The organism is Embleya hyalina (genome assembly GCF_003967355.1).
Classification (GTDB): Bacteria; Actinomycetota; Actinomycetes; order Streptomycetales; family Streptomycetaceae; genus Embleya; species Embleya hyalina.
On record NZ_BIFH01000042.1, the window covers coordinates 1 to 57671 of the forward strand.

Here is a 57671-nt window from a genome sequence, read left to right on the forward strand (position 1 = left end):
ACTGAACCCGGGAACCCACCCACACCCACGCCGCCGTCCCCGCCGCTGCGCCGCGAAGGCTGTGTTCTGGTCCTGTCGGGTCGTTTCGACCCGACGGCGGACCTGGTGGTGGAGGAATTGAACAAACGTGCGGTGCCGGTCTTCCGGGCCGATCCGGCCGAGTTTCCGCTCGAGTTGTCCGTGGCTGCGTCGTTCGACGGCGTGACCTGGTCCGGGACGTTGCGCAACGACCGACGCAGCCTCGACCTCGCAGCGGTGCGGTCGGTGTACTACCGCCGTCCGACTCGGCCGCGGTTCCCTGCGGGCATGTCGGCGCCGGCGCGGCGGATTGCCGAGCGCGAGGCCCGCCTGGGCTTCGGTGGCCTCCTGGCCGCGTTGCCGTGCCGGTGGTTGCCGCCGCCGGGTCGGGCGGCGGATGCCGAGTACAAGCCGCTGCAGATGCGGGTGGCGGCCGAGTGTGGCCTGACGGTCCCGCGCACGCTGATCACCAACGATCCGGCGGCCGCGCGGGCGTTCGCGGGCGAGGTGGCGGGCCCGGTGGTGTATAAACCGTTCGGCCCGGTCCGTGGTGTGGTGGACGGGGAGTCGATGGCGGTGTACGCCAACGTCGTCGACCCCGCCGCGCTGGACGATCCCGCGATCGCCACCACCGCACACCTGTTCCAGGCCGCCGTCGTGAAGGCGTACGAATGCAGGCTCACGGTGGTGGCCGGTCGGGTGTTCGCGGCCGAGATCCACGCCGGCTCCGACGCGGCCCGGGTCGACTGGCGGCGCGACTACGACAGCCTCTCCTACAAGATCTGCGACCCGCCGCCGGCGGTGACCCGCAGTGTCCTGGCGATGCTCGACGCCCTGGGCCTGCCCTACGGCGCGTTCGACTTCGTGATCACCCCGGCCGGCGAGTGGGTGATGCTTGAGGTGAATCCGTCGGGACAATACGCATTCGTGGAACAGGCCACCGGGTTGCCCGTCACGGCGGCGATCGCCGACTACCTCGAAGGAGCCACGTGAAGGTCCTCGACGACCAGGCGCTGATCGCAGCCCGGGTGCGCCTGGTGGAGCGGATCGCGGCCGGTGACGTCGTGCTGTCGTCGCGGATCGCCGAGGCGTTCCTGAACGTCCCGCGGCACGTTTTCACCCCGGTATTCTACCGCCGAGAGTACGGTGACCGCTTTGTCCCCTGGCGCGCCGACGACACCGGCGACGCCGACGGCGCCTGGTGGGACGCGGTGTATTCGGGGGAGTCGCTGATCACCGAGGTCGACGGCGTCCATGCCGAACACGCCCCGCCCGAAGGCGTGTTCGGGGCGCCGACCTCCTCGTCGACGGCGCCGGACCTGATGGCCGACATGCTCGACGCCCTCGACCCCACCCCTGGCGCCCGAACGCTGGAGATCGGCACCGGCAGCGGCTACAACACCGCCTTGCTCTCCCGGCTGGTCGGAGCGGACAACGTCACCACCGTCGACCACACCCCGCACCTGGTCGCCACCGCCCGCCAACGCCTGAAGGTCGCCGGTTTCACCCCCGACGTCGTCCCGGCCGACGGCACCGCCGGCTGGGCCCCGAACGCCCCGTACGACCGGCTGATCGCGACCGCGTCGGTCCCGCGCGTCCCTGACACATGGATCGAACAGTGCGCGCCGGGCGCGGTGTTGGTGGTCCCGCTCAAGGGCACCCTCGCGGGCGGATCGATCGCCTGGCTGAAGAAACTCCCCGACGGCACCGCGGCAGGCCGTCTCATGCACACCCCCGCCGCCTTCATGCCCCTTCTGCCCCGCACCGACGTCACCGAAAAGGGCCCTCGGTTCGCCCACCGGGAAACCGGCCACGCCGCAGACCGGACCCGCACTTCACCCTTGACGCCCAGGGTCCTGGACGACTGGACGTTCTCCTTCTTCGCCCAACTCCACCTCGACCCCCACACCACCCGCACCTTCACCCACATCGACGGCCGCCACAGCACCACCCTGCGCACCCCGAACGACCGCACCACGGTCACCGATACCGACGACGGCACCGAGGTCGCATGGGTCGGCGGGCGGGACCTGTGGGCTCCGATGGAGCAGGCCCACCGGTTGTGGCTGGAGTTGAATCGGCCGCGCCGTGAGTGGTTCACCGTCGAGGTGGTGTCGACCGGCCAATACGTCAGCCTGGAAACCCCGGCCGGAGACGCGTACACCTGGACGCTGTGAGACGGCCGGAATCCGCGCGAGTTTGTCGCCGGCCGCCGACACCGTGGGCACGGTGATCGAGAGGCACCTGTGCGCGTTCGAGGTGCGATCCGCGGGTCTTGCCGGTGTGTTGGTGTGCCCGGATCCGCATGGCGGCGGTTGCGGTCGACGCCTTGTCAGCCGAGTGGAATCGGGTTGGTGAGGCCTTGTGGTACGGGTGGGAGGCGGTCGAGTGTGATGCCGAAGTGTTCGAGATAGGCCCGTCGCGTGTCCGCGGCGGATGTGAGCCGTCGTTCGTACCTGTTGCCGTGCACGGTGGTGACGAGCGTGTCGTTGCTGATGGTGATCCGGCCCGTCTCGGTGACGAGCGTGCAGAAGAGGTGGCGGGCGTAGGGGGAGTCCGGGGAGTTGCGGTACCACCAGACCATCGGCCGGAAGTCGTCCGCTTCCCGGGGGTGGCTCTCGATGCGGTAGACCGGTTCGCCGTCGCGCAGGAGGTCGAGGTCGCCGTGCGGTGCCTCGACGAACCGGAACGTGCCCCGGGGATCGTGCTGGGGGCCGCGTTCATCGAGGCGGAGGGGACGGAGACTTCCGGCGCCGAAGCCGACGTCCACCAGCCACGGTTCCGATGCCTCGACCCGGATCAGCACGTGCCCCGGGGGAATGCCCGGCCTGCCGCCGCGGTAGACCCTGCCTCCCAGGAGCACGCACGTGAAGCCCAGTGCCCCGAGCAGGAAGGGAAAGGCCGAGGCGTTGAGTTCGCGGCACCCGCCGCCGCGCCGGCGCCGCACGACCTTGTCCACCGCGGCCTGCCCCAACTCGATCGGTACTCCGAGGTGCACGTCGAGGTTCTCGAAGGGCACCGACATCAGATGCCGTTCCTGGAGATCGGCGAGCGCGGCCGCGTCGGCCGTCCATGGCCTCGTGGCGCCGATCCGCTTCAGGTAGTCGTCCACGTCGTCCCGCATGTCCGTGCTCCCACCGCCGTCGGCATCGGGGCCTCCGGCTGGAGGGTGGCCGACGGGAGCGGACACCAAACACGACCCCGGCGGTTGCTCCCGACAGCCCATGGCTTGCCTGCCGGCCCCACCGCCTCGGAGCGCGATTCCGAGGCGGGGGACACCGACATCGGGGGGCGCGGCGGTGATCGTTGATAGGCTCCGGCACGCTCGGTAGTCTGTCGACGGCGGGGAGTGAGATGCGTTCGGGTGTGCGTCGAGACCCGGTGTCGATCCTTGGGCCGCACAGATCTCGGCCGTGCTCGAAGACCTCGGCCATCGCGTGACGCCGCGGACCGGTGACGTGTCGCCGGAGACGGACACGATCCACGCGGTGGGTGCCGACGCACGACGCCACGAGTCGTCCGACGTCGGCCGCGGACGAGCAGGCAGGGCGAGACGACAAGGGAACCTCGATGTTCAGAACGCGCCGGTCCGGGGACCACGAGGGCAAGGCAGGAGGCCGTGCCCACGTCGACTACAGCGGCGGCGTCTACGGATCGATGCTCGCCGCTTCCGTCATCGTCGGTGCCGGGGGACTGGGCTCCTTTCCGCGCCTGGAACTGGCGTTGCTGCTCCTGGCCACCGGGGTCGTCTTCTGGATCGCCCACGTACACGCACAACTGTTCGGCAAGCGCATGTCCCAGCGGCACCTGAGCCGCGACATCGTGATGAGTGTGTGCGGGGAGGAGTGGCCGATCGTCAAAGCCGCCATCCCGCCTGCGATCGCGGTGCTCGTCAGCCCGCTGCTCGATTTGGGAGACCAGGGCACGGTCTGGCTCGCGCTCGTCGTCGCGATCGGCGGGCAGGTCGGATGGTCGCTCGCCGCCGCCTTTCGACTCGGTGCCTCCACGCGGCTCGTGGTCGTCGCCGCGGCGGTGAACCTGGTGCTCGGATTGGCCATCATCCTGCTCAAGGTCTTCCTGACGCACTGAATCCGACGCGGCCACGTCGTGACCGCGGAGCCGCCATTCGACGTACAACCGTGGCGAGTCGCGAGCCCGCCCCCGGGGCGCTGCGCGACGATGTGCCCATGACGGACAAGGCTGGGCCCGCGGTGGGTTCGGCGGCGGCACTCGTCCTGGGGACGCTGGCCGCCGGGCAGTTCCTGATGGCGCTCGACAGCTCCGTCATGAACGTCTCGATCGCGACGGTGGCCGACGACGTCGGCACGACCGTGACCGGGATCCAGGGCGCGATCACGGCCTACACCCTCGTGATGGCGATGTTCATGATCCCCGGTGGCAAGGTCGGGGAACTCATCGGCCGAAAGCGCGCGTTCATGATCGGCTGCGCGGTCTACGGCTGCGGCTCCCTGACCACGGCGCTCGCCCCGAACCTGCCCGTGCTCCTGCTGGGTTGGTCGTTCCTGGAGGGGATCGGGGCAGCGTTGATCCTGCCCGCGATCGTGGCACTCGTGGCCGGGAACTTCCCCGTGGAACGCCGGCCCGCCGCCTACGGACTGGTCGCCGCCGCAGGGGCCGTGGCGATCGCGCTCGGGCCGCTCATCGGGGGCATCGCCACGACGTACTTCTCCTGGCGCTGGGTCTTCGCCGGCGAGGTCCTGCTCGTGCTCGTGATCCTGGTGCTCGCCCGACATGTCGCCGACGCGCCGATCGGCGAACGCAGGCGCATCGATTTCGTCGGTGCCGTGCTCTCCGCCGTCGGGCTCGGGACCTTCGTCCTCGGAGTGCTTCGTTCCAGCGAGTGGGGCTGGTTTCTGCCGAAGGCCGACGCACCCCAGTGGCTCGGAATCTCGCTGGTCGTCTGGTTGATGCTGACGGGTCTGGCCGTCATCCGGTTGTTCCTGCACTGGGAGGCCCACCTCGTGCGGCAGGGCGGGGATCCGCTCGTGGATCCGGCACTGCTGCGCAACCGGCAGCTCACCGGCGGCCTGACCATGTTCTTCTTCCAGTACCTCGTGCAGATGGGCGTGTTCTTCCTGGTACCGCTGTACCTGTCGATCGCACTCGGACTGTCCGCGCTGGACACGGGCGTGCGCATCCTGCCGCTCTCGCTCTCGCTGTTGGCGGCCGCGATCCTGATTCCGCGATTCCTCCCGAACGTCTCGCCCCGGCGAGTGGTACGGCTGGGGGTCCTCGCGTTGCTCGCGGGCGCGGTCGCCCTGATGGCCGCCCTCGACGAAGGCGCCGGGGCGGAGGTCGTGACCCTCCCGCTGTTGCTGATCGGGCTCGGCATGGGTGCGCTGGCATCCCAGCTCGGATCGGTCACCGTCTCGGCGGTGCCGGACGAGCAGAGCGCGGAGGTCGGCGGCATCCAGAACGCCGTCACCAACCTCGGCTCCTCGATCGGTACGGCGCTCGCGGGGTCCGTCCTGATCGGGGTGATGACGACTTCGTTCCTGACCACCATCGAGGAGAACCCGGCGGTCCCGCCCCAGGTCACGAGTCAGGCGACGGACAAACTGCAGAGCGGGGCGCCCTTCCTCTCGGACGCCCAGCTCGAGACCGCCCTCGACGAGGCGGGTACGAGTTCGGAGGTGGCCCAGGCCGCGCTCGACGCGAACGCCGCGGCCAGACTCGACGGCCTGCGCGTCGCACTCGCCATCCTCGCCGTCGGCGCGCTCCTCGCGATGTTCTTCACCCAGCGGATCCCGACGACCCAACCCCGCTCGGCCCAGGCGTAGCCGACGTGCGTCCGGCACGACCGCATGGGCGTGGGCACGTCGGCGCCCGCGGTACTCGCGCCCCCGCCGTCGGTGCCGCGTCGACCGATCGCCGGTCGGAAGGGTGGCGGATCGGGTCCGGCACTACCGTTGGAAGGAGCATGACCGGCGCCGGAACGCGGGCCGAGCCCGCGTTTCGTGAGCACGCGGTCACGGAGGAGCCATGACGGATGCCGAGAAGCCGTACCGGGGTCCCCGAACAGGCCGCGACCGTGGAGATCCCCGCACGGAGGCCACGACCCCCGAGGCCCGACCACTGCCGGTGACAGCCGCCCAGCGCCGGTTCGCCCGGCTGGCCTTCGCGGCCGCGCTCGCCACCGCGGCGATGCTCGTCGTCGGCGGTCGCACCAGCCTGTTCGTGCTGATCGTGGGTGTGCTCGGACTCGTGGTGACGCTCGCGGCGCTGTGGGGATTCCTGAGCAGACGAGGTCCGCTGCGCTGGGCCTGCGCCATCGTCACCGTCGCCGTGCCGATCACCGTGATCGCCGTCTACATCGCTCGCGGCCATTTGTGGGACATCGTGCTGACGCTGCTCCTGGCCGCGCTGGCGGTCGCCGCCGCGCGGGCCGCCCTGGTCCTGGCCCGGCCGCCCGCCGGCATGCCCGAGCGCGAGACGCCGCCCCCGGCCCGACCCTTTCTGATCATGAACCCCCGCTCGGGCGGAGGGAAGGTCGGCCGGTTCGCACTGGACGACAAGGCGGCCGCGCGAGGCGCCGAGGTGGCGCTGCTGACCGGCCCCGGCCCGGTCGACGTGGCCGCGCTGGCCCGACGGGCGGTGGCGGACGGGGCCGATCTGCTCGGGGTCGCGGGCGGCGACGGCACCCAGGCACTCGTCGCCGGCATCGCCGCCGAGAACGACCTCCCGTTCCTCGTCGTCTCGGCGGGCACGCGCAACCACTTCGCGATGGACCTCGGGTTGGACCGGGAACGGCCGGACGCCGGCCTCGACGCCTTGGACGACGGCGTCGAACTGTGCCTGGACCTGGGGCTGATCGGTGGGAGGACCTTCGTCAACAACGCCTCGTTCGGTGCGTACGCCGAGGTCGTGCGGAGCCCGGAGTACCGGGACGACAAGCGGGGCACGATGCTTCGGTTGTTGCCCGAGATGCTCTCGGGCCGGCGCGGCCCCCACCTGGTCGTCCGGATCGACGACGACGTGGTCGTCGAGGCGCCGAAGGCACTGCTCGTCAGCAACAACCCGTACGAGTTCGGCGGCCCGGCCGAACCGGGCCGGCGGAGCCGGCTCGACACCGGTCTGCTCGGCGTCGTCGCGATCACGGTCGACAACGCCGAGCAGGCCGTCGAACTGCTGCGTGGCCGCCGCGGCCGAGGACTGCGCACACTGGTCGCGCACGAGGTGCTGGTCGAGTCGGACGCCCCGCAGATCCCGGTCGGCATCGATGGCGAGGCCGTGCTCATGCCCACCCCGGTGCGCCTCACGATCCGGCCGCTCGCGCTACGGGTGCGGGTGCCGCGGGAACGGCCGGGCGTGCCACGGCCGAAGCCGGTGTTCGACCTGGCACTGCTGCGACGCCAAGCGCTGACGATGGCGCGTCTCGCCGGTGGCGGCACCTCCCCGACCGGTCGCCGGCGGCGGAGCTGACGGGCCGATGCCCGTCGGCGGATCGCCGGCCGCGGCTCGGCGCGGGGGCCTCGGCGGACTTCTACTTCGCGGGCGTTGCCTTGGCCTGCGCGGTCGACCACTTCAGCTCGATCTCGAGTTCGATCTCGCCGTCGCCCACTTCCACCTCGACCTCGCTGCGCAACGCGTCGGGAACATGCATGCTCAGCACGCCCGGACCGAGCTCCAGTTCGACGTGACCGCCGCGCCTGAGCGCGACCGCGAGCGCGGACAGCAACTCGGCCGCCTCGGTCCGCGACAGCGAGCCCTTCTGCTCGAACTTGAGGTCCTTCATGGAACGCCTCCCAACCGCCGGGAACAGCCTTTGCAGTCGAGTCTGCGCCCGGTCCGGCCCCCGGGCATCTTGCGCTGCGGGCGCCGGACGGGTGTGGGCGGTGTCCTGCGGAACGTCGTACCGGCGCGCTCTCGGCGCGGTGCCGCGCCGACCGCTCGACTGGACGCGGCGAGTCGGGCGGAGTTCCCATGGAGACGGGGCAGTGGATTCGCCGTGGCTTCCGCGGCGGGTTTGCCCCGGGTGGGTGATCCGACCATACGATCCGTGGAAGGCGTGTCGGTGACGTCCTCGAGGATTCTCGGATGAACGTCCGGCGGGATGAGCAGGCCGCGATCGGGCATGCGGCGGCGCGGTTGAAGTCCGCGTTCCCCTCCGTGGATCCGGACACCGTCGACGCGCTCGTCGAGCAGGCCCACGACGCGTTGAGCGGTGCCACGATCCGCATCTACGTCCCGATCCTGGTCGAACGACGTGCCCGGACGATGATCACGGACGGCCTCGGGCCGTTCGGGCCGTCGGCGCCGCCCGAGGCCGAACACCGGGAATACGGGGCCACGGCCTGGCACGCCCATGATCGGTGAGCCGACCGAAGGCGGGCCTCCACGTGAAGGGCGTTGTGCACGACACGCCATCCGGCCACCGGGCGGCGATGGGCGTGCACCGCTTTTCCGGTGGCCCGCGCGAACCCGTCCCCGGCATCATCGTCCGATGATCGACGACCAGCGCGTACATCCCTCCAAGGTGGCCGACGACCGCGCGTCACTCACCTCGTTCCTCGACTATCAGCGGGCGACGTTGGCCATGAAGTGCGCCGGTCTGACCGGCGGGCAACTGAAGCGGAGGGCGATCCCGACGTCGGGGCTCACCCTCCTCGGCCTGATCCGCCACGCGGCGGCGGTCGAGCGGACCTGGTTCCGCTCGGTCGTGCGCGCCGAGGACGTCGAGATGCCCTGGCCGGGCAGGATCGACGGTACGTTCGCCGAGTTCCACGTCGAGGACGCCGACGTCGACGAGGCGTTCGAGGTGTGGCGCGACGAGTGTGAACGGGCGCGCGCCGTCGTCGCCTCCTTCGATTCCCTCGACGACACGGTCCGGTTTCGTGGCGAGGCCGTCTCCATCCGCTATGTCCTCATCCACATGATCGAGGAGTACGCCCGCCACAACGGCCACGCCGACCTGCTGCGCGAAGCGATCGACGGAGTCGTGGGGGAGTAGGCGCGGCCCGTCGACCGAGGACGACCCCTTCTTCGCCCCGGCCACCCGCCCGGCCGCCCGGACTCGGTCCAGGTCTCTGTCTCCGTCTCGGTCTCGGTCTCGGACGACGGTCGCCGCGCATCGGGCGCGGGCGGCGAAGAACGCCCAGGGGATCCGGCCGGGGCCCGCCGGGTCGGACCGGTGTCACCAGGCCACGGCGGTCGTCCAGATCGTGTGGAAGATCCCGTCCGCGCTGCGGTCGAGGGCCTTCGGGTCGATGTTGGTGGTCGTGTCGCAGGAGGCGTGGTGGCACACGTCGAACGGGCGGTTCGCGGTGCCGCCCCACTTGGCCGCCTGCGCCGACGTCTTGATGCCGGCGGCGCCCGTCGTGTATCCGGACGTGGGTATGCCGGCCTCCTGGAAGGGCACGTTGTCGGAACGGCCGAATCCCTCGATGTTCTCCTCGGGGTACAGGTTCAGGGCGTTCCAGTACTGCCTCAAGGGCGCGGCCGTGGGCGACGAGACGCGGTCGACGAAGTAGCCGGCGTTGGTCGAGCCGACCGTGTCGATGTTGTAGTAGGCGGTGATCGCGGCGCGTTGGGCCGCGGTGAGCGATCGCACGTACGACTGCGAGCCGTCGAGGCCCTGTTCGGTGCCCGGCCACCAGATGAACCGCACGCTCTTGGTCATGGTCGGGTTCTCCCGGGCCAAGGCGAGCGCGTTCTCCAGAAGGACGGCGGCGCCGGAGCCGTTGCCGTTGATGCCGGGTCCGCCGAAGACGGTGTCGAGATGGGCACCGAACACGACGACCCGACGGTCCCCCGGAGGGCCGGGGGGTGGGGCCGGCCATTCGGCGGTCAGGTAGGTGGCGGAGCGGAGGCAGGGGACGCAGGTCCTCTGCTCGACACTGATCCCCGCGCTCTGCAGCTTGCCCTGTATGTAGTCGCGCGACGCGTTGTATCCGGTGGTTCCGGTCACCCGATTGTTGCCGAACCGGGCGGTCGTCGCCTGGAGTTGGGCCAGGTGCGATTGCACCCGGGCGACGTCGACGTCCGGCGGAGAGGTCTTCGCCGACGGCGCCGACGCGGCGGCGGACGGTGTGGTCGTCGAGACCACCAGCGCGGCGACCAGCGCCATGATGGTCGCGATCGCCTTGGTTCTGCGGTTCATCGAGGCTCCTCGAAGTGGAAGACGTACCTCGATCACGATTCCGGCCTGCGCCGGGTGCTCTCCCGATCGGCGCGCCGGCGGCGGTGGGCATCGGAAGCGTGCCCGAGCCGAGACCAGGCTCGCACCGGGCGCGCGGCCCCTGTAGGGCCCGATCCGGGCCGGCAAGATTCGGCACACCATCGACCGTCCGGGTGTCCGCGGCCGGGGTTCGGCGCTCAGTCCCAGACCAGGGACACGATTCGGTGGCCTTCGGGGTTGTCGGGAAGATCCGTGAACCGGTCGACCCGGTACACGAGTCCTTCGATCACCCCGTCGGCGCACAACGATTCGTGATCCACCCGGCGTTCGATCTCCCGCGTCGTGGCGCTCGTGCACACGGCGACGGCCTCGGCCAGGACACCGTCGCCGCAGACGAGGTCGTCGTGCGGTTGCACCCGGATCCACGCGACGTCGGGCGCCTCCTGGAGCACGCGCAACCGCCGGTGAATCTCCGCGAGTTCGGGCCGTTCGTCGGCGGGCCGGTGCACTTCCCATCGGTTCGGGGCGAGGGAGTCCTGCGCGTGGTTGCCCACGAAGAACTCGTCGAGCGTGAGCAGCGGGAGGGCTCCGCCGGCGGCCTCGGAACGGGCGACGAGTTCGATGGAGGTGATCACGAGGACACCGTACGGCCGCCGGCGAAGCACCGTGTGGATGGGCGCGACGATGGCGCGGCCGGCCTCGGCCCGTCGCCACCGGAGCAGCCGCGCCCGCCTGTCGCGGCTGCGCCTCTCCGCCCGGACCGTGCGAACGGCCCGGGTGGAGAGGCTTCGGCCGCGGGTCGGCGGTTCTCCCCCGGTCAGCGGCTGATGGCTCGCAGTGCGGCCCGGCCGGCGGTGGTGCAGATGGCGAGGGCCTCGATGCCGACGTTGGTGATGGTGTCGCCTGCGGTGTGGTAGCGGGGGTCGAAGGGTTGGCCGACGGTACCGCCGAAGAGTTCGGCCTCACGGTCGTTCTTGAGTTCCGCGGGTGCGCTGCGGACGGTGTCGATCCCGGCGACGGGGATCCCGGCGTCGAGGAAGGGAACCTGGTCGGACATGCCGTCGACGGGGCCATCGAGCCAGGGTTGGCCGATGGCGGTGAAGTGGTCGGTGAAGTGACGTTGCGGCCCGTTGCCATAGACGCCGATGACGTGGTTGGGGGCGGCGACCATGTCCATGTTGAAGTAGGCGCGGATCGGCCGGAGCGGTTCGGTCTCGACGAAGTGCCGGGAGCCGCGCATGCCGTCCTCTTCGCCGCCCCACCAGCAGAACCGCACGGGAGCGCGGGCGGGCTCGGCGGCGAGGACGTGTGCGAGGTGGAGGAGCAACGCGGAGCCGGAGCCGTTGTCGTCGATGCCGGGGCCTTGCGGGACGCTGTCCAGATGCGCGCCGATCAGGTGTCTGTCGGCGGTGGCGTCCGGGAGCTCGGTGAGCACGTTGAAGGTGTCCACATGCCGCCGCCGCAACTCCAGTTCGACGCGCACCGTCGCGCCGCCGGCTTTCATGTCCTCGCGCAGCGCGGTCGCGTCGCTGGAGAACACGACGCCCGTCGGCGGCAGTTCGGTGTCCCCGGGAGCGTCGAAGAACAGGCCGATCGGGATGTCGGCTTGATCGAGGTAGAACAGGGCCGCCGTGATGCCGGCGGCGCGGGCGTGGATCAGTGCCCGGCGGGCGGCCTCGGTCTGATCCGCGGCGATCCGGTGCCTCGCGGTCACGCCGCCACCGCGGTATCCGCCCCCCACGTACTCTCGGCGGGCACCGCGCAACAGGTTCGGGCGCAACTGCAACAGGGCCACCTTCCCGCGCGCGTCGATCCCCTCCCAACTGTCGGCGGCGTCGCCGAACGCGTCGCGGGGGATGACCAACTCCCCGGTGTCCCCGCCGGCCGGTGATGCCGCGACTCCTTCCGCCACGGTGTGAAATACGTCGCGCTGCCGGGGGCGGACCTGTTCGACGGTGTCCCGTATGTGATCGGTGCGGTCGTAGCCGAACGGTTGGCGCCGGGTGCGGTATCCGGATCGGCGCAACTGTTCCTCCACGTAGAGCGCGGAGTGCGTGTAGCCGGGGAGGCCGGCCGCCCGGTTGCCGCCGTGCCGGGCGGCGATCGTGTCCAGCATCGCCATGTGCCGCTTCACCGGCGCGGTCACACGTCCCGCGGCCGAAGGGGTCCCGACGGGCGAGCCGTACGCCCGCGCCCGCCCGGCCAACCCGGCCGAGGCCACGGCCCCCGCCGTCATCGCCCCCAGGATCCGCCTCCGGGACACTCCCTCGACCACCCGGTTTCCGTCCTGTGCTGTCACTGTCGACTCCTTTCCGTCGCTGCTGTTTCGGTCGGTGCGCAGGGCGGTGGATTCCGACGCGGCGAACGCCGCCGCATCGCTCGAATCGCACGCCACGAAGCGGGAATCGCGCTCCGCTATCGACGTGGTCCCGACAGGGTGCTCCGGATCCAGTCCAGGTGGTCGGCCACGGAGACGTCGATACCGTCGGGCCGCTCCCGGCCGTCGAAGAACCAGCCGACGCGGGAGACGACCCCGCCCAGGGTCCAACCGCAGCGGCCCTTCACCAGCACCGGACCGCCCGAATCCCCGGCCCGCGCGGATTCGCCGACGGGCGTCGTCGCGACGCAGAACTCCTTGTCGGCGATGTACTTCCCGTCCGGGCCGTCGCAGCGCCGGGAGGTGACGACCGAGGAGTCCAGCCGGCGCAGCATGGTGGGGGGATCCGGGAAGGGATCTCCCGGCTTCTGCGGCAGTTCGTGGTCTCCCCAGCCGAGGATGCGAACGCGGGTGCCGACCCCGGGCCGCTTTTCGGGCAGGTCCACAGGGGTCGCCTCGACGGGGGCGTCGAGCTTCAGGAGAGCCAGATCCGTCCCGAGCCCATCGGCGTCACCTGCGCCGTCGGGCGCGGACACCACCTGTGCGATGCCGCGGACCTCCCCGCCCCCGGTCCGGTCGAGACTGCCGACGCGTACCTGCTTGTCCTGCGTGTCGATCGGTTTGCCGTCCCTGTCGAACACGCAGTGGCGTGCCGTCAGGACCCACGTCGGCGCGATCAGGGAGCCGCCGCAGATTTGACCACTGTCCTTCTTGCTCTGCATCGATGCCATGAACGAGTACGGTTTCGTCACCTCTTCGCCACCGTTGATCGCCCGGGCCGGCGATGTGCCCAGTGCCGTTGCCAGCAGTGCGGTTGCCGCGGTCCCCGCCACGCGGGCCGCCCGGAGCCTTCCCCGTGCGGAACGGCGGGACGGGGCGGTTTTCGTCGTCGATTTCCACATGGGACGAGCCAACCAACCGCCCCATTGCAGGGAGATAAGGTCGCCGGCCGAACAGCCGCGCGGCCGGCGGTTGTCGGGCCTCAGGGGTCGGTGAACGTGACAGCGATCCCCAGCCCACCGTCCGCACTCGCGGCGGCCTCGACCCTCGCGCCGTGGGCGTCGGCGATGGAGCGCACTATGGAGAGGCCGAGTCCGTGCCCGCTGTCGTGGCCCACCCGGTCCCTGGCCAGCCGGCGGAACGGCTCGAACAGGGTGTCGACTCGGTCGGCGGGGATCCTGGGGCCGGTGTTGGTGACGGTGAGCGTCCGGCCTCGGAGTGCCACGACGACACGGCCACCGGCATGGTTGTAACGGATGGCGTTGTCGACCAGGTTGGTGAGGAGATGGCGCAGGAGTACGGGATCGCCGTCGACGTCGACGGGGGAGCCGGTCACCGTCACGACGACGTCCTTCTCGTGGGCCGAGTCGGCGAGGTCGACGGCGGCTTGCCGGGCCAGGCCCCGAACGTCGACCGGCTCGGTGTCGTCGAGCCCGCGGTCGCTGCGGGCGAGCAACAACAGTGCGGCGATGAGCTTCTCGGCGTCCCGGTTGGCGGTGAGCAGGTCCTCGCGAACCTCGACGAGACCCTCCGGCAGCGGATCGGCGAGGCCGACCTCCAGGCCGGCCCGCTGGACGGCGAGTGGGGTGCGCAGCTCGTGCGAGGCGTTGGCGACGAAGCGGCGCTGACTGTCGAAAGCCTTCTCCAGTCGGTCCAGCATCGTGTCGAAGGTGTCGGCGAGGCGGTGCAGTTCGTCGTCGGGGCCGGTCAGGCCCAGCCGCTCGTGCAGGTTGTGATCGCTGATCCGGCGCGCGGCGTCGGTCATCGAGGCGATCGGTCGCAGTGCCCGCCCGGACAACCACCAGCCGATCAGGGCGGTGAGCAGGGTCAGCACCGCCAGTCCGACGCCGGACCAGAGCAACAATTGCCGTAGCGCGGCCTCCTGGACGATCTCGACGGTCCGGTTCACCAGCCTGGCGGCGACGCCTTCGGCGCCGGACCGATCCCATGTCGGCCCGAACGCGGTGGTGCCGTCCGGTGCCGTCGGCCCGGCGTTGCCCGGGACCGCGTTCGTGGGCAGCCGCGTGATCTCCATGCCCTGGACCTGCTGCGCGGTGCCATAGCGGGCCAGCAGCACGACAAAGGCCAACAGGGCGGCGCCGGCCAGCAGGAACAGCCCGCCGAAGGCGCCCGCCAGCCTGGCCCGGAAGGGCAACCGGCGCGGGTTCAGTCGCACAGCCGGTAGCCCTGGCCCGCGTTGGCGGTGATCACTTCGCGATCGCCGAGTTTGCCCCGCAGTCGGCTCACGGTGGAGCGCACCGCGCTCGTTCGCGGATCGAGGTGCTCGTCCCACACCGCCCGCATGATCTCGTCGTGCGGCACCGCCTCGCCCTCGGCCTCCAGCAGCACCTGCAGAACGGCGAACTCCCTGGGTGTGAGCTCCACGCTCCGGTCGTCGACCGTCACCTCTCGCATGGCACGATCCAGGGTGATGCCCCGATGCCGCAGCACCACGGGCGGCGGCTTGGGGACGCGCCTGCCGAGCGTGCGGATACGCGCGACCAATTCGGCGAAGTCGAAGGGCTTGGCCAAGTAGTCGTCGGCGCCGAGTTGTTCCAACCCGTACACCCGGTCCTCCAGCGCCCCGGCGGAGGTGAGCATCAGGATGCGCGGCGGATCGACCATCCCGCGCAGCCTCCGGCAGACCTCGTCACCGGTCATCACGGGCAGGTCGCGGTCGAGCACCAGCACGTCGTAGTCGGTGAGCTGGGACATCCGCTCGGCCTCGTCGCCCGAGAGGGCGAGGTCCACCGCGATCGACCGCCGGCGCAGGCCGGTTGCGATCATCCGCGCCAGCACGCGATGGTCTTCGGCGACCAGAACTCTCATGCACCGATGCAAGCAGCCCGAGCGTTGCACGGACGTAAGCAACCGGGCCGACCGGATGCCCCCTTATCCCGCCGCAACAGAACTTATCCCGCTGCAAGGTTCGGCCTGTTCTGCTCTGCGTCATGAATTTCGTCAAACGGGCGGCCCGGAGTCTGGCCGCTCGCAAGGGCAAGACGACGCTGCTGCTCGGGATTTTCCTCGTGGTGTGCGTGCTGTTGCTGGGCGGCTTCCTGCTGCAGAGCGCCATGGCCCGCCAAGAGGCGCAGGCGCAGCGCCGGATCGGCGTGGACGTCACCGTACGCGGGGACAAGCTGACCGCGGAGGCGGCGGCGAAACTGGCGGCCGCGCCCCTGGTGGAGCGCTACAACCCGGTGCTGCGGCGCACGGTGCGGCTCTCGGGTCTGAAGCTCGTCGAGGCCGACGCCTTGCGGCCGGCGGGCAGTCGGCCGGAGCGGGACGGGCCGGGGCTGACCGGCCTGCGGGACTCCGCGATGTTGCTGGACTTTGCCACCGGACGGGTCACTTTGACACAGGGTCGTCACCTCACGGCGCAAGACGCGGACCGCAGGTTCGTGCTGATCGGGGAGCAACTCGCCGCGAAGAACAAGCTCACGGTCGGCGACACAATCCAGCTGACGGCACCGGACGGGACCGGGCGCACGGCGTTCGAGATCATCGGCGTCTTTCGCGACGGCCGGCCCCAGCTTCTCACCACTTGGGTGGATCCGGCCGAGCTGCCCGCCAATCAGATCTACGCCCCGCTCGGAGCGCTCGGCGCGCTGGGCCTCGGTGGCTCGCTGGACGAGGCGGTCTTCAAGCTCGGCTCGCCGGAGCGAGCCGAACGGCTGCACGCCGTCGCCGGGCGGCTGCTCGGCGGCGACGGTTTCCGTTTCGACGTCAACGACAAGGCCTTCCGGGACCAGGTGCAACCCCTGCGGCGGGTCGGCGCGTTCGCCGGCGCGCTCGTCTGGCTGATCGCCGGGGCGGGCACCGTGATCCTCGGCCTGATCGTCACCCTGACCATCCGCGAGCGGCGCGACGAACTGGGAGTGCTGCTGTCGCTCGGCGAGAAGAAGTGGAAGCTCGTCGGGCAGCACACGGTGGAGGTCGCCACCGTGGCGGTACCCGCGCTCGCACTCGCGGCACTGGCCGGAATCGCCCTCTCGGGGCCGGCCGCCGCACACCTTCCCGGGCACGGCGGCAAGCCCGCCGTGTCGCGGTCGGAAGCCCTGCCCCCGCCCGAACTGCGGATGGACCCCGCCGACCTCGGCAAGGTCGCCGGCCTCGGCCTCGGTATCGCGCTGGTGTCGACCGTGCTTCCCGGCATCGGCATCCTCCGCCTGCACCCCCGATCCATCCTCACCGACAGCGAATAGCGTTAGGCAACGTCGACATGAACCTCCTCAAACGCGCGGCCCTGAGCCTGTGGTCGCGCAAGACCAAGACCCTGATCACACTGGGGACTTTCCTGGTCATCTCCGTGATGGTGCTCGGCGGGATCCTGATCAGGGACGCCACCGCCCGGGCCGGTGACGCCGCCAAACGACGGATCGGCGCCGACGTCACCCTGGGCATGGACGTCAACGCGTCGGCCAAGTCCGGGCAAATGCAGGCGCCGCAGATCCGCACCGGCACCGTCGACAGGATCGGCGGGTCGCCGCTGGTAGAGCGGTACACGTACCAGTCCTTCAATCTCGCCGCCCTGCGCGGCGGTCTGAAACTGCCCGGCAAGCCCATCTACCCCGAAGCCCCGAACTCGGCGATGGCCTTCGGCGTACTGGACTCCACGCTCCAGCCGGACTTCGCCGGCGGCACGTGGAAACTGCTGTCCGGCACGCCGATCACCGGCGCGGACCGGGCCAAGAACGTCGTCCTGGTCGAGGAGCGGATGGCGCGTACGAACAACCTCAAACCCGGCGACCGGATCACGCTCGGGGAGAACGACCCGCAGGGCACCCGCACCGCCGAGTTCATCGTCCAGGGCGTCTACCGCGACCCGTCCGACAAACCCGACCCCGAGTGGCAAATGGACCCGGGAAACCGGCTGTTCGCCCCGGCCGAGGCCCTCGGCAGGCTCAACGGGGAGCAGTCGCCGACGGTGGGCACGGCGACCTTCCGACTCAAGGACCCCGCCACGTTCGAGCGATTCGAGGCCGAAGCCAAAAAGGCCGCCGGGCCCGAGCTCAACGGATTCACCCTCGGCATCAACGACAAGGCCCTCAGGCAGATGACCGGCCCGCTGTCATCCGTCTCGGACACCGCCACCATCGCCATGTGGCTCATCGGCATCGCCGGTGCCGCCGTACTGGCACTGCTCACCGCCCTGTGGGTCAAACAACGCCGCACGGAATTCGGCGTGCTGCTGGCACTGGGCGAACGGAAGTGGAAACTCGTCGCCCAGCAGGCGGCGGAGATCGTCGTGGTCGCCGTACTGGCGGTGGGCCTCGCCTCGTTGTTCGCCGGAGCCCTCACCGAGTGGGCCGGCAACTCCCTGATGGGCAACGAGGCACGCGCCGCCCAACGGAAGCTGGACTCCTGGCGGCCCCCGCCGCCCGGCTCGACCGGCCTCGGCGAGGGCATCGACCCCGACGGCGGCCCCGTCAAGGGCGCCGACCCGATCGACGAGATCACCGTACGTCTCGACAACGGCACCCTGGCCTCCGTGGCCGGCCTCGGCCTCGTCGTCGCGCTGCTGTCCACCGCGATCCCCGCGACATCCGTGCTGCGCCTGTCCCCCCGAATCATCCTCTCGAAGGGCAAGTGACCATGACCGCCGACACCGCGACCGACCCGCCCGTCCTGCGGATCTCCGGGCTGAGCCACACGTACACCGGACAGCGTCGCAGGACCACCGTGCTCAAGCAGATCGACTACAGCTTCGAACGCGGCGTCTTCTACACCGTCCTGGGTGCCTCCGGCAGTGGCAAGACGACGCTGCTGTCCCTGGCATCCGGACTCGACGTGCCCACCGCGGGGTCGATCGCCTTCGACGGCGTGGACCTGCGGACCATCGGCCTGGGCCGCTACCGGAACAAGCACGCGGCCACCATCTTCCAGCAGTACAACCTGCTCACCTACATGACCGCGGTGCAGAACGTCACCACCGCCATGGAGATCACCGGTGTCCGCGGCCGCCACAGGAAGGCCCGGGCGATGGACCTCCTGGCCAGGGTCGGCCTCGACCGGTCCCAAGCCACCAGCAACGTCATGCGGCTCTCCGGCGGCCAGCAGCAGCGCGTCGCCATAGCCCGGGCCCTGGCCTGTGACGTCGACATCCTCTTCGCCGACGAGCCGACCGGGAATCTCGACGAGGACACGGCGCGGGGCGTCATCGACATCTTCCGGGAACTGGCCCACGAGCAGAACAAATGCGTGGTGGTCGTCACCCACTCCCAGCAACTCGCGGCCCGGTCCGACCGCACCTTGACGCTTCGCAGAGGCAAGGTCACGGCCGTCTCGAACCGGGACTGACACACGCGGAGGAGCCGTCGGGCCACGGAAGCCGCTCGCACGGGGCGGGGGCTTCGGCGGGCGACCGGTCGCCCGTACGCCGCAAGCCCCCGGTCCGGCCGCGGGCGATGTCTTCTCAGTCGCAGAGTCGCCCGTCGGCCCTTCGCCAGGCCTGTCGTCCGGCCCGCGACGCCGCCAGGGCCCGGTGCAACGTGCCGACGGTGTGCTCCCTCGCGAACTCCCGCCGCCGCCGTGCCCACTTGCGGCCGGCGGCCGCCACCGCGTAGGCGGCGAGACCCACCCCCGCCGACGCGATCATCGTGCCACCTGCGGTCAGCGCCGCGCCGGCCCCCAGCAGGCGCGCGTCGCCGTGTGTCGATCGATGGGTCGTCCCGCCGCGGTTCACCACTTCACCACTTCCCCATCACCCGCCGAGGTCCGCACCGGCGACCGTGCGGCGAGGCCGCTGCCGCACGGTGCGTGCGACCTCAGGCCAGGATCTTGGCCTTGGCCCGCTCGTACTCCTCGACCGTGATGTCACCGTCGTTCCTGAGCTCGGCGATCCTGGCCAGTTCCTCGGACGTGGCCGGTGTGGCCGCCGCGTCGCGTACGTAGGAGCGAAACTCCTGCTGCTGCCGCTCGGCCCTGCGGCGGTCGCGTTCGCCCATGCCGTGCCCACGCACGATGAGGTACACGAAGATGCCGAGGAACGGCAGGATCACGCACACGATCGACCAGCCCGCCTTGGCCCATCCACTGAGGGAGTCGTCGCGGATGATGTCCCCGAACACGTGGAAGAGGAGCATGATCCAGAGGATCCACAGGAAGAACCAGAACATGGTCCAGAACGCGTTGAGGAGTGGGTAGTCCATTGTCGGCCTCCTTCGGACCGAGTCGGTCGCCGCGTGGGGGAGAGCGGAGCCGTCTCCCGCGTATTCGCCCGACCTCCGGTCGTTCGTCCGGGAAGGACGCGACCGTCCGGGACGACCCGCCGGGCGCTCGTACTCGCCGGGTCGCGGATCGAGACTCCATGATGGGTGGTGATCCACGCCGCCGGCTCACCCGATGCGGGTGAAGTTCGGCCCGAGGCGGTGCCGGCCGCCGACCGCACGACCGAGAGCGGCGGCGGGGACGGCCGCCCCGATCCCAGCACCTTCGGCCCCCACGCTCGGGCGCACCTCACCCGGCACGGGTGAGCGACCTCGGTCGCGGACATCACCCGACCGCGGTTGAGTGGAGGGAGGAGCCCGATCATCTCCCCACGTGAACACGGGTGACCCGGATGTACCACCACACCGCGCCGGACCCCGTCGGAGCCTCGCCCCGGCGAGACCCCGGGGGACCGGCGGATCCCCTGCTTTCCGCCAGATTCGCCGTGCCCGCGGTACCGCGCTTCACGGTGCGTCGCCCCGCGCTGGTCGCCCGCCTGACGTCCGGCATCGAAACCTCGCTCACCCTGATCGACGGCGTGGCGGGCGCGGGCAAGACCGTCCTCGCCGCCCAATGGGCCGCTTCGGGCCGGGCCCCACGCCGCACGGTCTGGCTCACCGCCGACCGTGGCGATACCTCCGGGACATTCTGGGCGTACCTGCTGGAAGCGCTGCGTCGACACGGGATCGCGCCGAGCCTCGGCGTGGGCACACCCGTACCGACCGAGGGAGTGGACCGGTCGTTCCTGGTGCGCCTGGCGGCGGAGTTCGCCGATCTCCGGGAGCCCGTGGTGCTCGTCCTCGACGCGTTCGACACGGTTTCCTCGCACGACATCACCGACGACCTGTACTTCGTCCTCACGCACGCGGGCGGGGGGCTACGCCTCGTGCTCACCGCGCGAGACGAAGCGTCGACACCTCTGCGCCGTCACCGAGTGTCGGGTGACCTCACCGAGATTCGCGACGCGGACCTGCGGTTCAGCACCGCGGAGGCCGACGAACTGCTGCGCGCACACGCACTCGAGGTTTCACCGGAGTGCGTACGACTGCTCGTCGAACGCACCGAGGGCTGGGCCGCCGGGCTGCGTCTGTGCGCCCTGGCCATGTCGCGGGCGGCCGACCCAGAGGCATTCGTCCGCGATTTCGCCGTCGACCGCACGGCGATCCCCGACTACCTGCTGGCCGAGGTGCTCGACGCCCAGCCGCCCGGCACCCAGGACCTGTTGTTGCGGGCCGCCGTCACCGACCGCGTACATCCGGAGCTGATGGCCGCGTTGACCGGCCGCCGGGACGTCGAATGGACGTTGGCCCGACTCGCCCGGGCCCACGCCTTCCTGGACCGGGTCGACGCGTCGGACCGGTACCGGCTGCACCCACTGTTCGCCGAAAGCCTGCGCATCGAGTTGCGCCACCGGTGCCCGGACCTGGAGCCGCGACTGCGCCGACGAGCCGCCCGATGGTTCGCCGGAGCCGGGCGGCCCACCGACGCCCTGGAGCAGGCGACCGCGGGCCACGACTGGCGATACGCGGCCGAGTTGATGGTCGACGACCTGCAGATCGGTCGACTGTTCACCGGTGCGGAGCGCGAGCGGCTGGCCCACGCCCTCGCCGGACTGCCGAGCGACGTGCCGGGCGCCGCCGCGGCCCTGGTGGGAGCCGCGCTACGGCTGGCCGCCCACGACCTCGACGGCTGTACGGCGGGACTGCGTCGCGCGGACGCCCGGCCCCGTGACCCGACCGCTCCGACATGGTTGCTGGCCCGGGCCCTGGTCGGCGTGCTGGCCGCGCGAGCCGCGGGTGACCCGACGGTCGCCGGGCGCGCCGCCGCCGATGCCGACCGCCAGATGCGCCGGCTTTCCGCCCCGCTGGTCGAACGACACCCGGAGATCCCGGCCCTGGTGCTGACCGGGCTCGGAGCCACCGAGTTGCACGCCGGACGTTTCGATCGTGCCGAAGCCGACCTCACCGCGGCCGTCGCGGTGTGCCACGGCCCCGATACCCGGGAACCCCTGTGCGACGCGTTGGGGATGCTGGCCCTGGACGAACTGCTGAGGGGTCGGCTGAGTGACGCCGAGGCACACGCACACGCCTCGCTCGCGGCGGCCGAAGCCGCGACGACCCCACCGAAGGATCCGATGGGCATGGACCACCTCGTGCTGGCGGGCGTCGAGGTCGAGCGGGACGATCTCGCGGCGGCCCGCCTGCACCTCGACCTCGCCGCCACATTCGCCGGACCGCACACGGAACCGGTCGCGACCGTCGAGGCCGCCGTGATCGGCGCCCGGCTGGCAACCGCCGCGGGTGACTGGCGGCAGGCGCTGGCGGTGCTGCGCGCGGCCGGATCGGCGCTGCCGGCGGCACGGACCAGGGCCTGGGAACGGGATGAGATGGCCATCGCGCGGTCCGGCGCACACCTGGCACACGGTGACGCGGACGCGGCGCTGGATGTCCTGGACGGCGTGGATCGCGACGACCCCGGGCACGCGGTCGCGCTCGCCCGCGCCCTCCTGGCCGCGGGGCGGGGCGATCGGGCCGTGGAGATGCTGGCGGGAGTGACCGACGACGCGACACTCGGCCGGACCCGGGCATGCCTGATCCGGGCCGAGGCGGCGGCCGAGGCCGGCGCCCTGCCGGCCGCCCGCCACTGGCTGCGGGTCGCCGTGGGGGTCGCCTCCGCGGAACGGCTGCGACGCGTGTTCGTCGAGAGCGGTCCGTGGACGCGTCGGCTGCTCCGGCAGGATCCGGAACTGGTGCGGGCGCACGACTGGCTGCCCGTCCGCGCGCTCGGCTGCCTGCGGCTCGGCTCACGCGGGCAGTCCCCCGCGCTGGTGGGGCCGCTGAGCGACCGCGAGATCGACGTCCTGCGCCAGGCGGCGCGGATGTTGTCGACGCAGGAGATCGCGGCCGAACTGTGCGTCTCCGCCAACACGGTCAAGACGCATTTGAAGAGCATCCACCGCAAGCTCTGCGTCACTCGCCGCAGCGAGGCGGTACACCGCGCGCGGGACCTGGGCATCCTGTGACGAATCGTGTGCGGCAGGTGCGCCGTCGAGGTCAGGAGCCGAGGATCGTGGCCTTTTGGGCCTCGAACTCGCTTTCACTGAGCACGCCTTGCTCCTTCAGCTCGCCCAATTCCTTGAGCTGGGCGAGCTTGCTGCTCATGTCGTCCGCCGGTGCGGACGGTGCGGGCGGTGCGGGCGGGGCGGGTTGGGCCGGGTAGGAGGGTTGCTGCGGCTCCTGCTGGGCCCAGCGACCGGCCTGGCGCCGGGAGACTCGGTTGGAGACCGCGGTCGCGGTTCCGGCGACGACGGCGGTGCGGGCGATGCCGCGAAGAAGCCCTGGCATGATCTGTCTCCTCCGGTGGTGCGGGAACGGCGTTCGGACCCGACTCAGGCGCTGTTCTCGGCGGCGTCGAGCGAGGCCAGGATCTCCTGGACCGGGATGCGTCCACCGGCGACGAGCCGGGCTCCGCCGCGCCGCAGGGCGGCGGCGAGCGGGCCCGCCCACACGTTCTCGTAGACGAGGACGGCCGCCGAACTGCCGGGCTCCAGGACCTTGCCCGCGTCGTCGATCTCGTCCCGACCGAGCAGGCCCGAGGAGGCTCCCTCGAAGACGGTGAGGTCGAGACGATCGTCTCCGGCCAGGTCGGCGAGTTCGACGCCGCGGATCGATCCGTCCGAGTCCTTCCGGACGAAGATCAGATCCAGGACCCGGATGATGCCTCGGTCGACCAGATCGACCAGAAGGGGCAGCCCCTCGCCGGTCATCCGACTTCCGGGGAACTCGATCACCAGGTAGTCGATCGGGCCGGGCTCGTTGGGTTCGTCACTCATGTCGATTCCTCGTCCGGTCGGGTCGTCGAGACCGCCGGTACGGTCCGTCCGCGCGCTTTCGAGGCGCGTCGGGATGGGCCGAGGGACCGACCGGTGGCCGTCACTCTCGTCATTGCAGCAGCGTGCGACCGGGCGCGCATCTCGGTCCCCCCGGGCGGGGGCGACCCCCGCTCGACAGGTATGGGCGCGGTTCCGCGGTGGCGGGCCGCGGGGCGTACCCGACGCACGCGGGGGTGGATCGGGTCCCCCCGCCGACGCCATACAGGGGACGTCGTTCAGTCCTTCGGCGGAGCCGGTCCGGGCGCGGCCGGAACACGGCCCATGGACGACAAACGATCGACCGCGACGGTTTCCCGCCGTCGCCCGTTCGTCGACCGTGCGAGAAAGTGCCTCCGGAGAGACGCGGTTCTAGTGTCGAAGGGGGGAGCCGGAAAACCGGCGCACGTCGGCGTCCCGTGCGGACGTACGGCACCCGCCGGACAGGAGCATTCAGCAAGGAAGCGCATCATGACCACAGCGCATGACACACCCGTCCTCGACACCCTGGCCGCCATGACCCTCGACTCGATGGAGCGATGCGGCCTGTCACCGGAGGCCCTCATCCTCACCCGCATAGCCGCCCTCGTCGCGATGGACGCCCCTCCGCTGTCCTACGTGGCCCATTTCGAGGCCGGCGCGAACACCGACCTGCGGCCGGAGCAGATCCAAGACGTCCTCGTGGCGATCGCACCCGTGGTCGGGACCGCCCGGGTGATGACCGCGGCCGGCCACATCGCCAAGGCCCTGGGCATCGAAATCACCGCCTCGGCCCATGAGGCCGTGGGCTGACCCGAAGGCTCGACACTCGACACGCACGGCGGGCGAGCAGGACCCACTCGCCCGCCGTGGTCGAGGCCCGCTTCGGGATCAACCCTCGACATGGTCGAGGTGCTCGTCCAGGGCCTGTGCGGCGGCGATCAGCGCGAGGTGGGTGAACGCCTGGGGGAAGTTGCCGAGTTGTTCGCCCGACGGGTCGATTTCCTCGGCGAAGAGGCCGACGTGACGCGGAGCGACTCGCCCGCCGACATTCGCAACGGGCGCTGATCATGACGGGTTTCGTGGTGACGATCCTCGGCATCGGCGTGCTGATCGGCCTGGCCCCGCGTTCCCCGCGGAACGCCGAGGAGAGATCTCGGGGTTGTTCCGAAGCGTCTCCAATTCTCGGCTCCTCGTTCGGCACCGCCATCGCGGGCACGATCCTTGTCGCCGGCCCGACCCGGAACGCCTACGCCGTCGCGATGTCCGACGGACGAACGACCGGTGACGCATAGGCGGGTCGAGTGAACCCCGATGGATGCCGGCCACCCCGCCCGCTTCACCCGTATGGAGTAGTCGGGAGGGCGGGCCGGCGGAGTTCTCGGAAGTATGGGGCGCGGAAGAGGAGGTCGACCGCTCGATCGGGGCCTTCCTCTCCCTCGCTTGGCGCCCGGGCACCGACGGTGGCCCCGCCGCCAAGGATCCAGCGCCGTCGTCGGCCTTTTCGTTGTCGTCCGTTTCGCACAGGACGTCCACCGATCGATCTCGGCTTTCGGCCGGCGGCTCACAGCCACGGCACAGAAAGCGAAAAATCGATGACTGTCCTCGAACGCCCCGCAACCGTCGTCCCGCAGACCATCTCCACGGTCGCGGGCACGGGAGCATCGGGTTTCTCCGGTGATCAAGGCCCCGCGACCTCGGCGAGGTTGTACCGCCCCAGCTACATGGCGCGAGACAGGACGGGGTGCCTGTACCTCTGCGACTCCGAGAACAATCGGGTGCGGAGGGTCGGCCCCGACGGAACGATCCACACGGTCGCCGGTACCGGTACGGCCGGGTCGGCCGGTGACGGTGGCTACGCCACGTCCGCTCAACTCGACAGTCCCTCCGGGCTGGAGTCGGATGGTGAGGGCAACCTCTACATCGCGGAGTACCGGGGGCATCGGGTGCGCAGGGTGGCCACCGACGGGAAGATCTCCACGGTGGCCGGGACCGGGCAGGCCGGCCACAGCGGAGACGGGGAGTCCGCCACCTCGGCTCGACTCAACAGCCCCGTGGGGCTGGCACTTCGGGGAGACGAGTTGTACATCGCCTGCCGCGACAGCCACAAGGTGCGCAAGGTCTCCACCGACCGCAGGATCTCCACGGTGGCGGGCACCGGTAGGGGCGGGTACTCCGGCGACGGCGGTCCCGCCACGTCCGCCCGGTTGAGCAACCCCCACGGAGTGGTGCTCGACGACGCCGGCAACCTCTACATCGCCGAACTGCGGAACCACCGGGTACGCAAGGTGTCCACCGACAAGAGGATCTCCACGGTCGCCGGCACCGGGCGGGAAGGGTTCTCCGGTGACGGAGGACCCGCCACCTCGGCACGACTGAGCGGTCCGACGGGCCTGGTGTTGGACCGGGCGGGCAATCTCTACATCGTCGAGTGCTGGAACCACCGTATCCGCAAGGTTTCCGGCGACGGCACGATCTCCACGGTGGCGGGTACCGGCAGGGGCGGGTACTCGGGCGACGGCGGCCCCGCCACGTCGGCACAGCTGGGGAATCCGCTGTCGGCGACGCTGTCCGAGGGGCAGACGCTGTTCGTCACCTGCAGCAGCAATCATCGCGTGCGAGCCATCGCGATGGCCGAGCAACCCGGTGGTCGAGGGCACGACGATCGGTCGACCGGTCCGTCGACGTAGTCCGGGGTGAGCGGGCCCGGACCGCGACGACCATCCGCGGGTGTGTCCGGTGCGTTCGGGGTCCGTCAGGGGGTTTCGGCGTGGGGGATCGTGTCGAAGTCGACCGTGTATCCGTAACTGCCCGCCGGATACCACGAATGGGCGAGCTCGACCGGGGTGCCGTCCTCGGTGCGCACGACGCGTTCGGTGTACAGCACCACCCCGCCGTGGCCGACGTCGAGCCGGTCCGCGATGTCCGGCTCGGCGGCCCGGGCCAAAATCGTCTGCCGGGCCCGGACGAGCGGCACACCCGACTCGTTGAGCAGGTGCAGGACGCCCACCGACTTGAGCCGGCGGCGCGAGAGCAGGCGCCCGTACGCGTCCGGCAGGTAGTTGCGGTGGTAGGCGAACGGTGCGTCGGCCGCGTCCATCAGCCGCTCGACGATGGTGCCGCGCCCGTCGGCCACGTGCAGGTCCCGGGCCACCGTGGGCGGCAGCTCGCGCCGGTGGTGCAACGACATCTCGCGGACGGTGTGCGCGTTGGCCGCCGCGGCCGTCAACAGGTCGTGCATGTCGCCGTGGAAGCGGTAGCGCAGCGGTTTGCGGGCCGCGTCCAGGACGAACGTGCCGCGGCCGTGCCGGCGTGCGAGCAGTCCGGCGTCGGCCAGTTCGAGCACCGCCTGGCGCACCGTCGCGCGGCTGACGCCGAACTGTTTGGCGAGGTCGTTCTCCGGCGCGAGTTGGTGCTCCGGCGGATAGACGCCGTCGAGGATCTGCTGCCGCAGAATGCTCGCGATCTGGTGATACAGCGGAATGGGTGAGGAGTGACTGACCATGCGGCTTCCGGCTCGACCTGCTGGGACCTGACGGGCGGCCCATGCGGCCGACCCACATTGTCTCACCCGGCCCCTCGCGGCTCACCCGCTCCGCCGCACCGCCGCGATCGAGCACGCCGCGGCGAGCGCGGCCATCACCGCGCCCGCCACGACCACCGCGCCCGCCCGGTGGTCGCCCAGACCCATCAACCACACGCCCCACGACGTCGCGCCGTACAGGACGGCCAGGTTCCACGACAGCGCCACCGCCGTGAAACCCGGTGCGTGCGAGGCCACCAGCGTCTGCTGATTGGTGTCGAAGGCACCCGCGGCGAGGAACCACACCAGTACCGCGACGATGTTGAGCCACAGCGGTCGCCCGCCCACCGCCACCACGAGCGCGACCGGGAGCACGATCGTCCACACGGGCAACAACCGGTCCTCGGTGTGCCCCCTCGCCCGCGCCGCGTCGCCCACCCGACCGCCGAGCGCCGCGCCCGCGAACATGCCCAGACCACTGAGCAGTCCGATCGTGCCCAGCGCGGTCGGGGACAGGTCGTAGCGGGTGTCGATCACGTCGGCGAGGTAGGTGTAGGCGCCGAGGTTGGCGGCATGGAACAGGAAGGTGATCACCAGGGTGCGGCGCAGCGGGCCGCGGGTCCATACCTTCAGCAGGACTCGGGGTCCTTGTCCCGGCTCCCGGGGCCGCTCGCGCGCGCCGCGCAGGCCGTACAGGAGCAGCGGCAGCGTGAGCGCGGCGCCCGCCCCCAGGAGCGCGAACGCGCGGTGCCAGCCGGCCGCGTCGGCGACGAAGGCGCCCAGCGGCACGCCGAGCACCTGCCCCAGGGCGAACGCGGCCATCCCCGCGCCCATCGCGCTGCCGCGGATCGCCTCGGGCGCGGTGGTCGCGATCCAGGTCCAGATCGCCGGGCCGGCCGTGGCCACCCCCAACCCGGCGAGCGCGCGCGAGCCGACCAGCAGCGCGAAGTCGCCGGTGAGCGCGGCGATCACGTTGCCGGCCACGAACAGCGCGGCGCCCGTACCCACCATGACGACGGGGCCGAGTCGCGGATAGGCCAGGCCGAGGAAGGGCCCGGCCACGGCCTGCACGAGCACGTAGGCGGTGACCAGGTGCGCCGCGGCCGTCACCGGCACGTCGAGGTCGGCGGCCAGCTCCGGCAGCAGCGGCGACACGAGGTACATCTCGGCCCCGACCAGGAACAGGAACAGGTACAGCGGCAGATAGCCGATCAGCGCGCGACGCGTCTTCGGCGCGGCGGAGGCGACCGCCGACTGTCGCGTGCCGTCCGCGCTCACAGCGGCAGCACCGGGTCGTAGGCCCGCAGCCATACGTCGAAGTTGAGCGCGAGTTCGGCCCCGACGTTGCCGATCAGGCTGCCCTGCTCGGAGACGGTGACGGCGTCGTGCAGCGCGGCGTCGTCGAACAACTCCGGCAGCCGGCAGTCGGGTTCGGCGAGCCGCGCGGCCAGTTGTCCGCGCAACGCCTGCGAGTAGACCGGGTCGGGGGTGGAGGGGTAGGGGCTCTTGGGCCGGTACAGCACGGCCTCGGGCAGCAGGTCGGCGACGGCGGCGCGCAGCACGCTCTTCTCGCGGCCGTCGTGGGTGCGCATGCTCCACGGGATGTTGTGCACGTATTCCACCAGGCGGTGGTCGCAGAACGGCACCCGGACCTCCAGCCCGACCGCCATGCTCAGGCGGTCCTTGCGGTCGAGCAGGGTGGGCAGAAAGCGGGTGAGCGCGAGGTGTCCGATCTCGTCCATGCGGTGCTCGGACGCGCCCGCGCCGTCGTGGTGTCGGACCTCGCCCAGGGCCGTGCGGTACTGGTCGGCGACGTAGTCCTCCACCGCGAACCGCTCGCGCACGTCCTTGCGGAACAATGCCAGGATCCGCTGATGCAGCCGGCCGTGTGCCGGCGAGTCGGCCATCCAGGGGAAGGTGTCGGCGTGCACGGCCTCGGGGTGGTGGAACCAACGGTAGCCGCCGAACACCTCGTCGGCCGACTCGCCGGACAACGCCACCGTGGAGTGGGTGCGGATCGCCGCGAACAACTGGTGCAGGCTCAGGTCGAGATCGCCGATGCCGATCGGCAGGTCGCGGGCGCGGACGCAGGCCGCGCGTACCTCGGGGTCGGCCAGTCGGCCGCCGTCGAGGACGATGTCGCGGTGGTCGCTGCCCAGGTGGGCGGCGGCGAGTCGGACGTAGGGGTCGTCCTCGGTGTCGGCCGCCTCGCCGGAGGCGTCGGTGAATCCGACGGAGAACGAACGCGGCGCCCGCCCGCCCGCGGGCCGGGCGAGCGCGGTGATCGCGGAGGAGTCCAGGCCGCCGGACAGCAGGGTGCACAGGGGTACGTCGGCGACGAGTTGGCGCGTGACGATGTCCGCCAGGAGTTCGCGCACGTGGGCGACGGTCTCGGCCCGGTTGTGGTGGTGTTCGCGCGGTTGCGGTGCCCAGTAGCGCCGTTCGGTCGTCGAGCCGTCGGCGCGCACGTGCAGCAGGTGCCCCGGGCGTACCTCGCGCAGGTCGGCCCACGGGGCGCGACCGGGCACCTTGAGCAGCGGCAACATCAGCTGCGCCAGTCCCTCGTCGTCGACGCGGGGCCGACTCGCCGGGTGGGCCAGGATCGCCTTGGGCTCGGAGCCGAAGACGACGCCGCCCGGCAGGGGCCGGTAGTAGAGCGGCTTGATGCCCAACCGGTCGCGGACCAGCCACAGTTCGCGGGTGCGGGTGTCCCAGACGGCGAACGCGTACATGCCGTTGAAGCGGTCGACGGCGGCCGGGCCCCAGGCGTGCCAGGCGGCCAGGACCACCTCGGTGTCGCCGGTGGTGCGGAAGTGGTGGCCGGCGGCCGCGAGTTCGCCGCGCAGTTCGCGGTAGTTGTACAACTCGCCGCTGTAGGTGAGGACGAGGCGTTCGTGGCCGGGTTCGCCCAGCAGCATGGGTTGGGCGCTGCCGGCGAGGTCCAGGATCGCGAGTCGGCGATGGCCGAGCGCGGCCGGGCCCGCGTGCCACAGGCCCTCGGCGTCCGGTCCGCGGCAGGTCATGGTCGCGGTCATCGCGGCGAGCAGCAGGCGGCTCTCGGGGTCGGGGGACGTCGTCTCGCCGGGGTGTGTGGTGGGGTGCGGGCGGTGGTGATCCACCCAGCCGGTGATGCCGCACATGGGTCGCTCCTCCGTGGTCGGGTACGTCGGTGTTCGGTGCCCCGGGCCCGGGCCCGGGGGCGCGGCCCGCGGGGTCAGTCCACGCGTACGCGGTACGCGCGCAGCCAGGCGTCCACGCCGAGCAGGTAGCCCGCTCCGGCCGTGGCGCTGCTCGCGGCGCGCGGGCTCGGCAGCGGCCGTCCCGCCGCGACGAGCGCCGTCACCGCCGCGCGGTCGACCAGGTCGAACACGGGCGCGTTCCGGTCGGCGAGCAGGTCGGCGACCCGGTCGCGCAGCGCGGCGGCGTAGCCGGGGTCGGGATTGGCCGGGAAGGCGCTCTTGCGCCGACGCACCACCTCGTCCGGCAGCAGGTCGGCCACCGCGCGGCGCAGCAGGTGTTTCTCCTCGCCGCCGGCGAAACGCGTCGACCACGGCACGTTCCACACGTACTCGACCAGGCGGTGGTCGCAGAACGGCACCCGGACCTCCAGACCGGTGGCCATGCTCATCCGGTCCTTGCGATCGAGCAGCGCGGGCAGCCAGCGGGTCAGCGCCAGGTAGGAGACCTCGCGCACCCGCGCGTCCGCGCCGCGTTCGCCGGGCAGTCGCGGCACCTCGGCCAGGGCTTCCTCGTAGCGGGCCCGCGCGTACTCGGTGGGGCGTACCCGCTCGCGTACCTCGGGCCGCAGCAGCGACGCCGGGGTGTCGCGGTCGAACAGCCACGGGAAGCCGTCGTGGGCGAGCGCGGCGGGGTCGCGGAAGTAGGGGTATCCGCCGAAGACCTCGTCGGCCGATTCGCCGGACAGGGCGACGGTGGAGTGCCGGCGCACATGGGTGAAGAGCAGGTGGAGCGAGACGTCCATCTCGCCCCAGCCGGGCAGGTCGCGAGCGCGCAGGACACGTTCCTCGTGGGCGCGCACGTCGTCGGGGTCGACCACGATGGTGGTGTGTCGGGTGCCCAGATGGGCGGCGACGGCCCGGGCGTACGGTTCGTCGCGGCTGTCGTGCCACGCGGTGCGGCGGAATCCGGTGTCGCCGCCGGGGAAGTCGACCGAGTAGGTGTCGAGTTCGGCGCCGTCGCGGCCCAACGCCTCGGCGGCGAGCGCGGACACGGCGCTGGAGTCGACCCCACCGGACAGCAGCGAACCCAGGGGGACGTCGGCGACGAGTTGCCGGGTGACGGTGTCGCGCAGGAGTTCGCGTACGTGCGCCGCGGTGGTGTCGAGGTCGTCGCGGTGTTCCCGTGCGGGCGGGCGCCAGTAGGCGCTTTCGCTCACCCCTCGGGTGTTCGCCCGCAGGACGTGGCCGGGGCGGACCTGGCGCAGTCCGGCGAAGATCGCGTGTCCGGGGGTGGGCGCGGTGGGCAGCGCGAAGAGTTCGGCGATGCCCGAGTCGTCCAGCGCCGCCTCGAACAGCGGGTTGGCCAGCACCGACTTGGGCTCGGAGCCGAACAGCACGCCGCCGGGGTGCACGTGGTAGTACAGCGGCTTGACGCCCAACCGGTCGCGGACCAGGAGCAGTTCGCGCGAGCGGGTGTCCCAGATCGCGAAGGCGTACATGCCGTTGAGCCGCGGGGCGAGGTCGGCGCCCCACTCCAGGTAGGCCCGCAGCACCACCTCGGTGTCCGAGCGGGTGCGGAACCGGTGGCCTCGGCCGTGGAGTTCGGCGCGCAGTTCGGCGAAGTTGTAGACCTCGCCGCTGTAGCTGAGCACGACGTCGGGTTCGTGCTCGGTGTCGGTCATCGGTTGGGCGCCGCCCTCGAGGTCGATGATCGACAGGCGCCGATGGCCCAGGACGGCGTGCGGGGAGGTCCACAGACCGTCGGCGTCGGGTCCGCGGCAGGCCATCGTGGCGGTCATCGCGGCGGTGGTCGCCCGGTGTTCGGGGGCGGTCAGGTCGTGTTGGGTGTCGGTCCATCCGGTGATGCCGCACATGGGGCGCTCTCCTGGGTCGTGGCGGGTGGGTGGACGTGCGGCGTGGTGTCGGGGTTCGGGCCCGGCGGGTGCGGTGGTGACGGACGACATCGGCCCTCGGGTGCGGTGCCGACGAGGTACAGACCGACGCCGTAGACGCGGCAGCCGGGCGCGAGTGTGGCGCGGCTCGCGCGCAGTCCGTCCTCGCGCCAGTAGGTCGCCTCCACGTCGTCGAGCGGGCGCGCGTCCGGGGCGCCGACGGCGAGGATCTCCACCCGCAGCGCCTGTGCGGTGACGGGTTCGGGCAGGCGGATCACGTTCAGCCGGCGGTGGTTGGCGGCGACGTGGTGGATCCGTTCCCACGGCGCGTCGGCGTGCGCGCGCACCAGCAGTCGGTAGCGCGAGACGCACTGGGGTGCCTGCCACAGTCCGGGCGCGGCGCTGATCCGGGCGTTGAGGTCGGTGTCGAAACGCAGTCGGACCTCGTCGAAGGTGACCGTCGTGTCGTGCGCGAGGTCCAGGTGTTGCGGCAGGGGGGCGGCCGGGTCGGACATCCACAGGTTGGGCCACGACTCGGGCCAGTGCAGGCCGTTGACGGCGTTGGCGGGCCCGTAGGGGTATTGGTGCGGGGTCGGCCGCAGGGTCAGCGCGGTCCACTTGTCCTGGGCCCAGTGGCGGTACGCGGGTACGTCGATCTCGTCGGGGTCGAACGCGCCACGCGCCTCGGTGGTGGGGTCGGGGCCGCCGGTGGAGGTGTGCAGGAACTGTGCGGTGCTGCCGGGCGGCAGGTCGGTCGCGGCGATCCAGTGGGTGCCGGCGAGGGCCGGACCGGTGTGGGCGCCGGTGCCCGGGGTGCCCACGACGAGCCGGTGCAGCCGTCCGGGCCGGGTCGCGGTGTGCGGGGCGAGCACGATCGGGCCGCTGCCGGGCGGCACGTCGACGGTGCCCTCGGCGAGGAGGCGACCGTCCTCGCGCGACCACAGGGTGTCCACCTCTTGGAGTTGCCAGGCCGGCCGCACCACCGAGGAGGTGTCGTTGCGCAGGTGGATCTCGATCTCCTCCAGATGATCGCCCGCGACCGGGAACACCTGGGCGCGCGGCACGGTCAGGTCGCGGGTGTGCGTCGGATCGGGTCGCCCGACGTCGAACCGGGCCTGGCTGGCGGCGCTCGCGCGGGGGGTGGGCAGGCCGGGCGCGACGTGCTCGCGCAGGGCCGGGACGCGCACGTCGTCGCGCACCAACCGCTGCTGGATGGACCCGATGTGCGGCCCGTCGGGGGCCGCGGCCGTGCGGGGGGTGAGGCCGTGCGCGAGGGCGTAGGCCGCCGCGGTGCCGACCGCTTGGCCGAGCATGCCCAGGGTCTGCTGCACCCGCAGCGCGCCCAGCGCCACGTGGCTCGCGCTCAGGCAGCGACCGCCGATCCACAAATTGGCCACGTCGCGGCTGTAACAGGCGCGCAGTGGCACCCCGAACGGCGGCACCCGGGCCCAATGGCGGTAGTTCGTGTCGGCCTGCGACGGCTCGCCGGGATCGCGTTTGCTCAGCAGTCCGCCCTTGACGTGCAGGTCGAGGTACCAGCCGGCGACGCCCACCCGGTCCGGCCAGTGCGGGTCGCGGTGGCAGTCCCACTCGGTGAGCACGACGTCGCCGAGCAGGCGGCGGCTCTCCCGGCGGCCGGGCAGCGCGCCGATCCAGTCCAGCGCGTAGCCGGCGAGTCGTTCGCGCTGCGGGTGGTGGTTCTTCAGGTGGTCCCAGACCCCCAGGGCGTGGCCGAGCAGGGCGTCGCGGACCTCCTCGGTGCCGGTGACCTGGTGGTAGGGGTAGCCGATCTCCAGCCACCAGAAGCCGCCGAACTCGGGGCGGTGCACGTTGCGCAACTCGCGGAAGGCGCCGATGGCCTTGGCGGTCGCGTAGTGCTCGGCCCAGGCGGGGGCGGTGTAGGGCACCGGGCGTCCGATGTCGCGCGCGTGCAGGGTGATCGTGCTGCCCGACGTCGCCCGGTCGCGTACGCGCGGCGCCAGCGGCTCGCCGAACTCGGCCCGGCCCTCGCGCCCGTAGTCGCGCGCGGCCCCGGCGAGCCGACCGACGGTGCCGTTGCCGGTGCAGTCGGCGAACTGGCGGGCGTGCAGCCGGATGTCCTTCTCGGTGGTCGTCTGGACCGCGTCCAGGCGCACCAGTTCGCGTCCGTCGGTGCCCTGTCGTGTGTGCGCGTCGCGGACCGAGGCGTTGAGGATCACCCGCAGGCCCGGCTGCCGGCGGGTGGCGTCGAGCAGGGTCAGGTCCCAGCCCGAGTTGGTCAGCCCGCCCTCCCAGAATTGCGCGTGGTTGGTGCGGCGGTCGTCCAGGAGCAGGTCCTCGACGATGCCGGTCTCCCGGGCCCACGCCGACACGTGGCCGGCGCCGGCCGGGGTGACGCGGACCTCGCTGGAGGAGTTGCCGCCCAGGACGGGTCGGTCGTGCACCAGGACGGTGTCGGCTCCCCCGCGCGCGGCGGCCAGCGCCATGCACAGCCCGGCCAGTCCGCCGCCGACCACGACCAGGTCGGCGGACACGTCGTCGACGTGCCGGGCGGGCGCGTCCGCCGGATTCTCGGGCACGGCGGCGTGGTTGTCGTACATTCAGTAGTCCCCGTTCGCGGTCCAGCCGCCGTCGAAGGGCAGGGTCGTCGCCGTCACGGCGGCGAAGGTGTCGCCGGTCAGCGCGTGCACGAACGCGGCCACCTCGTCGGCCTCCAGGAGTCGACCCTGCGGGGTCCGGGCGCGGATGCGGTCCTCGTCCAGGCCACCCGAGGCCAGGGCACGTTCGACCATGGGGGTACGGGTGTAGCCGGGGCTGACGCCGACGACGCGGATGCCGTCGGCGGCCCATTCCACGCCGAGCACCTCGGTGAGCATGACGACGCCGGCCTTGGCGGTGCAGTAGGCGGCGCGGTCGCGTCCCGCGCGATGCGCGGTGATGGAGGCGATGTTGACGATCAGGCCGCGACGGGCGGACAGCGCCCGGTACAGGGCCCGGCTGGTGTAGAAGACCGCGTTGAGGTCGACCGCCAGGACTCGGTCCCAGCGGTCGGGTGCCAGGGTCGCCGCCGCGCCCGAACCGCCGATGCCCGCGGCGTTGACGAGCAGGTCGAGACCGTCGACCGCGTCGGCCGCCGCGGCCACCGCGCGGTGGTCGGCGACGTCGACCGTACGCCCGCGTACTCCGTCGGCGTCCGGGGTGGGTGGTGCCAGGTCCCACCCGGTGACCTGCCAGCCCGCGCGGGCCAACCGGCGGGCGATGGCGGCGCCGATGCCGCTCGCGGCGCCGGTGACCACGGCCGTGCGGACGCGGGGGGCGGGTTCGCGCGCGGGCGTCGGCCGCTCGTGCGTCATCGTGGATTCCTTCGTTGTCGGGAGAACGGGTGGGGCGGCGACGCCGGGTGGGGTCAGGGGGACCACGGGCGTACTCCCGCGAGGCCGGGCGGGTGGGGGAGGGGGCCGATCGCGGCCTGGTACGCGGTGCCTGCCCGCAGCACCGCGGCGTCGCCGCCCGCCGCCCCGACGAACTGGACCGCGAACGGCAGCCCTTCGGGCGAGAGACCGGCGGGCACGGTCAGCGCGGGCGCGCCGGCCAGGGTCGCGGGTCGGCACAGCCGCGGATACACCGCCGTGACCGATTCGTATCCGCCGTTCCCGTGCCGCACGTGCGTGGCGTCGGCGGTGGCGGCCGGCACCGGCACGGTCGGCACCACGAGCACGTCGACGTGCGCCGTCGCGCGGGCCCAGGCGCGCCGCAGGTCGCCCAACCGCCCGCGCAGCGCGGCGCGTTCGGCGGCGCCCACGCGTTGCCCGAGCCGGACGGCGGCGCCGATCGGCCCGTGCGGCGGGGCCGGGCCGCGCACGCGGGTGGCGGTGTCGACGGCGATGAGGATCCGGGTCAGGTCGCCGTCGAAGCAGTCGTCGGGCACGTGCGCCTCGTGCGCGACGGCGCCCGCCGCGCACAGGATCCGCGCCGCGTCCGCGACCGCCGCCGTGACGTACGGCGCGCACCGCTCGTGGAACGGGCCTGCGGGGACCGCGATGCGCAGTCCCCGCGCGTCCGTCGCCCGCGCGTGCGCCGCCGCCGGATGGGCTCGCGGGTCGAGGACGCCCAGCAGCGCCGCGACGTCCTCGACCCGACCGGCGAGCGGGCCGACCTCGTCGAAGGTCCTGGCCATGAGCGCCAGCCCGCGGCGGTCGATCCGCCCCCGACTCGGCCGCATCCCCACCACACCGCACAGCGCGGCGGGGATACGCACCGATCCCACGGTGTCACTGCCCAGCGCGGCGGGCACCAGACCCGCGGCCACCGCGACCGCCGATCCCCCGCTGGACCAGCCGGGAGTGCGCGACGGGTCCCACGGATTGCGCGCCGGCGAGTCGAAGCCGAACGGATCCGGCGCGACCGTGGTGCCCACCGGCACCGCACCCGCCGCCCGCAGCGCGGCCGGCGCCGCGGCCTCCCGGCGCCCGGACCCCGCGGTGCCGAACAGTCGTTTGCAGGCGATCGGCACGCCGTGCAGCGGCCCGAGCGGCAGCCCGGCGAGCACCGCCCGCTCGGCGTCTCGCGCCGCGCGCCGGGCGCCGTCGACGTCGAGCGTGTCGAACGCCCGCAGATCCGGGTCCAGCACCCGGATCCGGTCGAGCCGGAAATCCAGCAACTCCACCGGTGACACGAGGCGTTCGCGCACCAGACGGGCCGCCTCGACCACTCCGGGACCGGCCGGGTCGGCCTGCCCGACCACCGTGGGGGTGTCGCCGACCGCCTCACGCATCGGCGGTTCCCCCGTCCGCCGACACCGGATCGACGACGTCCTCCTCGAACCCGAACGTGTCCGCCGGCGCGCCCGCGAGCAGGCCCACCCACCGCTCCAGCAGGGTGTGGAACCGGTCCGGGTGTTCGAGGTGCGGGAAGTGCCCGGAGTCCGGCCAGACCAGACTGCGCGAGCGCACCGGTCCCCGGTTCGCGCTCGCCGCCAGCACACCCGCCTCCCAGCGGGCCCGCTCCCGGTCCCGGTTGAGCGCGAGCACCGGACATGCGCGTTCGACCAGGTAGCGGCTGCCCGCCGGTTCGGTGGACAGCGCCCCCTCCGACAGGTGCAGGTCCGCGAGCGTGCGCCAGATCGTCCGGACGGGAGTGCGCAGCGCCCGGCGGAACAGGTACTCGCGCAACCGCGGATGCCGCTCGGCGTCGACCGAACCCGCGACGAGTTCGGCGCCGAACGCGGCATCGCCCGCACGCAGTCGACGCACCCACGGCTCGACCCGCAGATGGTGGCCCGCCGGCCGGCCGTACGCCGGATCGATCACCATCAGCCCCGCGATCGGCACCGGCCGCTCGACGGCCAGGATCGAGGCGACGACGGCGCCCAACGAGTGACCGACCAGGATCACCGGACCGGCCACGGCCCGCTCGCCGAGCACGAACGCCACGTCGGCGGCCGACGCGTGCGGCCGGTGGTCGTCGTTCGGCGCCGAGCCGCCGTGCCCGCGCAGATCCACGGCGAGCACCCGCCGCTCGGGCGCGAAACGCGCGACCACCGCGTCCCAGTCGTGCGTGTCGGCGCCCCAGCCGTGCACGAGCACCAATGGGGCCTTCGCCGCGTCGGTCGGACCGGCGTCGACCAGGGCCAGTCGCCCGCCCGGCCCCTCCAGGTGGAAGCGTGCGACCCCACCTTCCGGTACATACGCCTGCTCGTCGACGCCGGCCGCGCCTCGCTGCCCGGTCACCACGCCGACCCCCCGTCGCGGTCGAGGGGGCGTGCGAAACCCCGGGTGTGCGCGCGGGCCCTCACGAGGGCTCCCGCACGGGAGCGCTCGCCCGCCAGCGGCAGCCGCGATCGCCGTCCTCGGCGAGCAGTTCGAACTCGGGCCGGTAACCTCGGGCCGCGATGTTGGCGGAGGTCGCCGTCGTGCAGTACTCGCACGGCGACGCGAGGGTGATCGGCACGCCCCGACTGCGCGCGCGTTCGCGGTAGTCCCAGATCGAGCAGTGCGAGATCAGCAGCTCGGAGCGTTCGGGGGAGGACTCGACCACCCGGTAGCGGGAGCCGTACAACTCGGCCTGTCGGCGCACCCGCCCGATGACGTCCGCGCTGCCGCCGCCCCGATCGCGCTCGACCGCGCCGTGCACGGCCGCGTTGGCCCTGGCCCAGCCGGCCAACTCGCCGTGCCCGTAGTGGGCGACCACGAAGCGCTCCATCAGGGCCTGGGCCCGGAAGAACACCCGCTGCCACGCGCCGGGATCGACGACGTCGGCATCCGGCAGGTCCGCGAAGATCGCCGACTGCACCCCGATCCACTCGCGCAACGCCGCGCCCGCGTGTTGCTCCACCAGGTACTTGGTCATGCCGGCCTCGGCCTCGAACAGCCGCTGCTGCCACAGCCCGACACGTTCGGCGTCGGTCATCCCCCGGTCCTCTCCCGCCGCGGCCCGGACGGCGGTGGCCCCGGCGAGCGGTATGGGTGGGATCGCCGTCTGCTCCTTGACCGGCACCTCACACCGCCTCTGCGGTCGGCGCCCACAACGGCCGGGTCAGCGGTCGGTCCACCGCGTACAGCACCCGCTCCAGGGCCTCGACGAGTTCGGCGAACTCGGGCGCCGTCAACGCCTGGTCGGCGTCGCATCGCGCGCTCGTCGGGTCGGTGTGCACGTCCACGAGCAGTCCGTCCGCCCCGGCCGCGGCGGCGGCCAGCGCCAAGGGCCGGACCAGGTCGGCGCGTCCGCCGGAGTGGCTGGGGTCGACGATCACCGGCAGGTGACTCACCCGCTTGACCACCGGTATCGCGCTCAGGTCGAGGGTGAAGCGCGTCGACGGCTCGTAGGAGCGGATGCCCCGCTCGCACAGGATCACGTTCGGGTTGCCTTCCAGGAGCACGTACTCCGCGGCGAGCAGCCACTCCTCCACGGTCGCGGACAACCCCCGCTTGAGCAGTACGGGCAGTCCCGAACGCCCCGCCTCGCGCAGCAGCGGGTAGTTCTGCATGTTGCGCGCCCCGATCTGGAGGATGTCCGCGCTCTTGGCGACACGTTCGATCCAGGCGGGCTCCAGCACCTCGGTGACCACCGGCAGTCCGGTGCGATCGCGCTGCTCCTCCAGCAGTCGTAACCCGTGCTCCTCCAGCCCCTGGAAGCTGTACGGCGAACTGCGCGGCTTGAAGGCGCCGCCACGCAGCACCGCCGCCCCGCCGTCGGCGACCGCCCGGGCCACGGAGTCCAGTTGCCCGGCGCTCTCCACCGCGCACGGACCCGCGGCCACGACGAATCCGGGGCCGCCGATCACCACTCCCGCTCCGACCTCGACGGTCGTGGTGGTCGGCCGGAACACCCGTGACGTCAATCGATACTTGCCCGGTGTGACGGTGACCTCCGCGACCCCGGGCAGGCCGCGTATCCACGTACTCTGATCCGCCGAGACCTCGCGTTCGGACACCAGCACGGCCCGTCCGCCGGCTTCGGTGCCGGGCGTGGTCGCCACACCCGCCGAGGCCAGTTCGGCGGAGATCCCGGCGGCGCGTACGGCGTCGGTCTCCCGTTCCAATACCACGATCATCGATCCGTCCTCCTGAAGGAGAGAAAGTCCGCCGCGACCCCGGGCGGGGGCGGCGGTGGTGCCGGGGATGCGCCCGGCCCGAGATCCCGGCCGGGCAGCGCGTGCAGCAGCGTCCGGGTGTATGCGTGCTCCGGATCGGCGAACACCCGGTCGACGTCGCCCTGTTCGACCACCCGACCGTCGTGCATGACCAGCACGCGATCGCAGACGTGGTGGACGACCCCCAGATCGTGCGAGATGAACAACAGCGCCAGGCCGTGGCTCTCCCGCAGGTCGGCCAGCAGATCGAGCACCTGCGCCTGCACCGACACGTCCAGCGCGGACACCGGCTCGTCGCAGACCAGCACCTGCGGTTCGGTGGCCAACGCCCGTGCGATCGCCACCCGCTGGCGTTGTCCGCCGGACAGGGTCGCCGGTCTGCGACCCAGGTGATCGGCGGCCAGGCCGACCCGCAGCAGCAGGTCCACCGTGCGCTCGCGACGTGCGGCGCCGCGCCGGACGCCGACCGTGCCCAGCGCCTCGCCGAGCAACCGCCCCACGCTCCAGCGCGGATCGAACGACCCGAGCGGATCCTGGGTGATCACTTGGAGGCGGCGGCGCAGCGGACGGCGCGCACGTTCGGGCATCGTGCTCCAGGGTCGGCCGTCGAATCGCACGGTTCCGGTGTCCGGGGTCACCAGCCCCAGCAGCAGCCGGGCCGCGGTCGTCTTGCCCGACCCCGACTCGCCGACCAGTCCCACGGCTTCCCCGGGGTGGATGGTCACCGCGAACTCGCGTACCGCGTCGCGCACGCTCCCGTCCGCGTCGGTGAAGCTCCTGCCGACGGCGTGTGCCTCCACCAGGGGCGTGTCGCGGTGGGCGGGCCGGGTCCGCCGAGGGCCGGTGACCGAGGTCGGGTCGGAACCGGGTCGGGGCGTGTGCGTGGGTTCCTCGGGGCGGGTGTCGTCCGGGCCGGGCGAGAGCCGGCGTCCACGGGTGCGCCCCGACGGTACGGCCGCCAACAGCAGCCGGGTGTAGGGGTGTTCGGGCTGTGTCAGGACGCGCGCGGCCGGCCCCTGCTCGACGATCACGCCGTCGCGCATCACCGCCACGCGGTCGGCGACGCGCGAGACCACGGCGAGGTCGTGACTGATCAGCAGCAGGCCCATGCCGCCGGCCCGCTTGTCGGCGAGCAGGTCGAGGATCTGCGCCTGTACGGTGACGTCCAGCGCGGTGGTCGGTTCGTCGGCGATCAGCAGGGCGGGTTCGGCCGCCAACGCGGAGGCGATCAGGGCACGTTGACGCAGGCCGCCGGAGAGCTGGTGCGGATACTGGCGGACCCGTCGCGCGGGATCGGGGATGCCGGCGTCGGCGAGCAGGTCGAGCACGCGCGTGTGCACCCGACCGCGCGGAACCACCGCGTGGGTGCGCAGCGGTTCGGCCACCTCGGCGCCCACGGTGCGCAGCACGTCCAGCGACACCAGCGCGTCCTGGAGCACGAAGCCGATCCGCCGCCCGCGCACCCCCCGCCAGGCCCGCGCGTCGAAGCGGGTCGCGTCGCGGCCGTCGACCAGCATGCGGTCGCACGAGACGTGCGCGCGGGGTCCGGCCAGCCCCACCAGGGCGCGGGCGGTCACGCTCTTCCCCGATCCCGACTCGCCCACCAGGGCCAGGCATTCGCCGGGGGCCACCGACAGGTCCACCGCGTCCACGGCGCGCACCCGGCGGCCGCCGGTGCCGAAGTCGACGCGCAGTTTGGCGATCTCGACCAGCGGGGTCCGGGCCCGCCGCCCGGTCGCGGCGGGTTCGGTGCGGGTGGGCGCGGTCATCGGGTCGCCTCCGTCCCACGTTCGCGCAGGGTCCGCCCGAGCACGGTGACCGCCATGACCACGGCGGCCACGGCGAGTCCGGGGAAGACCGTGATCCACCACGCGGTCTGTACGAAGTCCTGGCCGTCGGCGAGCATCACGCCCCATTCGGCGGCCGGCGGACGTGGCCCCATCCCCAGGTAGCTCAGCGCGGCGCCGGAGACCACGGCGGTGCCGGTGCCGATCGAGGCCAACACCAGGAGCGGGCCCACGGTGTTGGGCAGGATGTGTCGAAGCACCAGGGCCGGGCGCGACACGCCCAGCGCCACGCCGGCCTCGACGAAGTCGGCCCGTCGCACCACGAGCGCGCGCGAGCGCACCAGTCGCGCGTAGCCGGGCACGGAGGCGACCCCGATGGACACCAGCACATTGGTGGTTCCGGGCCCGGTGACGGTGATGACCAGGAGTGCGAGCAGCAGTTCCGGGAAGGCCGTCAGGACGTCGGTCGCCCGCATCGACACGGCGTCCGCCGCGCGCCCGCCCAGACCCGCGACCAGGCCGATCACGGTGCCCACGACGCTGCCGATCACGGTGGCGCCGACGCCGATCTCCAGCGAGAGCCGTGCGCCGTACACCACGCGGGCGTAGACGTCGCGGCCGAGTTGATCGGTGCCGAACAGGTGCTCGGTGTCCGGTGGGCGCAGTGCCCGGGCGGGTGCGGTCGTGTCGGGGGAGTGGTCGGTCAACAGGTCGGGCCACAGGGCGGCGAGCACGGCGCAGGTCACCACCACCAGGGCCGGCACCGCGCCCGGTCGCAGCCGGGCGGCGCGGGCGGCTCGGCCCACTCTCGGATGCGCGAGCAAGGACGCCGTCGCGCTCATGCGGGGGTCTCCTTCGCCACGGTGACGGGCATCGGTGGGGTGCGGCGCGTGGCGGGCGCGGTGCGCAGGCGGGGGTCCAGGGCCGGGCAGACCAGGTCGACCAGCAGGTTGGCGCAGGTGAAGGCCGCGGCCGACAGCAGGACGATCGCCGCCACCACGGGCGTGTCCCTCGAGCCGACGGCCGCCAACAGCACCCGACCCAGACCCGGTCGCGCGAACACCGTCTCGATCAGTACCGCGCCGCCGAGCAGGCTGCCGACGACCCACCCGGCCAGCGTGACCACCGGGATCGCGGCGTGCCGGAGCGCGTGACGGGCCAGCACCAGTGCCTCGGGGACCCCGCGGGTGCGCACGGTGAGCACGAACGGCTGGGTGAGCGCCTCGTCCAGGGATTGGCGCAGCACCTGGGCGAGGACCCCGGCCACGGGCAGCGCGAGGGTGACGGCGGGCAACACCAGCGCCGCGAAGCCCTGATCGCCCGCGACGGGGAACAGGTGCCATCGAAAGGAGAGGAAGGTGAGCGCGAGCAGTCCGACCCAGAACGAGGGCAGCGACACCACCGCCAGTTCGGCCCCGGACACCAGGCCCCGGACCAGCCGGCCGCGACCGGCCGTCGCCAGCGCGGTGACCACCGCCAGGACGCCCGCGAGCAGCACGGCCGAGAGCGCGAGCGCGCAGGTGGGCCGGACCTGGTCGGCGAGCACCGCGCTCACCGGCCGACCCAACTGGTAGGAGCGGCCCAGGTCGCCGCCGAGCAGCCGGCCCAGCCAGCGGCCGTACTGCACGATCAGCGGCTGGTCGAAGCCGTACTCCTCGGTGATCTGCCGGCGCAGGCTCGGGGTGGGGCTGACCCCGGGGCCGACGACGGCGTCCACGGGATCGCCCCCGACACGGTGCAGCGCCACGAACGTCACCGTCGCCGCGCCCCACAACACCACCACGCCGGCGAGCAGTCGGCGCGCCACGTAGCCGGCGAACGTGGGCATCAGCCGCGTCCCTTCAGCCACACGTCGCGAAACAGCGGCCACGCGTTCGCGTCGAACGTGAGCCCGTGTACGGCGCTTCCGGTCGCGACCGTGCGGCGGCCGACGTAGGTGGGCAACGCGTAGCCCCGGGCCACGATCCGGGCCTGGACGTCGGCGTATCTGGCCCGGCGCAGTTCCGGATCCGCGCTCTCGGCGGCCTCGCGCAGCCACGCGTCCAGTTGCGGGTCGTGCAGCCGCGCCGCGTTGGTGCCGCCCTGGGCGAACTGCTGCTCGGAGTCGAACAGGGAGCGCAGCAGGTCGGGTTCGGCGCCGCCCCAGCTGAAGCCGATCAGGTCGTAGTCGCCGGCGTTGCGTCGGGGCAGGTAGTCGTTGGCGGTGGACTGCTCCAGGTCGAGCCGGATCCCGACCTTCTTGAGGTCGGCCTGGACGCCGACGTCGAGGGTGCGTCGGTCGGTGACGGTGAACTCGGGGACGAACGGCATTGCGACGGTGAGGGTGTGTCCGTCGCGGGTGCGGTAGCCGGCCGCGTCGCGGCCGGTCCATCCCAGTTCGTCCAGCAGGGCGTTGGCCCTGGCCGGGTCGTATCCCCAACCGCCCTCCGCCGTGCGGTCGTAGCCGGTGGTGGAGGGGCCGAGCACGCTGAACGCCTGGGGGAACCGGTCGAAGAAGACGGCCTTGAGCAGGGGCTTGAAGTCCACGGCGCAGCGCACCGCGAGTCGGGCGCGGACGTCGTCGAACGGCGGTCGCGCGCTGTTGAGAAAGTAGGTGTAGCCCAGGCCCGGCAGGTCGGCCGTGGTGGTGCGCAGTCGGCGGTCCGCCTCCAGGACGCCGACGCTCTGCGGTGGCACGTTGTCGATCGCGTCGACCTGGTCGCTGCGCAGTGTGCCGACCCGGACGGAGCCGGTGGGCAGGTAGCGGACGACGAGTTTGTCGAGGTGGGCCGGACCCGGGTGGGCGGCGTTGGCCGGTGCCCAGGCGTAGTCGGTGTTGCGGGCGAACTCGTCCTGTTGGCCCTTGGTGTGCGCGGTGAAGCGGAAGGGGCCGGTGCCGACGCTCGCCGATCCGCCGGCGCACAGGTCGGCGGCCCGGGTACGGAGGGAGCGCGGCGAGTGCATGCCCAGGTAGGTGGTGCCGACGGCGTGCAGGAACGGGGCGAAGGGGCGGGCGAGTCGCACCTGCGCGGTGTGCGGGCCGATCACCGTCGTGCTCTGGTAGGGGCCGATCAGGGAGGCCGCGTATTGGGATTTGGTGGCGGGGGCGGCGATGTGATCGAGGTTGGCCTTGACGGCTTCGGCGTCGAACGGTGTGCCGTCGGTGAAACGTACGTCGGTGCGTAACTCGAACGTGTAGGTGGTGCCGTCGGGGGAGAGCGTCCACGAGGTCGCGAGCCACGGTACGAACGTGCCGCCCGGTCCCTCCGCGACGAGCGAGTCGAAGACATTGCGCATGACGACGGCGGTGACGTCGGCGGGGCTGACATGCGGGTCGTAGCAGTCGGGTTCCTTGTCGGTGGCGAAGGTCAGCGTGCCGCCGTCCCTGGGCGGGCCGGCGTCGTCGCCCGCGCGGACGCCGGTGCCGCCCGTCGTACCGGAGCAGGCAACGAGCCCCGTCACCAGGGCCAGGGCGCCCGCGGTCAGCCGGACTCTGGATCGCGTGTGCATGTTCTCTCCGGGTTGGTGGCGTGGCGTGGCGGACCCCGGCCACGCGGCGTCGAGCGCCGCGGCGCGGTCACACGGGAGTCGCGGGAGGGTGTACGGGCCGCGCGGGGCGACACCGCGTCACGCGTGCCGGGTGGGACCGGTGGGCGGGGCGACGCGGCGGCGGTGGGCCGGGCGGAGGGGGCGCGGGCGCCGGAGAGCGCCGTGCGCGGATGGGAGGCGGTCGTCGAGGAGGGCGACTACGAGGTCGTCGAGGAGCAACACACCGCGGCGGCCAATCGGCCCAGATCCAGGGTGCGTCGCGTCGTCAATCGGCGTCCTTCGTCCACGGCCTCAGAATGGCGGCCGGGCCCGGCGAGCGTCAACATGACCCAGGTCACATGAAGGACCGAAGGTACGGATGACCGTACCTTTCAACCGTGGTCCGCCGTCCCCGCCCCGGCCTCGGGAAGCGACCTCGTCCAGGCGAGCAGACAATGATCCGAGGGAACCCGTCGCGGCAGCGGCGGGTGTGTGAGGTTCCGGGGACTCGCGTCCCCACCGCGGGCCGATGCGGCGCGTGGATCCCGGGAGCCCGCCGAACCTCCCGTCGCCCGGCTCGCACGACGGACCCGTGTCGATCGGGGCCGTGCCGGCGCGGCCGAGGACCACGCCCGCCCCGGACCAACGAAGGACTGATGGGTGATGTCGGACGAGAGAGCCGAACGCATCGCGAGGTTCATCGAGCCGCTCCGGGTGAAACCGGGAACCGAGGTGCGCCTGGAGCGGGACTTCGATCCCCGCTACAAAGCCGGTCTGAAGAAGCGCGACGGGATCGAGTTGTTGCGGACCGGGGTTTCGTTGCCGGCCGAGTACCAGCAGCGGCTGGCCGCCCAGGACACGTACGGGGTACTGCTCTGTCTCCAGGCACTGGACTCCGGGGGCAAGGACGGGACGATCCGCCACGTGATGAGCGGCGTCAATCCCCAAGGCGTGCGGGTCAGCAGCTTCAAGGTGCCGTCCGCCGAGGAACTCGAGCACGACTACCTGTGGCGCTACGCCCGACGGCTGCCCGGACGCGGCGAGATCGCCATCTTCAACCGTTCGCACTACGAGGAAGTGCTCGTCGTGCGCGTCCACCCCGAGATCCTCCGCCGGCAGAAGTTGCCGGACGACGCGTCCGGTCGGGACCTGTGGGACCGGCGCTATCGCGAGATCAACCGCTGGGAGCGCTACCTCACGGACAACGGGTTCAAGGTGGTGAAGATCTTCCTGAACCTGTCCAAGGAGGAGCAGCGGGTCCGCTTCCTCAAGCGGATCGACCTGCCGGAGAAGAACCGGAAGTTCTCCGCGGCCGACGTCCGCGAGCGGCGGCGGTGGGACGACTACCAGCACGCGTTCTCCGAAATGTTGTCGGCCACGAGTACGAAGTGGGCGCCGTGGTACGTCGTGCCGGCGGATCGGAAGTGGTTCGAGCGGATCTGCGCGGCGGCGATCCTCGCGCACACCCTGATCGACATCGATCCTCGGTACCCCGATGTGGGGAAGAAGGCGCGAAAGGAACTGCTCGTCACCAAACGGGACCTGGAGCGGGAAGCTCCTGCCGGGGCGTCGGCGGATCCGTACGCCGAGCGGCATCCGTCGGCCGTCCGCGCCGGCGGGCGGAAGGACCGTTCGACGAGGAAGAAGCGCGGCTAGGACGGAAGCGGGCCACGGATCGGAGGCGAAGCGATGACGGTGCGTTCGAATCCCCTCGGAGAACAGCCCGCTTCGGGGGACGGCTGGTACACGCGCACTCCCGAGGAGGTCGCGGCGGAGTTCGGCGTGGATCCGGCGGTAGGTCTGTCCGCGGCACGAGCCGCGGAAACCCTGACCGCGCGGGGCCCGAACGCGCTGCCCGAGGAGAAGCGGATTCCGGCCTGGCGCCGGTTCCTGGAGCAGTACCGCAGTTACATGCAGATCGTCCTCGTGGCCGCCGCGATCGTCTCGCTGCTCGTCCGGGAGTGGACCACCGCGATCCTGCTGATCGTGCTGACCCTGCTGAACGCGGTCGTGGGCCTACGCCAGGAGGGCAGGGCCGAGAGCGCGATGAACGCGCTGCAGTCGATGATGAAGGCGACGGCGCGGGTGCGCAGGGACGGGACGGAAGCCGAGATCCCCGCCGAGCGGCTGGTCGTGGGCGACATCGTGCTCATCGCCGCGGGGGACCAGGTGGCGGCGGACGGACGCATCATCGAGGCCAGTGCCCTGCAGATCGACGAGTCGGCCCTCACCGGCGAGAGCGTTCCCGCCGCGAAGGACGCCGGCACGCTGCGGGGCGCGCGAGCGGCACCCGGCGACCGGACGAACATGGCGTTCATGAACACCCCCGTCACCCACGGCAGCGGCGTCCTCGTCGTCACCGCGACGGGCGCCGAAACCGAGGTCGGCAAGATCTCCGGGATGTTGTCGGCCACCGAGAAGGAAGTGCCGCCGCTCACCAGGGAACTCGACACCCTGACGTTGTGGATCACGGCGGCGGCGGTGCTGACCATGATCGTGATGTTCGCCCTGGGGCGGCAGCGCGACCAGGCCTGGGACGTCCTGTTCGTCAGTGCGGTCTCGCTGGCGATCGCCGCCATCCCCGAGGCCCTGCCGACCGTGACCCAGGCGATCCTGTCCGTCGGCAGCCTCAACCTGGCCGAGCGCAACGCCATCGTCAAGGAACTGCCGTCGGTGGAGACCCTGGCGTTCACGTCGGCGATCAACTCGGACAAGACCGGCACGTTGACGATGAATCAGATGACCGTCGTCGAAGTCGTGACTCCCACCGACCGGTACACCGTCTCGGGTACGGGCTACGGACTCGAGGGGAGGATCCACCATGCCGCGGGTTCCGCCGCGGGTATCGAGGACGCGATCCTGCCCTACGTGGTGGCCGGCGACGCGAAACTGGTGGACGGCGAGGTGGTGGGTGATCCCACCGAGGGCGCGCTGTTGGTGCTCGCGCACAAGGCCGGGCTCGACATCGACGCCACCAGGGAGGGACTGCCCCGGCTCGCCACGCTGCCCTTCGACCCGGGTTACAAGCTGATGGCCACCTTCAACGCGGCGGTCGACACCTCCGGACGGGAGGTCGTGCGCTGCTTCGTCAAGGGCGCGGCACCGGCGGTGATGGCGCGCGCCGCCACCGCGCTCGCGGCGGGCGAGACCATCGCGTGGGACGCCGAAGTGCTCGCGCGTGCCCGGGCGCAGACCGAGCGGATGGGCGGCGAGGGGCGTCGTGTGATGGCGGCGGCCACCCGCGATCTGGACCGGGCCGATTTCGATCCGGACGGCGACCTGCTCGGGTACGTCACCGAGTTGCGCATGACCAGCCTCGTCGGCATGGTCGATCCGCCCCGCGAGGACGCCAAGGCCGCCGTGGCCGGTGCCCGGGCCGGGCACATCCGGGTCCGCATGGTGACCGGTGACGACGTCACCACTGGTGCGGCGATCGCCCGGCAACTCGGCATCCCCGGTGAGGCGGTCCTCGGCGCCGATTTCGCCGCCATGAGCGAGGACGAGCAACTCGCCCGCATCGACGGGATCGGTGTGGTGGGACGGGTCGCGCCGGAGCACAAGGTGTTGCTCGCCGACACGCTCAAGAAGAAGGGCGACGTCGTGGCGATGACCGGGGACGGGGTCAACGACGCGCCCGCGATCAAGGCCGCCGACATCGGCATCGCCATGGGCAGCGGCACGGACGTGGCCAAGAACGCCGGGCGCATGATCCTCTCCGACGACAAGTTCGCCACCATCGTCTACGCGGTGGCGCAGGGCCGGCGAATCTACGACAACCTCACCAAGTACATCCGTTTCGTCCTGCTCCTGCTGGTCACTTTCGTGCTGACCTTCCTCGGGGCCACCGTCTTCGACATCGCCGCCGGTGAGCCCTTCACCCCACCGCAGGTGTTGTGGATCCACTTCGTCGTCAACGCCTCGTTCGGCTTCGCGCTCGGCTTCGACCGGGAGAGTCCCGGGCTCATGCGGCGCAGGCCGCGTCCGCGCGGGGAGTCGGTGCTCACCCGGCCCGTGCTGCTCACGGTCGGAATGGGCGGGTTGGCGATCACCGTCTTCCTGCTCGGGCTGATCACGCTCGGTCGGCACCACTTCGACAGCGTCGAAACAGGTCGGTCGATCGCGTTCACCGCCTTCGCCCTGTGTCTGATCGTGGCCGCGTTCGAGTGCCGCAGCGAGACGGACTCGGTGCTGGCGACGTCCACCTTCGACAGCAGGCAGATGAACTGGGTGGCACTGGCCCAGTTCGTGCTCGCGGTGGCGGTGACCCAACTGGACGGCTTCCGTCGCATCCTCGGGACGACGCGACTCGACGCCCGGGAGTTCGGCTGGGCGCTGCTGGCCGCCGTCGCGCTTCTGCTCCTGTGGGAACTGGGCAAACTCGTGGCCCGCCGCTCGCGAGGTGCCTGATGGGTCGACACCGATCGGGCGGGAGCGGCGGCAGCGGCGCAGGCGGGAAGGACGGTCGGTGACCACCCCGCGTACGGGCAACGGAATGCGCTCCCGGTTGCGGGCCGTGCCCGGGATCCGCGCGGCGTCGTCGTACCGGCGGGCGTGGCTGGTCAAGGACCTGGTCGCAGGCATCGTCTTGACCACGCTGCTGGTGCCGCAGGGCATGGCGTACGCCGAGTTGGCGGGTCTGCCGCCGATCACCGGCCTGTACACGACGATCCTGTGCCTGCTCGGGTACGCGGTGTGCGGGCCGTCCCGGATCCTGGTGCTGGGTCCCGATTCCTCGTTGGGCCCGATGATCGCCGCCACCGTGCTGCCCCTGGTGGCGGCCGACGGGGACCCCGAGCGGGCGATCGCTCTGGCGTCGACACTCGCGCTCATGGTGGCGGCGGTCATGATCCTGGCGTCGGTGGCGAAGCTCGGTTTCATCGCCGATCTGATCTCCAAACCCACGATGATCGGCTACATGAACGGCCTGGCCCTGACCATTCTGATCGGTCAGTTGCCCAAGCTGCTCGGGTTCGAGGTCGAGGCGGACAACCTGATCCGCGAGTGTGTCGGCCTTGTTCGGCAATCGGCCGACGGGGCGGTGGTGCCGGCCGCCGCCGCGGTCGGCGGCTGCGGGATCGTCCTGATCCTGGTGCTCCAGCGCTTCCTGCCGAAGGTCCCCGCGGTGCTCGTGATGGTGGTCCTGGCGATCGCCGTGACCACCGTCTTCGACCTGGGCGAGCACGGCGTGGGCCTGGTCGGAGAACTCCCCGAGGGTTTCCCGCCGTTCACCGTGCCCACGGTGGGAGTCGCCGACCTCGCCCCGCTGTTCGGCGGTGCGCTGGGCATCGCTCTGGTGTCCCTGGCCGACACGATCTCCAACGCGTCCGCCTTCGCGGCCCGTACGGGCCAGGAGGTGCGCGGCAACCAGGAGATGGCGGGGGTCGGTGCCGCGAACCTGGCGGCCGGTCTCTTCCAGGGCTTCCCGGTCAGTACGAGTGGATCCCGTACGGCGGTGGCGGAGCGCGCGGGGGCCAGAAGTCAGCTGACCGGGGTCGTCGGTGCGGCGCTCATCGTCCTCATGCTCGTGCTGGCTCCGGGGCTGTTCCGCAACCTCCCCCAGCCGGCCCTCGCCGCCGTGGTCGTCACCGCGTCGCTCTCCCTGGCCGACATCCCGGGGGCGGTACGGTTGTGGCGGCAGCGCCGGACGGAATTCATGTTGTGCTTCGCGGCCTTCGTCGGCGTGGCGGTACTCGGCGTGTTGCCCGGGATCGCCATCGCCGTGGCCCTGTCCGTCCTCAACGTCTTCCGACGCACCTGGTGGCCGTACAACACCGTGCTGGGGCGGGTGCCGGGCCTGGAGGGCTTCCACGACGTCCGCTCCTACCCGCAGGCCGAGCAACTGCCCGGCCTGGTGATCCATCGTTTCGACGCCCCGCTCATCTTCGCCAACGCCAAGGCGTTCCGTGACGAGATCGGGCGACTGGCCGGCGCCGACCCGCGGGTGAGTTGGATCGTGGTCGCGGCGGAGGCGATGACCGACGTGGACACCACCGCCGCCGACATCCTGGAGGAACTGGACGAGACGCTCAACGCGAACCACGTGCACCTGGTGTTCGCCGAGCTGAAGGACCCGGTGCGCCGCAAGATCGAACGGTACGGGCTCACCCGCACCATCGACCCCGGGCACTTCTTCCCCACGGTGGAGGCCGCGGTCGCCGCCTTCCGCCGGCGCACCGGAACGTGACGGTGCGCGTCGCCGCGTCGGCGGCGGATGCGCACCCGCGGCGGCACGCGGCGGGTCGTCCCCGCCGACCCGGGGTGGCCGGTCGGCACACGTTCGCGCGTTCGCGCCCATCGGCCCGGCCCGGCACCGCCGCGAGGCGGGCGCGGCGCGACTCGCCCGAACGGACCGGATGTGAGGCGCGTCACGTACGGGCCTGATAAGAAGATTCGAGAGTCCGTTATGTCGGACAAGTGACTTTCGAGGAGGCGTCCTCATGCGCGCCACGTCCGAGACCCCCGCAGAGCAGTCGACCGCCGCCACGCCGGTCGAGGAACCGTCCCCGATCCATATCCTCTGGATCAACGCCGGCCTCAGTTGCGACGGCGATTCCGTCGCGCTGACCGCCGCGATGCAACCGTCGATCGAGGAGATCGTCACCGGCGCGCTGCCCGGACTGCCGCCGATCGCCGTGCACTGGCCGTTGATCGACTTCGAGTGCGGACCGGTCCAGGGCGCGGACACCTTCATCGAATGGTTCTTCAAGGCCGAACGGGGCGAACTGGACCCGTTCGTGCTGGTGGTCGAGGGATCCATCCCGAACGAGTCGATCAAGACCGAGGGATATTGGAGCGGATTCGGCGACGATCCGGCCACGGGCCAGCCGATCACCACCAGCGAGTGGCTGGACCGGCTCGCGCCCAAGGCCACCGGCGTGGTGGCGATCGGTACCTGCGCCACCTACGGCGGAATCCACGCGATGGCCGGCAACCCCACCGGCGCGATGGGCGTCCCCGACTACCTGGGCTGGGACTGGAAGTCCAAAGCCGGTCTGCCGATCGTGTGCGTGCCCGGGTGCCCGATCCAGCCGGACAACTTCGCCGAGACGCTGACCTACCTGCTCTACCAGCTCGCCGGGTCCGCGCCGATGATCCCACTGGACGACAAACTGCGTCCCACCTGGCTGTTCGGTGCCACCGTGCACGAGGGCTGCGACCGCGGCGGTTACTACGAGCAGGGTCAGTTCGCCGACGAGTACGGCTCGCCGCTGTGCCTGGTGAAGCTCGGCTGCTGGGGTCCGGTGGTCAAGTGCAACGTGCCCAAGCGCGGCTGGATCAACGGCGTCGGCGGTTGCCCGAACGTCGGCGGAATCTGCATCGCCTGCACGATGCCCGGCTTCCCGGACAAGTTCATGCCGTTCATGGACGAACCGCCCGGCAGCAAGATCTCCTCGACCGCCAGCGGTGCGTACGGCGTGGTGATCCGCAAGCTGCGCTCGATCACGGCGAAGACCGCGGACGAGGAAACCAAGTGGCGCCACACCGGGCGCGAGCTGACCACCGGCTACCGCCCGCCCCGGTGAGCGGATCGCCTTCGTAGTCCCCGACCCCGCGGCCGGCTCCACGCATGCCGCAGTCCTCACCGCAGAAGGGCACAACACACGATGGCACCCTCGACCAAGACGGCCGCCGACGGCAGCGGCCTGACCGAGATGTCCTGGGACCCGATCACCCGGATCGTCGGCAGCCTGGGCATCCACACCAAGATCGACTTCAAGCGGAAACGGGTCGCCGAGTGCTACAGCACCTCGTCGGTCTTCCGCGGCTACAGCGTGTTCATGCGGGGCAAGGACCCGCGCGACGCGCACTTCATCACCAGCCGGATCTGCGGCATCTGCGGCGACAACCACGCCACCTGCTCGGTGTACGCGCAGAACATGGCCTACGGCGTCAAGCCGCCGCACCTGGCCGAATGGATCATCAACCTCGGCGAGGCCGCCGAGTACATGTTCGACCACAACATCTTCCAGGAGAACCTGGTCGGGGTGGACTACTGCGAGCGCATGGTCCGTGAGACCAACCCCGGCGTACTGGACCTGGCCGAACGCACCGAGGCGCCGCACGCCGCCGAACACGGCTACCGCACCATCGCCGACATCATGCGCTCGCTCAACCCCATCGAGGGCGAGTTCTACCGCGAGGCGCTGGCGGTCAGCCGCTACACCCGGGAGATGTTCTGCCTGATGGAGGGTCGGCACGTACACCCCTCCACGCTCTACCCGGGCGGTGTGGGCACCGTCGCCTCGGTCCAGCTGTTCACCGACTACCTCTCCCGACTGATGCGCTACGTCGAGTTCATGAAACGCGTCGTCCCCCTGCACGACGACCTCTTCGACTTCTTCTACACCGCCCTGCCCGGCTACGAGGAGGTCGGGCGGCGGCGGGTACTGCTCGGATGCTGGGGCGCGCTCAACGACCCCGACCACTGCGACTTCACCTACCGCAACATGACCGACTGGGGCCGGCGCATGTACGTCAGCCCCGGCATCGTGGTCGACGGCAAGCTGATCACCAACGATCTGACCGAGATCAACCTGGGCATCCGAATCCTGCTCGGCAGCTCCTACTACCAGGACTGGGAGGGCCGGGAGCTGTTCGTCACCCACGACCCGCTGGGCAACCCGGTCGACCCGCGCCACCCGTGGAACCAACACACCATCCCCGCCCCGCAGAAGCGGGACTTCGACGGCAACTACAGCTGGGTCATGTCGCCGCGCTGGTTCGACGGCACCGACTACCTCGCCCTGGACACCGGCGGCGGCCCGCTCGCCCGACTCTGGTCCACCGCGCTCAACGGACTGGTCGACACCGGCTTCGTCAAGGCCACCGGGCACAGCGTGATCATCAACCTGCCCAAGTCGATGACCAAACCGGAAACCACCTTCGAGTGGAAGATCCCGCAGTGGAGCAACGCCCTGGAGCGCAACCGGGCGCGCACCTACTTCCAGGCGTACATGGCCGCCATGGCGGTGTACTTCGCGGAGAAGGCACTCGAGGAGGTGCGCTCGGGCCGGACCACGACGTGGGAGAAGTTCGAGGTGCCCGACCAGGCGGTCGGCGTCGGCTTCACCGAGGCCGTGCGCGGCGTGCTCTCGCACCACATGGTGATCCGGGACGGGAAGATCGCCAACTACCACCCGTACCCGCCGACCCCGTGGAACGCCAGCGTTCGAGACACCCTCGGCACCCCCGGGCCCTACGAGGACGCGGTGCAGAACACGCCGATCTTCGAGGAGAACCCCCCGGAGAACTTCAAGGGCATCGACATCATGCGGGCCGTGCGCAGCTTCGACCCCTGTCTGCCGTGCGGTGTGCACATGTATCTCGGCGACGGCAAGACCCTGCAGAAACTGCATGTGCCCACCGGGCTGAGCGGACTGAGCGGATGAACGCCGAACGGACCGGACTGCGGGTCGAGGAGATCCTGACCCGCCTGGGCGACAGCCCCGACCCGGACGCGCGCGTCGGTGCCGAGGAACTGGTCCGCGCCCTGATGGACTTCTACGGCACCGGCCTGGCCCGGCTGGCCGCGCTGCTGCGCGACGCCGACGCGGATCGGCGCGCGCTGCTCGACGACGAACTGGTCACCGGCCTGCTCGTCCTGCACGACCTGCACCCCGACGACGTGCCGACGCGCGTCACGCGCGGCCTCGCGGCGCACCCCGAACACCGAGCCGAGTTCCTCGACTACGACGAGCACGGCCGGACCCTGCGGCTGCGGATCACCGCCGCGAGCGGCGGCTGCGGATGCGCGGGCGCGAGCGGGAGCGCCGCGGGCTCACCCGAGGCGGTGGAAGGGCTCCTCGCCGGCTACGCGCCCGAGGTCGAACGGATCGAGATCGAGGACGCCCCGGCCGCGAAGCCCGAACCCGCGCTGCTCCACATCGGCACCCGACCGGCCGATCCGGCCCGGGCCGCGCGGTGAGCGCGCCGTTGCCGACGACCGCTCGACCGGCGGGAGGGCTGCGCCGATTCCGCCTCCCGCCCGGGCCGCGCCCGGAACGTTGCGAGTTGTGCGCCCAGGAGGTCGGTGCCGGACACCGCCACCTCGTGGACACCGACGCGCGGGCCCTGGCCTGCGCGTGCCGGGGCTGCGCCATGCTCTTCGAGCGGCGCGGCGCGGCCGGCGGTCGCTATCGGGCGGTGCCCGAGCGCTACCTCGCCGATCCCGGGCACAACCTGGACGACGCTGCCTGGGACGCCCTGCAGATCCCGGTCGGCCTGGCGTTCTTCCTGCGCAACGCCGCGCTCGACCGGCTGATCGCGCTCTATCCGAGCCCGGCCGGCGCCACCGAGAGCGATCTGGACCCACAGCTGTGGCAGGCGGTGCTCGGCGGGAGTCGGCTCGCCGAACTGCTGCGTCCCGACGTCGAAGCGCTGTTGTTGTCCCGCACCGACGGGGCGAGCGAGTGTTTCCTGGTCCCGATCGACGTCTGCTACGAACTGGTCGGCCGGATGCGCCTGCGCTGGCGGGGCTTCGACGGCGGCGCCGAGGCCCGTGCGGACCTGGCCGCGTTCCTCGCCGACGTACGTTCGCGCGCGCGGGTGCCCGGAAGGGACGAAGCGCCGTGACCGAGTTGCACTTCTCCTGCGTCGGCGTGCGCGCCGACGGCTACGCGGCGGGCCCCACGCTGGTCTTCCGGCTGCGGATCACCGCCGCCGAGCAGTCCCGGGTGCACGCGCTCGCGTTGCGCGTCCAGTTGCGGATCGAGCCCGCCCGGCGGCGCTACGGGACGGCCGAGGGTGCCCGGCTGGGCGTGCTGTTCGGCGAACGCTCCCGCTGGGGCGGCACGCTGCACCCGATCGAATTCGCCCAGGTGGCGTGTACCGTGCCGGGCTTCACCGCGGAGACCGAGGTGGATCTGGCGGTGCCGTGCACCTACGACATGGACATCGCCTCGTCCCGCTACTTCCACGCGCTGGTCGAGGGAGAGGTGCCGTTGCTGATGCTCTTCTCCGGGACCGCGTTCACCGGCCCGGGCGGCTTCCGGGTGGAACCGGTGCCCTGGCACAAGGAGGCCGCCTACCGCATGCCGGTCACGGTCTGGCGGGAGATGGTCGAGCAGCACTTCCCCGGCTGCGGCTGGCTGCGGCTGCCGCGCGAGGAGATGGACGCGCTGCTCGCCTACCGGGCTCGGCACGCGTTGCCCTCCTGGGAGGCCACGATGCGGGCGCTGCTGGCGGGCGCGGAGCCGGACGCCGAGCCGGTGCGGGCCTTCGGTGTTCGCCGTGATCGCTCCGGCGGGTCGGACCGCACCGAGGAGACCGTACGATGACGCCGTTCGAGCCCGCGATCCGGGAACGGTTCGCCGTCGCGCGACAGATCGCCGACGCCGTGCTCTTCGAGGGCTACGTGTTGTACCCGTACCGGGCCTCTGCCGCCAAGAACCGGATGCGCTGGCAGTTCGGCGTCCTGGTGCCGCCCGCCTGGGGGCCCGGCAGCGGCGAGCATCACGACCAGCGCACCGAGTGTCTGATCGAGCCCCGCGCGGGGGCCAACCTCTCGATCGAGCTGCGCTTCCTGCACGCCCAGCGGCGCACGGTCGAACAGGTCGGCGCCGACGGCGAGTTCGCGACGGTGGATGCCCTGGAGCTGCCCGATCGGGTGCTCGTCCCGTGGGACGAGGGCGTCGAGGAGCGGGTCGAACTGGTGCTGCCGGTCGCGGCGTCGGCCGGGGACGGGTTGGTCCTGCCCTTCGATCGGGCCGAGCACGAGGAGACCGAGGCGGTCGAACTCGACGGTCGCGTGTGCGGTCGACTGGTCCGCCGGCGGGCACGGGTCGACGGGGAGATCCGGGTGCGGACCACCGAACTTCCCGGCCCGTACCGCACGTTCAGGTTGACCGTCGAGGTGGCCAACACCAGTGGGTGGACACCGGACGCGGGTGCCGACCGGGACGCCGCGCTGCCGTACGCGCTCGTGTCGGCACACGTGCTGCTCGGCCTCGACGCCGGCTCCTTCCTGTCCATGACCGACCCGCCGGAATGGGCCCGGGGCGCCGTCGCCGCGTGTACGAACCTGCGGACCTGGCCGGTGCTGGCCGCAGAGCGGGACGACGTGGTGCTGTCCTCGCCGATCATCCTCGAGGATCATCCGCAGGTGGCCCCGGAAAGCCCCGGCGCACTCTACGACGCGACCGAGATCGACGAGATCCTCGCGCTGCGCACCTCGGCCCTGACCGAGCGGGAGAAGCGCGAGGCACGCGGCACCGATGCCCGCGCGGGTGCCGCCGTGGACCTGGTCGACTCGCTCGCCCCCGAGGTGTGGGACCGGCTGCACGGCACGGTGCGGGCGCTGCGCGAGAGCACCGGGTCGGCCGGGCCGACGACCCCGACGGAACCGGGCACGTGGGATCCGGGCGGGTCGGGAGCCGACCGGCCCTGGTGGGACCCGGCAAGCGACGCCGGGTTCGATCCCGCCACGGACCGGGTGTCGGTGGACGGGCGTTCGATCGGTGCCGGCAGTCGGGTCCGGCTGCGGCCGGGGTCGCGCCGCACCGACGCCCAGGATCTGTTCCTGCACGGTCGGGACGCCCTGGTCGAGGCGGTGCTGCACGACGTCGACGGCGTGGTGCACCTCGCGGTGACCGTGGACGGCGACCCCGGCGCGGACATCCGGCGGGC

At 71.8% G+C, this 57671-nt stretch carries 49 protein-coding genes and 1 pseudogene (1 of these 50 running past the window's edge); 23 read left to right on the forward strand and 27 right to left on the reverse strand.

What is annotated here, in order from left to right; translation table 11 throughout:
• The coding region (gene tgmB, locus EMA17_RS41555) for an ATP-grasp ribosomal peptide maturase (protein ID WP_246127241.1) at positions 1–1011 on the forward strand (1011 nt) is incomplete at its 5' end.
• On the forward strand, positions 1008–2195 hold the full coding sequence (locus EMA17_RS41560) for a methyltransferase domain-containing protein (protein ID WP_126642429.1): 1188 nt from the start codon (positions 1008–1010) through the stop codon (positions 2193–2195). The genes tgmB and EMA17_RS41560, both read left to right, overlap by 4 nt.
• A 155-nt stretch (positions 2196–2350) precedes the next feature.
• On the opposite strand, the gene EMA17_RS41565 is transcribed toward EMA17_RS41560, so the two are convergent.
• Positions 2351–3142 carry an arylamine N-acetyltransferase family protein gene (locus tag EMA17_RS41565; RefSeq protein ID WP_126642430.1) on the reverse strand — a complete coding sequence of 264 codons (792 nt, stop codon included), beginning with the start codon at positions 3140–3142 and terminating at the stop codon, positions 2351–2353.
• Positions 3143–3588: 446 nt separating this feature from the next.
• Here EMA17_RS41565 and EMA17_RS41570 point away from each other — a divergent pair, with 446 nt between their 5' ends.
• The 3 genes from EMA17_RS41570 to EMA17_RS41580 all read left to right on the forward strand — a co-directional run bounded on the left by EMA17_RS41570 (position 3589) and on the right by EMA17_RS41580 (position 7461).
• The gene (locus tag EMA17_RS41570) at positions 3589–4107 is read left to right on the forward strand and encodes a hypothetical protein (protein WP_126642431.1); all 519 of its coding nucleotides are present in this window, start codon (positions 3589–3591) and stop codon (positions 4105–4107) included.
• 98 nt (positions 4108–4205) lie between these two features.
• Complete coding sequence (locus tag EMA17_RS41575) at positions 4206–5819, forward strand: MFS transporter (RefSeq protein ID WP_126642432.1); 1614 nt, start codon at positions 4206–4208, stop codon at positions 5817–5819.
• A gap of 202 nt (positions 5820–6021) precedes the next feature.
• On the forward strand, positions 6022–7461 hold the full coding sequence (locus EMA17_RS41580; protein WP_126642433.1) for a diacylglycerol/lipid kinase family protein: 1440 nt from the start codon (positions 6022–6024) through the stop codon (positions 7459–7461).
• Between the two features lie 61 nt (positions 7462–7522).
• Here the strand turns inward: EMA17_RS41580 and EMA17_RS41585 are convergent, their stop codons facing one another.
• Positions 7523–7774, reverse strand: a complete 252-nt coding sequence (locus tag EMA17_RS41585; RefSeq protein WP_126642434.1) for an amphi-Trp domain-containing protein — start codon at positions 7772–7774, stop codon at positions 7523–7525.
• Positions 7775–8076: 302 nt separating this feature from the next.
• Here EMA17_RS41585 and EMA17_RS41590 point away from each other — a divergent pair, with 302 nt between their 5' ends.
• Together EMA17_RS41590 and EMA17_RS41595 are read left to right on the forward strand one after the other, a co-directional pair.
• On the forward strand, positions 8077–8355 hold the full coding sequence (locus tag EMA17_RS41590; RefSeq protein WP_126642435.1) for a three-helix bundle dimerization domain-containing protein: 279 nt from the start codon (positions 8077–8079) through the stop codon (positions 8353–8355).
• A gap of 127 nt (positions 8356–8482) precedes the next feature.
• Complete coding sequence (locus tag EMA17_RS41595) at positions 8483–8989, forward strand: DinB family protein (RefSeq protein ID WP_126642436.1); 507 nt, start codon at positions 8483–8485, stop codon at positions 8987–8989.
• A gap of 183 nt (positions 8990–9172) precedes the next feature.
• Here the strand turns inward: EMA17_RS41595 and EMA17_RS41600 are convergent, their stop codons facing one another.
• From EMA17_RS41600 to EMA17_RS41625, 6 genes are all read right to left on the reverse strand, one after another.
• Positions 9173–10138, reverse strand: a complete 966-nt coding sequence (locus EMA17_RS41600) for a M28 family peptidase (protein WP_126642437.1) — start codon at positions 10136–10138, stop codon at positions 9173–9175.
• A 215-nt stretch (positions 10139–10353) separates the two neighbouring features.
• On the reverse strand, positions 10354–10791 hold the full coding sequence (locus tag EMA17_RS41605; protein WP_126642438.1) for a YfbO family protein: 438 nt from the start codon (positions 10789–10791) through the stop codon (positions 10354–10356).
• A gap of 182 nt (positions 10792–10973) precedes the next feature.
• The gene (locus tag EMA17_RS41610; protein ID WP_126642439.1) at positions 10974–12455 is read right to left on the reverse strand and encodes a M20/M25/M40 family metallo-hydrolase; all 1482 of its coding nucleotides are present in this window, start codon (positions 12453–12455) and stop codon (positions 10974–10976) included.
• Positions 12456–12571: 116 nt separating this feature from the next.
• A complete protein-coding gene (locus tag EMA17_RS41615) occupies positions 12572–13435 on the reverse strand; it encodes a S1 family peptidase (RefSeq protein ID WP_126642440.1) in 864 nt (287 codons plus the stop codon).
• A gap of 80 nt (positions 13436–13515) precedes the next feature.
• A complete protein-coding gene (locus EMA17_RS41620; protein ID WP_126642441.1) occupies positions 13516–14709 on the reverse strand; it encodes a sensor histidine kinase in 1194 nt (397 codons plus the stop codon).
• Positions 14700–15362: a response regulator transcription factor gene (locus EMA17_RS41625; RefSeq protein ID WP_126642442.1), complete on the reverse strand. Its 663-nt coding sequence runs from the start codon at positions 15360–15362 to the stop codon at positions 14700–14702. The genes EMA17_RS41620 and EMA17_RS41625 overlap by 10 nt, the downstream gene beginning before the upstream one ends.
• A 122-nt stretch (positions 15363–15484) precedes the next feature.
• Between EMA17_RS41625 and EMA17_RS41630 the strand changes: the two genes are divergently transcribed.
• The 3 genes from EMA17_RS41630 to EMA17_RS41640 are packed head-to-tail and all read left to right on the forward strand — an operon-like array spanning position 15485 to position 18833.
• A complete protein-coding gene (locus EMA17_RS41630) occupies positions 15485–16738 on the forward strand; it encodes an ABC transporter permease (RefSeq protein WP_126642443.1) in 1254 nt (417 codons plus the stop codon).
• 17 nt (positions 16739–16755) lie between these two features.
• Positions 16756–18126, forward strand: a complete 1371-nt coding sequence (locus tag EMA17_RS41635) for an ABC transporter permease (RefSeq protein ID WP_126642444.1) — start codon at positions 16756–16758, stop codon at positions 18124–18126.
• Between the two features lie 2 nt (positions 18127–18128).
• On the forward strand, positions 18129–18833 hold the full coding sequence (locus EMA17_RS41640; protein WP_126642445.1) for an ABC transporter ATP-binding protein: 705 nt from the start codon (positions 18129–18131) through the stop codon (positions 18831–18833).
• A 115-nt stretch (positions 18834–18948) separates the two neighbouring features.
• On the opposite strand, the gene EMA17_RS41645 is transcribed toward EMA17_RS41640, so the two are convergent.
• Both EMA17_RS41645 and EMA17_RS41650 read right to left on the reverse strand, forming a co-directional pair.
• A complete protein-coding gene (locus EMA17_RS41645) occupies positions 18949–19218 on the reverse strand; it encodes a hypothetical protein (RefSeq protein ID WP_126642446.1) in 270 nt (89 codons plus the stop codon).
• An 82-nt stretch (positions 19219–19300) separates the two neighbouring features.
• Complete coding sequence (locus EMA17_RS41650; protein WP_126642447.1) at positions 19301–19684, reverse strand: SHOCT domain-containing protein; 384 nt, start codon at positions 19682–19684, stop codon at positions 19301–19303.
• Positions 19685–20187: 503 nt separating this feature from the next.
• Between EMA17_RS41650 and EMA17_RS41655 the strand changes: the two genes are divergently transcribed.
• Entirely contained in the window at positions 20188–22764 is a 2577-nt protein-coding gene (locus EMA17_RS41655) for a winged helix-turn-helix domain-containing protein (RefSeq protein WP_126642448.1), read from the forward strand.
• Between the two features lie 31 nt (positions 22765–22795).
• Here EMA17_RS41655 and EMA17_RS41660 read toward each other — a convergent pair whose 3' ends face one another.
• The gene (locus EMA17_RS41660) at positions 22796–23086 is read right to left on the reverse strand and encodes an SHOCT domain-containing protein (RefSeq protein WP_126642449.1); all 291 of its coding nucleotides are present in this window, start codon (positions 23084–23086) and stop codon (positions 22796–22798) included.
• A gap of 44 nt (positions 23087–23130) precedes the next feature.
• A complete protein-coding gene (locus EMA17_RS41665; protein WP_126642450.1) occupies positions 23131–23574 on the reverse strand; it encodes a DUF6325 family protein in 444 nt (147 codons plus the stop codon).
• A gap of 507 nt (positions 23575–24081) precedes the next feature.
• Here EMA17_RS41665 and EMA17_RS41670 point away from each other — a divergent pair.
• Positions 24082–24402 (forward strand): carboxymuconolactone decarboxylase family protein, encoded by a 321-nt coding sequence (locus EMA17_RS41670; RefSeq protein ID WP_126642451.1) that lies wholly within the window; start codon positions 24082–24084, stop codon positions 24400–24402.
• Positions 24403–24480: 78 nt separating this feature from the next.
• Here EMA17_RS41670 and EMA17_RS56190 read toward each other — a convergent pair.
• Positions 24481–24615 (reverse strand): annotated as a pseudogene (locus EMA17_RS56190) (glycoside hydrolase family 15 protein); the annotation flags it as partial.
• A 44-nt stretch (positions 24616–24659) separates the two neighbouring features.
• Between EMA17_RS56190 and EMA17_RS41675 the strand changes: the two are divergent.
• Both EMA17_RS41675 and EMA17_RS41680 read left to right on the forward strand, forming a co-directional pair.
• Positions 24660–24884: a hypothetical protein gene (locus EMA17_RS41675; RefSeq protein ID WP_246127242.1), complete on the forward strand. Its 225-nt coding sequence runs from the start codon at positions 24660–24662 to the stop codon at positions 24882–24884.
• Positions 24885–25184: 300 nt separating this feature from the next.
• Complete coding sequence (locus EMA17_RS41680; protein WP_126642452.1) at positions 25185–26279, forward strand: NHL repeat-containing protein; 1095 nt, start codon at positions 25185–25187, stop codon at positions 26277–26279.
• 65 nt (positions 26280–26344) lie between these two features.
• Here the strand turns inward: EMA17_RS41680 and EMA17_RS41685 are convergent, their stop codons facing one another.
• From EMA17_RS41685 to EMA17_RS41750, 14 genes are all read right to left on the reverse strand, one after another.
• Positions 26345–27094 (reverse strand): GntR family transcriptional regulator, encoded by a 750-nt coding sequence (locus tag EMA17_RS41685; RefSeq protein ID WP_126642453.1) that lies wholly within the window; start codon positions 27092–27094, stop codon positions 26345–26347.
• A gap of 81 nt (positions 27095–27175) precedes the next feature.
• Complete coding sequence (locus EMA17_RS41690) at positions 27176–28390, reverse strand: MFS transporter (protein WP_160161753.1); 1215 nt, start codon at positions 28388–28390, stop codon at positions 27176–27178.
• A complete protein-coding gene (gene asnB / locus EMA17_RS41695; protein WP_126642455.1) occupies positions 28387–30252 on the reverse strand; it encodes an asparagine synthase (glutamine-hydrolyzing) in 1866 nt (621 codons plus the stop codon). The genes EMA17_RS41690 and asnB (EMA17_RS41695) overlap by 4 nt, the downstream gene beginning before the upstream one ends.
• 74 nt (positions 30253–30326) lie before the next feature.
• Positions 30327–32165: an asparagine synthase (glutamine-hydrolyzing) gene (asnB, locus tag EMA17_RS41700; protein WP_126642456.1), complete on the reverse strand. Its 1839-nt coding sequence runs from the start codon at positions 32163–32165 to the stop codon at positions 30327–30329.
• The gene (locus tag EMA17_RS41705) at positions 32123–34762 is read right to left on the reverse strand and encodes an FAD-dependent oxidoreductase (protein ID WP_126642457.1); all 2640 of its coding nucleotides are present in this window, start codon (positions 34760–34762) and stop codon (positions 32123–32125) included. Before EMA17_RS41705 ends, asnB (EMA17_RS41700) begins: the two co-directional genes overlap by 43 nt.
• Positions 34763–35515, reverse strand: coding sequence for an SDR family NAD(P)-dependent oxidoreductase (locus EMA17_RS41710; protein WP_126642458.1), 753 nt, complete (start codon positions 35513–35515; stop codon positions 34763–34765). It lies immediately after the preceding gene.
• Between the two features lie 53 nt (positions 35516–35568).
• Positions 35569–36936 (reverse strand): amidase, encoded by a 1368-nt coding sequence (locus EMA17_RS41715; RefSeq protein ID WP_126642459.1) that lies wholly within the window; start codon positions 36934–36936, stop codon positions 35569–35571.
• The gene (locus tag EMA17_RS41720) at positions 36929–37891 is read right to left on the reverse strand and encodes an alpha/beta fold hydrolase (RefSeq protein ID WP_160161754.1); all 963 of its coding nucleotides are present in this window, start codon (positions 37889–37891) and stop codon (positions 36929–36931) included. The genes EMA17_RS41715 and EMA17_RS41720 overlap by 8 nt, the downstream gene beginning before the upstream one ends.
• A gap of 61 nt (positions 37892–37952) precedes the next feature.
• Positions 37953–38657 carry a hypothetical protein gene (locus EMA17_RS41725; RefSeq protein ID WP_126642461.1) on the reverse strand — a complete coding sequence of 235 codons (705 nt, stop codon included), beginning with the start codon at positions 38655–38657 and terminating at the stop codon, positions 37953–37955.
• Position 38658: 1 nt separating this feature from the next.
• The gene (gene aroF, locus EMA17_RS41730) at positions 38659–39714 is read right to left on the reverse strand and encodes a 3-deoxy-7-phosphoheptulonate synthase (RefSeq protein ID WP_126642462.1); all 1056 of its coding nucleotides are present in this window, start codon (positions 39712–39714) and stop codon (positions 38659–38661) included.
• Entirely contained in the window at positions 39711–41522 is a 1812-nt protein-coding gene (locus tag EMA17_RS41735; protein WP_126642463.1) for a dipeptide ABC transporter ATP-binding protein, read from the reverse strand. The genes aroF and EMA17_RS41735 overlap by 4 nt, the downstream gene beginning before the upstream one ends.
• Entirely contained in the window at positions 41519–42382 is an 864-nt protein-coding gene (locus tag EMA17_RS41740; protein ID WP_126642464.1) for an ABC transporter permease, read from the reverse strand. Before EMA17_RS41740 ends, EMA17_RS41735 begins: the two co-directional genes overlap by 4 nt.
• Positions 42379–43368 (reverse strand): ABC transporter permease, encoded by a 990-nt coding sequence (locus EMA17_RS41745; protein WP_126642465.1) that lies wholly within the window; start codon positions 43366–43368, stop codon positions 42379–42381. Before EMA17_RS41745 ends, EMA17_RS41740 begins: the two co-directional genes overlap by 4 nt.
• Complete coding sequence (locus EMA17_RS41750) at positions 43368–45029, reverse strand: ABC transporter substrate-binding protein (protein WP_126642466.1); 1662 nt, start codon at positions 45027–45029, stop codon at positions 43368–43370. Before EMA17_RS41750 ends, EMA17_RS41745 begins: the two co-directional genes overlap by 1 nt.
• Positions 45030–45710: 681 nt before the next feature.
• Between EMA17_RS41750 and EMA17_RS41760 the strand changes: the two genes are divergently transcribed.
• From EMA17_RS41760 to EMA17_RS41800, 9 genes are all read left to right on the forward strand, one after another.
• The gene (locus EMA17_RS41760) at positions 45711–46703 is read left to right on the forward strand and encodes a PPK2 family polyphosphate kinase (RefSeq protein ID WP_126642467.1); all 993 of its coding nucleotides are present in this window, start codon (positions 45711–45713) and stop codon (positions 46701–46703) included.
• A gap of 33 nt (positions 46704–46736) precedes the next feature.
• Positions 46737–49454: a cation-translocating P-type ATPase gene (locus EMA17_RS41765; RefSeq protein WP_126642468.1), complete on the forward strand. Its 2718-nt coding sequence runs from the start codon at positions 46737–46739 to the stop codon at positions 49452–49454.
• 85 nt (positions 49455–49539) lie between these two features.
• On the forward strand, positions 49540–51231 hold the full coding sequence (locus tag EMA17_RS41770) for a SulP family inorganic anion transporter (protein WP_126642538.1): 1692 nt from the start codon (positions 49540–49542) through the stop codon (positions 51229–51231).
• Between the two features lie 253 nt (positions 51232–51484).
• Positions 51485–52570, forward strand: a complete 1086-nt coding sequence (locus tag EMA17_RS41775; protein WP_126642469.1) for an NADH-quinone oxidoreductase subunit B family protein — start codon at positions 51485–51487, stop codon at positions 52568–52570.
• A gap of 81 nt (positions 52571–52651) precedes the next feature.
• A complete protein-coding gene (locus tag EMA17_RS41780) occupies positions 52652–54436 on the forward strand; it encodes a nickel-dependent hydrogenase large subunit (RefSeq protein WP_126642470.1) in 1785 nt (594 codons plus the stop codon).
• On the forward strand, positions 54433–54972 hold the full coding sequence (locus EMA17_RS41785; RefSeq protein WP_126642471.1) for a NifU-related iron-sulfur-binding protein: 540 nt from the start codon (positions 54433–54435) through the stop codon (positions 54970–54972). The genes EMA17_RS41780 and EMA17_RS41785 overlap by 4 nt, the downstream gene beginning before the upstream one ends.
• A complete protein-coding gene (locus EMA17_RS41790) occupies positions 54969–55619 on the forward strand; it encodes a DUF5947 family protein (RefSeq protein ID WP_174861515.1) in 651 nt (216 codons plus the stop codon). The genes EMA17_RS41785 and EMA17_RS41790 overlap by 4 nt, the downstream gene beginning before the upstream one ends.
• Complete coding sequence (locus EMA17_RS41795; protein ID WP_126642473.1) at positions 55616–56323, forward strand: DUF6084 family protein; 708 nt, start codon at positions 55616–55618, stop codon at positions 56321–56323. Before EMA17_RS41790 ends, EMA17_RS41795 begins: the two co-directional genes overlap by 4 nt.
• On the forward strand, positions 56320–57671 hold the 5' portion of the coding sequence (locus tag EMA17_RS41800) for a hypothetical protein (RefSeq protein ID WP_126642474.1). It continues 58 nt past the right edge of the window; only the first 1352 of its 1410 coding nucleotides appear in the window; it begins with the start codon at positions 56320–56322; its stop codon lies beyond the right edge, outside the window. Before EMA17_RS41795 ends, EMA17_RS41800 begins: the two co-directional genes overlap by 4 nt.

Bases quoted from the DNA above. Each gene is read 5' to 3' on its own strand.
- EMA17_RS41775 (WP_126642469.1), top strand. From the start codon at position 51,485: ATGCGCGCCACGTCCGAGACCCCCGCAGAGCAGTCGACCGCCGCCACG.
- EMA17_RS41635 (WP_126642444.1), top strand. From the start codon at position 16,756: ATGAACCTCCTCAAACGCGCGGCCCTGAGCCTGTGGTCGCGCAAGACC.
- EMA17_RS41615 (WP_126642440.1), bottom strand. From the start codon at position 13,435: ATGTGGAAATCGACGACGAAAACCGCCCCGTCCCGCCGTTCCGCACGG.
- EMA17_RS41650 (WP_126642447.1), bottom strand. From the start codon at position 19,684: ATGGACTACCCACTCCTCAACGCGTTCTGGACCATGTTCTGGTTCTTC.
- EMA17_RS41600 (WP_126642437.1), bottom strand. From the start codon at position 10,138: ATGAACCGCAGAACCAAGGCGATCGCGACCATCATGGCGCTGGTCGCC.
- EMA17_RS41680 (WP_126642452.1), top strand. From the start codon at position 25,185: ATGACTGTCCTCGAACGCCCCGCAACCGTCGTCCCGCAGACCATCTCC.
- asnB (WP_126642456.1), bottom strand. From the start codon at position 32,165: ATGTGCGGCATCACCGGATGGACCGACACCCAACACGACCTGACCGCC.
- EMA17_RS41580 (WP_126642433.1), top strand. From the start codon at position 6,022: ATGACGGATGCCGAGAAGCCGTACCGGGGTCCCCGAACAGGCCGCGAC.
- asnB (WP_126642455.1), bottom strand. From the start codon at position 30,252: ATGTGCGGCATCACCGGCTGGGTGGATCACCACCGCCCGCACCCCACC.
- EMA17_RS41735 (WP_126642463.1), bottom strand. From the start codon at position 41,522: ATGACCGCGCCCACCCGCACCGAACCCGCCGCGACCGGGCGGCGGGCC.
- EMA17_RS41630 (WP_126642443.1), top strand. From the start codon at position 15,485: ATGAATTTCGTCAAACGGGCGGCCCGGAGTCTGGCCGCTCGCAAGGGC.
- EMA17_RS41745 (WP_126642465.1), bottom strand. From the start codon at position 43,368: ATGCCCACGTTCGCCGGCTACGTGGCGCGCCGACTGCTCGCCGGCGTG.
- EMA17_RS41660 (WP_126642449.1), bottom strand. From the start codon at position 23,086: ATGCCAGGGCTTCTTCGCGGCATCGCCCGCACCGCCGTCGTCGCCGGA.
- EMA17_RS41585 (WP_126642434.1), bottom strand. From the start codon at position 7,774: ATGAAGGACCTCAAGTTCGAGCAGAAGGGCTCGCTGTCGCGGACCGAG.
- EMA17_RS41565 (WP_126642430.1), bottom strand. From the start codon at position 3,142: ATGCGGGACGACGTGGACGACTACCTGAAGCGGATCGGCGCCACGAGG.
- EMA17_RS41760 (WP_126642467.1), top strand. From the start codon at position 45,711: ATGTCGGACGAGAGAGCCGAACGCATCGCGAGGTTCATCGAGCCGCTC.
- EMA17_RS41575 (WP_126642432.1), top strand. From the start codon at position 4,206: ATGACGGACAAGGCTGGGCCCGCGGTGGGTTCGGCGGCGGCACTCGTC.
- EMA17_RS41710 (WP_126642458.1), bottom strand. From the start codon at position 35,515: ATGACGCACGAGCGGCCGACGCCCGCGCGCGAACCCGCCCCCCGCGTC.
- EMA17_RS41670 (WP_126642451.1), top strand. From the start codon at position 24,082: ATGACCACAGCGCATGACACACCCGTCCTCGACACCCTGGCCGCCATG.
- EMA17_RS41780 (WP_126642470.1), top strand. From the start codon at position 52,652: ATGGCACCCTCGACCAAGACGGCCGCCGACGGCAGCGGCCTGACCGAG.
- EMA17_RS41765 (WP_126642468.1), top strand. From the start codon at position 46,737: ATGACGGTGCGTTCGAATCCCCTCGGAGAACAGCCCGCTTCGGGGGAC.
- EMA17_RS41770 (WP_126642538.1), top strand. From the start codon at position 49,540: ATGCGCTCCCGGTTGCGGGCCGTGCCCGGGATCCGCGCGGCGTCGTCG.
- EMA17_RS41570 (WP_126642431.1), top strand. From the start codon at position 3,589: ATGTTCAGAACGCGCCGGTCCGGGGACCACGAGGGCAAGGCAGGAGGC.
- aroF (WP_126642462.1), bottom strand. From the start codon at position 39,714: ATGATCGTGGTATTGGAACGGGAGACCGACGCCGTACGCGCCGCCGGG.
- EMA17_RS41590 (WP_126642435.1), top strand. From the start codon at position 8,077: ATGAACGTCCGGCGGGATGAGCAGGCCGCGATCGGGCATGCGGCGGCG.
- EMA17_RS41665 (WP_126642450.1), bottom strand. From the start codon at position 23,574: ATGAGTGACGAACCCAACGAGCCCGGCCCGATCGACTACCTGGTGATC.
- EMA17_RS41685 (WP_126642453.1), bottom strand. From the start codon at position 27,094: ATGGTCAGTCACTCCTCACCCATTCCGCTGTATCACCAGATCGCGAGC.
- EMA17_RS41785 (WP_126642471.1), top strand. From the start codon at position 54,433: ATGAACGCCGAACGGACCGGACTGCGGGTCGAGGAGATCCTGACCCGC.
- EMA17_RS41750 (WP_126642466.1), bottom strand. From the start codon at position 45,029: ATGCACACGCGATCCAGAGTCCGGCTGACCGCGGGCGCCCTGGCCCTG.
- EMA17_RS41675 (WP_246127242.1), top strand. From the start codon at position 24,660: ATGACGGGTTTCGTGGTGACGATCCTCGGCATCGGCGTGCTGATCGGC.
- EMA17_RS41705 (WP_126642457.1), bottom strand. From the start codon at position 34,762: ATGTACGACAACCACGCCGCCGTGCCCGAGAATCCGGCGGACGCGCCC.
- EMA17_RS41740 (WP_126642464.1), bottom strand. From the start codon at position 42,382: ATGAGCGCGACGGCGTCCTTGCTCGCGCATCCGAGAGTGGGCCGAGCC.
- EMA17_RS41625 (WP_126642442.1), bottom strand. From the start codon at position 15,362: ATGAGAGTTCTGGTCGCCGAAGACCATCGCGTGCTGGCGCGGATGATC.
- EMA17_RS41715 (WP_126642459.1), bottom strand. From the start codon at position 36,936: ATGCGTGAGGCGGTCGGCGACACCCCCACGGTGGTCGGGCAGGCCGAC.
- EMA17_RS41595 (WP_126642436.1), top strand. From the start codon at position 8,483: ATGATCGACGACCAGCGCGTACATCCCTCCAAGGTGGCCGACGACCGC.
- EMA17_RS41640 (WP_126642445.1), top strand. From the start codon at position 18,129: ATGACCGCCGACACCGCGACCGACCCGCCCGTCCTGCGGATCTCCGGG.